This is a genomic window from Kitasatospora sp. CB01950 (assembly GCF_001905465.1).
Classification (GTDB): domain Bacteria; phylum Actinomycetota; class Actinomycetes; order Streptomycetales; family Streptomycetaceae; genus Kitasatospora.
Genome location: NZ_LISX01000004.1, coordinates 112,771 through 167,946, shown reverse-complemented (window position 1 = coordinate 167,946; position 55,176 = coordinate 112,771). Strand labels below are relative to the sequence as shown.

51 protein-coding genes and 1 pseudogene (2 of these 52 cut by a window edge) are annotated in these 55,176 nt (G+C 72.3%); 25 read left to right on the top strand and 27 right to left on the bottom strand.

Features of this window, described 5'->3' with window-relative positions:
- On the top strand, positions 1-488 hold the 3' portion of the coding sequence (locus AMK19_RS12745) for a DUF1203 domain-containing protein (RefSeq protein ID WP_073811151.1). Its footprint begins 4 nt before the window's first position; only the last 488 of its 492 coding nucleotides appear in the window; its start codon lies beyond the left edge, outside the window; the stop codon is at positions 486-488.
- Positions 489-503: 15 nt separating this feature from the next.
- On the opposite strand, the gene AMK19_RS12740 is transcribed toward AMK19_RS12745, so the two are convergent.
- From AMK19_RS12740 to AMK19_RS12730, 3 genes are all read right to left on the bottom strand, one after another.
- Entirely contained in the window at positions 504-869 is a 366-nt protein-coding gene (locus AMK19_RS12740; protein ID WP_073811150.1) for a cupin domain-containing protein, read from the bottom strand.
- A 116-nt stretch (positions 870-985) separates the two neighbouring features.
- On the bottom strand, positions 986-2,092 hold the full coding sequence (locus tag AMK19_RS12735) for a hypothetical protein (protein WP_073811148.1): 1,107 nt from the start codon (positions 2,090-2,092) through the stop codon (positions 986-988).
- Between the two features lie 22 nt (positions 2,093-2,114).
- Positions 2,115-3,758 carry a M48 family metalloprotease gene (locus tag AMK19_RS12730; RefSeq protein WP_241844385.1) on the bottom strand — a complete coding sequence of 548 codons (1,644 nt, stop codon included), beginning with the start codon at positions 3,756-3,758 and terminating at the stop codon, positions 2,115-2,117.
- A gap of 168 nt (positions 3,759-3,926) precedes the next feature.
- Between AMK19_RS12730 and AMK19_RS12725 the strand changes: the two genes are divergently transcribed.
- Positions 3,927-5,081 (top strand): cystathionine gamma-synthase, encoded by a 1,155-nt coding sequence (locus AMK19_RS12725; RefSeq protein WP_073811146.1) that lies wholly within the window; start codon positions 3,927-3,929, stop codon positions 5,079-5,081.
- Positions 5,082-5,179: 98 nt separating this feature from the next.
- Here the strand turns inward: AMK19_RS12725 and AMK19_RS12720 are convergent, their stop codons facing one another.
- Positions 5,180-5,623 carry a MarR family winged helix-turn-helix transcriptional regulator gene (locus tag AMK19_RS12720; RefSeq protein ID WP_073811144.1) on the bottom strand — a complete coding sequence of 148 codons (444 nt, stop codon included), beginning with the start codon at positions 5,621-5,623 and terminating at the stop codon, positions 5,180-5,182.
- A gap of 89 nt (positions 5,624-5,712) precedes the next feature.
- On the opposite strand from AMK19_RS12720, the gene ilvA reads away from it, so the two are divergent.
- From ilvA to AMK19_RS12705, 3 genes are all read left to right on the top strand, one after another.
- Positions 5,713-6,924 carry a threonine ammonia-lyase gene (gene ilvA, locus AMK19_RS12715; protein WP_073811143.1) on the top strand — a complete coding sequence of 404 codons (1,212 nt, stop codon included), beginning with the start codon at positions 5,713-5,715 and terminating at the stop codon, positions 6,922-6,924.
- Between the two features lie 182 nt (positions 6,925-7,106).
- Positions 7,107-8,117: an ATP-binding cassette domain-containing protein gene (locus AMK19_RS12710; protein ID WP_073811141.1), complete on the top strand. Its 1,011-nt coding sequence runs from the start codon at positions 7,107-7,109 to the stop codon at positions 8,115-8,117.
- A gap of 1 nt (position 8,118) precedes the next feature.
- Positions 8,119-8,979 carry an ABC transporter permease gene (locus tag AMK19_RS12705; protein ID WP_073811139.1) on the top strand — a complete coding sequence of 287 codons (861 nt, stop codon included), beginning with the start codon at positions 8,119-8,121 and terminating at the stop codon, positions 8,977-8,979.
- 118 nt (positions 8,980-9,097) lie between these two features.
- Here AMK19_RS12705 and greA read toward each other — a convergent pair whose 3' ends face one another.
- Positions 9,098-9,595: a transcription elongation factor GreA gene (gene greA / locus AMK19_RS12700; protein WP_073811138.1), complete on the bottom strand. Its 498-nt coding sequence runs from the start codon at positions 9,593-9,595 to the stop codon at positions 9,098-9,100.
- A 289-nt stretch (positions 9,596-9,884) separates the two neighbouring features.
- Complete coding sequence (locus tag AMK19_RS12695) at positions 9,885-10,310, bottom strand: DUF4307 domain-containing protein (RefSeq protein WP_073811136.1); 426 nt, start codon at positions 10,308-10,310, stop codon at positions 9,885-9,887.
- 160 nt (positions 10,311-10,470) lie between these two features.
- Here AMK19_RS12695 and mca point away from each other — a divergent pair, with 160 nt between their 5' ends.
- Together mca and AMK19_RS12685 are read left to right on the top strand one after the other, a co-directional pair.
- Complete coding sequence (gene mca / locus AMK19_RS12690) at positions 10,471-11,340, top strand: mycothiol conjugate amidase Mca (RefSeq protein ID WP_073811135.1); 870 nt, start codon at positions 10,471-10,473, stop codon at positions 11,338-11,340.
- A gap of 55 nt (positions 11,341-11,395) precedes the next feature.
- The gene (locus AMK19_RS12685) at positions 11,396-11,587 is read left to right on the top strand and encodes a hypothetical protein (RefSeq protein ID WP_051653339.1); all 192 of its coding nucleotides are present in this window, start codon (positions 11,396-11,398) and stop codon (positions 11,585-11,587) included.
- 27 nt (positions 11,588-11,614) lie between these two features.
- Here the strand turns inward: AMK19_RS12685 and AMK19_RS12680 are convergent, their stop codons facing one another.
- From AMK19_RS12680 to AMK19_RS12640, 9 genes are all read right to left on the bottom strand, one after another.
- Positions 11,615-12,667 (bottom strand): zinc-binding dehydrogenase, encoded by a 1,053-nt coding sequence (locus AMK19_RS12680; protein WP_073811133.1) that lies wholly within the window; start codon positions 12,665-12,667, stop codon positions 11,615-11,617.
- Between the two features lie 72 nt (positions 12,668-12,739).
- The gene (locus AMK19_RS12675) at positions 12,740-13,561 is read right to left on the bottom strand and encodes a siderophore-interacting protein (protein ID WP_073811131.1); all 822 of its coding nucleotides are present in this window, start codon (positions 13,559-13,561) and stop codon (positions 12,740-12,742) included.
- A gap of 30 nt (positions 13,562-13,591) precedes the next feature.
- Positions 13,592-14,677 (bottom strand): histidinol-phosphate transaminase, encoded by a 1,086-nt coding sequence (hisC, locus tag AMK19_RS12670; RefSeq protein ID WP_073811130.1) that lies wholly within the window; start codon positions 14,675-14,677, stop codon positions 13,592-13,594.
- A gap of 90 nt (positions 14,678-14,767) precedes the next feature.
- A complete protein-coding gene (locus AMK19_RS12665; protein WP_073811128.1) occupies positions 14,768-16,126 on the bottom strand; it encodes a hypothetical protein in 1,359 nt (452 codons plus the stop codon).
- Between the two features lie 101 nt (positions 16,127-16,227).
- Entirely contained in the window at positions 16,228-17,499 is a 1,272-nt protein-coding gene (locus AMK19_RS12660) for an MFS transporter (protein ID WP_073811127.1), read from the bottom strand.
- A 39-nt stretch (positions 17,500-17,538) separates the two neighbouring features.
- Positions 17,539-18,795 (bottom strand): ATP-grasp domain-containing protein, encoded by a 1,257-nt coding sequence (locus AMK19_RS12655; RefSeq protein ID WP_241844384.1) that lies wholly within the window; start codon positions 18,793-18,795, stop codon positions 17,539-17,541.
- A 60-nt stretch (positions 18,796-18,855) separates the two neighbouring features.
- Positions 18,856-19,941, bottom strand: a complete 1,086-nt coding sequence (locus tag AMK19_RS12650) for a hypothetical protein (RefSeq protein ID WP_073811124.1) — start codon at positions 19,939-19,941, stop codon at positions 18,856-18,858.
- 54 nt (positions 19,942-19,995) lie between these two features.
- Positions 19,996-21,336, bottom strand: a complete 1,341-nt coding sequence (locus AMK19_RS12645) for an aldehyde dehydrogenase family protein (protein ID WP_073811122.1) — start codon at positions 21,334-21,336, stop codon at positions 19,996-19,998.
- 215 nt (positions 21,337-21,551) lie between these two features.
- A complete protein-coding gene (locus AMK19_RS12640; protein WP_241844405.1) occupies positions 21,552-22,217 on the bottom strand; it encodes a cyclase family protein in 666 nt (221 codons plus the stop codon).
- A gap of 516 nt (positions 22,218-22,733) precedes the next feature.
- On the opposite strand from AMK19_RS12640, the gene aroF reads away from it, so the two are divergent.
- The 4 genes from aroF to AMK19_RS12620 all read left to right on the top strand — a co-directional run bounded on the left by aroF (position 22,734) and on the right by AMK19_RS12620 (position 27,747).
- A complete protein-coding gene (gene aroF, locus AMK19_RS12635; protein WP_073811119.1) occupies positions 22,734-23,789 on the top strand; it encodes a 3-deoxy-7-phosphoheptulonate synthase in 1,056 nt (351 codons plus the stop codon).
- A 27-nt stretch (positions 23,790-23,816) separates the two neighbouring features.
- Positions 23,817-24,911 carry an AMP-binding protein gene (locus tag AMK19_RS12630; protein WP_073811118.1) on the top strand — a complete coding sequence of 365 codons (1,095 nt, stop codon included), beginning with the start codon at positions 23,817-23,819 and terminating at the stop codon, positions 24,909-24,911.
- Positions 24,912-26,426 (top strand): isochorismate synthase, encoded by a 1,515-nt coding sequence (locus AMK19_RS12625; RefSeq protein WP_241844382.1) that lies wholly within the window; start codon positions 24,912-24,914, stop codon positions 26,424-26,426. It begins immediately after the preceding gene.
- 103 nt (positions 26,427-26,529) lie between these two features.
- Complete coding sequence (locus tag AMK19_RS12620) at positions 26,530-27,747, top strand: NAD(P)/FAD-dependent oxidoreductase (RefSeq protein ID WP_073811116.1); 1,218 nt, start codon at positions 26,530-26,532, stop codon at positions 27,745-27,747.
- Positions 27,748-27,770: 23 nt separating this feature from the next.
- Here the strand turns inward: AMK19_RS12620 and AMK19_RS12615 are convergent, their stop codons facing one another.
- Complete coding sequence (locus AMK19_RS12615; protein ID WP_073811115.1) at positions 27,771-28,802, bottom strand: ArsR/SmtB family transcription factor; 1,032 nt, start codon at positions 28,800-28,802, stop codon at positions 27,771-27,773.
- Between the two features lie 69 nt (positions 28,803-28,871).
- On the opposite strand from AMK19_RS12615, the gene AMK19_RS12610 reads away from it, so the two are divergent.
- Complete coding sequence (locus AMK19_RS12610) at positions 28,872-29,762, top strand: oxidoreductase (protein ID WP_083646794.1); 891 nt, start codon at positions 28,872-28,874, stop codon at positions 29,760-29,762.
- Between the two features lie 158 nt (positions 29,763-29,920).
- On the opposite strand, the gene AMK19_RS12605 is transcribed toward AMK19_RS12610, so the two are convergent.
- Positions 29,921-30,487 carry a Uma2 family endonuclease gene (locus AMK19_RS12605; protein WP_073811111.1) on the bottom strand — a complete coding sequence of 189 codons (567 nt, stop codon included), beginning with the start codon at positions 30,485-30,487 and terminating at the stop codon, positions 29,921-29,923.
- Positions 30,488-30,671: 184 nt separating this feature from the next.
- Here AMK19_RS12605 and AMK19_RS12600 point away from each other — a divergent pair.
- A pseudogene (locus tag AMK19_RS12600) lies at positions 30,672-30,818 on the top strand (DUF255 domain-containing protein); the annotation flags it as partial.
- Positions 30,819-30,978: 160 nt separating this feature from the next.
- On the opposite strand, the gene AMK19_RS12595 reads toward AMK19_RS12600, so the two are convergent.
- Both AMK19_RS12595 and AMK19_RS12590 read right to left on the bottom strand, forming a co-directional pair.
- Positions 30,979-32,304, bottom strand: coding sequence for an MFS transporter (locus AMK19_RS12595; RefSeq protein WP_073811109.1), 1,326 nt, complete (start codon positions 32,302-32,304; stop codon positions 30,979-30,981).
- 172 nt (positions 32,305-32,476) lie between these two features.
- Positions 32,477-33,457: a GlxA family transcriptional regulator gene (locus AMK19_RS12590; RefSeq protein WP_073811108.1), complete on the bottom strand. Its 981-nt coding sequence runs from the start codon at positions 33,455-33,457 to the stop codon at positions 32,477-32,479.
- A gap of 147 nt (positions 33,458-33,604) precedes the next feature.
- On the opposite strand from AMK19_RS12590, the gene AMK19_RS12585 reads away from it, so the two are divergent.
- Together AMK19_RS12585 and AMK19_RS12580 are read left to right on the top strand one after the other, a co-directional pair.
- Complete coding sequence (locus tag AMK19_RS12585) at positions 33,605-35,641, top strand: thioredoxin domain-containing protein (RefSeq protein ID WP_073811106.1); 2,037 nt, start codon at positions 33,605-33,607, stop codon at positions 35,639-35,641.
- Positions 35,642-35,708: 67 nt separating this feature from the next.
- Positions 35,709-36,566: a GNAT family N-acetyltransferase gene (locus AMK19_RS12580; RefSeq protein WP_073811104.1), complete on the top strand. Its 858-nt coding sequence runs from the start codon at positions 35,709-35,711 to the stop codon at positions 36,564-36,566.
- A 665-nt stretch (positions 36,567-37,231) separates the two neighbouring features.
- Here AMK19_RS12580 and AMK19_RS12575 read toward each other — a convergent pair.
- Positions 37,232-37,768: a MarR family winged helix-turn-helix transcriptional regulator gene (locus AMK19_RS12575; protein ID WP_083646724.1), complete on the bottom strand. Its 537-nt coding sequence runs from the start codon at positions 37,766-37,768 to the stop codon at positions 37,232-37,234.
- 94 nt (positions 37,769-37,862) lie between these two features.
- Here AMK19_RS12575 and AMK19_RS12570 point away from each other — a divergent pair, with 94 nt between their 5' ends.
- Positions 37,863-38,564 carry a DUF4386 domain-containing protein gene (locus AMK19_RS12570; protein WP_073811102.1) on the top strand — a complete coding sequence of 234 codons (702 nt, stop codon included), beginning with the start codon at positions 37,863-37,865 and terminating at the stop codon, positions 38,562-38,564.
- Positions 38,565-38,584: 20 nt separating this feature from the next.
- Positions 38,585-39,349, top strand: coding sequence for an SDR family NAD(P)-dependent oxidoreductase (locus AMK19_RS12565; protein ID WP_073811101.1), 765 nt, complete (start codon positions 38,585-38,587; stop codon positions 39,347-39,349).
- A 41-nt stretch (positions 39,350-39,390) separates the two neighbouring features.
- On the opposite strand, the gene AMK19_RS12560 is transcribed toward AMK19_RS12565, so the two are convergent.
- Positions 39,391-40,323, bottom strand: coding sequence for a hypothetical protein (locus tag AMK19_RS12560; RefSeq protein ID WP_073811099.1), 933 nt, complete (start codon positions 40,321-40,323; stop codon positions 39,391-39,393).
- Between the two features lie 238 nt (positions 40,324-40,561).
- Here AMK19_RS12560 and AMK19_RS12555 point away from each other — a divergent pair, with 238 nt between their 5' ends.
- Together AMK19_RS12555 and AMK19_RS12550 are read left to right on the top strand one after the other, a co-directional pair.
- Positions 40,562-41,239, top strand: a complete 678-nt coding sequence (locus AMK19_RS12555) for a papain-like cysteine protease family protein (RefSeq protein ID WP_073811098.1) — start codon at positions 40,562-40,564, stop codon at positions 41,237-41,239.
- 11 nt (positions 41,240-41,250) lie between these two features.
- Entirely contained in the window at positions 41,251-42,063 is an 813-nt protein-coding gene (locus tag AMK19_RS12550; RefSeq protein WP_073811097.1) for a hypothetical protein, read from the top strand.
- Here AMK19_RS12550 and AMK19_RS12545 read toward each other — a convergent pair.
- Positions 42,060-43,019: a GlxA family transcriptional regulator gene (locus AMK19_RS12545; protein ID WP_241844381.1), complete on the bottom strand. Its 960-nt coding sequence runs from the start codon at positions 43,017-43,019 to the stop codon at positions 42,060-42,062. The genes AMK19_RS12550 and AMK19_RS12545 overlap by 4 nt on opposite strands.
- An 81-nt stretch (positions 43,020-43,100) precedes the next feature.
- On the opposite strand from AMK19_RS12545, the gene AMK19_RS12540 reads away from it, so the two are divergent.
- On the top strand, positions 43,101-44,048 hold the full coding sequence (locus AMK19_RS12540) for an NADP-dependent oxidoreductase (RefSeq protein ID WP_073811094.1): 948 nt from the start codon (positions 43,101-43,103) through the stop codon (positions 44,046-44,048).
- A 7-nt stretch (positions 44,049-44,055) separates the two neighbouring features.
- Here AMK19_RS12540 and AMK19_RS12535 read toward each other — a convergent pair whose 3' ends face one another.
- Both AMK19_RS12535 and AMK19_RS12530 read right to left on the bottom strand, forming a co-directional pair.
- Positions 44,056-44,703 carry a TetR family transcriptional regulator gene (locus tag AMK19_RS12535; RefSeq protein ID WP_073811093.1) on the bottom strand — a complete coding sequence of 216 codons (648 nt, stop codon included), beginning with the start codon at positions 44,701-44,703 and terminating at the stop codon, positions 44,056-44,058.
- Positions 44,700-46,253, bottom strand: coding sequence for an MFS transporter (locus tag AMK19_RS12530; RefSeq protein WP_073811091.1), 1,554 nt, complete (start codon positions 46,251-46,253; stop codon positions 44,700-44,702). The genes AMK19_RS12535 and AMK19_RS12530 overlap by 4 nt, the downstream gene beginning before the upstream one ends.
- 214 nt (positions 46,254-46,467) lie before the next feature.
- On the opposite strand from AMK19_RS12530, the gene AMK19_RS12525 reads away from it, so the two are divergent.
- Positions 46,468-46,740: a hypothetical protein gene (locus AMK19_RS12525; RefSeq protein WP_073811090.1), complete on the top strand. Its 273-nt coding sequence runs from the start codon at positions 46,468-46,470 to the stop codon at positions 46,738-46,740.
- Positions 46,741-46,766: 26 nt separating this feature from the next.
- Here the strand turns inward: AMK19_RS12525 and trhA are convergent, their stop codons facing one another.
- Positions 46,767-47,435 (bottom strand): PAQR family membrane homeostasis protein TrhA, encoded by a 669-nt coding sequence (gene trhA, locus AMK19_RS12520; RefSeq protein WP_380467594.1) that lies wholly within the window; start codon positions 47,433-47,435, stop codon positions 46,767-46,769.
- 264 nt (positions 47,436-47,699) lie between these two features.
- Between trhA and AMK19_RS12515 the strand changes: the two genes are divergently transcribed.
- Positions 47,700-49,529 carry a phosphoenolpyruvate carboxykinase (GTP) gene (locus AMK19_RS12515; protein WP_073811087.1) on the top strand — a complete coding sequence of 610 codons (1,830 nt, stop codon included), beginning with the start codon at positions 47,700-47,702 and terminating at the stop codon, positions 49,527-49,529.
- A gap of 80 nt (positions 49,530-49,609) precedes the next feature.
- Here AMK19_RS12515 and AMK19_RS12510 read toward each other — a convergent pair whose 3' ends face one another.
- Positions 49,610-50,824: a pyridoxal phosphate-dependent aminotransferase gene (locus AMK19_RS12510; RefSeq protein WP_073811085.1), complete on the bottom strand. Its 1,215-nt coding sequence runs from the start codon at positions 50,822-50,824 to the stop codon at positions 49,610-49,612.
- Positions 50,825-50,942: 118 nt separating this feature from the next.
- Between AMK19_RS12510 and AMK19_RS12505 the strand changes: the two genes are divergently transcribed.
- Positions 50,943-51,608 carry a prepilin peptidase gene (locus AMK19_RS12505; RefSeq protein WP_073811084.1) on the top strand — a complete coding sequence of 222 codons (666 nt, stop codon included), beginning with the start codon at positions 50,943-50,945 and terminating at the stop codon, positions 51,606-51,608.
- A 92-nt stretch (positions 51,609-51,700) separates the two neighbouring features.
- Here AMK19_RS12505 and AMK19_RS12500 read toward each other — a convergent pair whose 3' ends face one another.
- The gene (locus tag AMK19_RS12500) at positions 51,701-53,302 is read right to left on the bottom strand and encodes a chitinase (protein WP_073811082.1); all 1,602 of its coding nucleotides are present in this window, start codon (positions 53,300-53,302) and stop codon (positions 51,701-51,703) included.
- 334 nt (positions 53,303-53,636) lie between these two features.
- On the opposite strand from AMK19_RS12500, the gene AMK19_RS12495 reads away from it, so the two are divergent.
- Together AMK19_RS12495 and AMK19_RS12490 are read left to right on the top strand one after the other, a co-directional pair.
- On the top strand, positions 53,637-54,431 hold the full coding sequence (locus tag AMK19_RS12495) for an isoprenyl transferase (RefSeq protein WP_073811081.1): 795 nt from the start codon (positions 53,637-53,639) through the stop codon (positions 54,429-54,431).
- 233 nt (positions 54,432-54,664) lie between these two features.
- A protein-coding gene (locus AMK19_RS12490) for a PhoH family protein (protein WP_073811079.1) crosses the window boundary here: on the top strand, positions 54,665-55,176 show its 5' portion. Its footprint extends 820 nt past the window's final position; 512 of the gene's 1,332 nt are visible here — the first part of the coding sequence; the start codon lies at positions 54,665-54,667; its stop codon lies off the right edge, out of view.

Sequence of the window (55,176 nt, the reverse complement as noted above, 5' to 3'; positions counted from 1 at the left end):
ACACCACCGACACCACCCTCGACGTGCGGGCCGTCCCCGCGGAGACGCTCGCCGAACTGCGCCGACTCGACGACAGCGGACGCTGCCACCCCGTCACCGTCACCGAGGGCGCCGGCGCGCCGCTGCGCTGCTGCCTCACCCGGGCCCGGGCCGGCGAGCGGGTCGTCCTGTTGTCGTACGCGCCGCTGCGGCGCTGGGCCGAGGCGGCGGGCTGCGACCCGGGCGCGTACCTGGAGACCGGGCCGGTGTTCGTGCACGCCGACCCGTGCGAGGGCTTCGAGGGCGGCTGGCCGGACGGCTTCCACGGCGGGCAGCGCGTGGTGCGGGCCTACTCGAAGGACGGCCGGATTCTCGGCGGCCGGGTCGGCGAGCCGGACGAACTGCCGAAGCTGGCCGCCGAGTTGCTGGCCGACCCGGAGATCGCCGTGGTGCACGTGCGGGCCGTTGAGTACGGCTGCTTCATGCACGAGGTGCGGCGGGCCGCCTGAGGTTCGACCCCGGCTTCAGCTCCGCTTCGCGTAGTCGGTGAAGCCCTGCCAGTCGACGACCACGCAGGCCACGTCGCCGATCACCCAGGCATCGTGGCCGGGCGGGCAGATCATGACGTCGCCGGCCCCGAACTCCTCGGCCTGGCCGTCGTCCATCTCGATCCGCATCCGGCCGGAGATCACGTAACCGACGTGCGAGGCCTGGCAGCTGTCCGTGCCGGCGATCGGCTTCACGTGCTGCGACCAGCGCCAGCCCGGTTCGAACACGCCCCGGCCGACGCCGCCGGCCTTCAGGTTCACCAGCGCCACCTGCCCCTTGCCGCCCTCGAACGGGCGGACCTCCTCGGGGGAGTCCAGACTCATCCGCACCAACCCGGCCATCACCGCTCACCTCCGGCCGACAACGCCCCGCGCCCCCGTCGCCGGGCTCGGCGACGGGGGCGCGGCTGACGCTTCCCATCCTGGTGACCCGGCGCGTTCCGCGCCAGGCGCGGCGGTCACTGCGCGGTGGCCGCCGTGACGATGTAGACCCGCCGGTCGGCGAACCGGTCGACCGGGTTCTCCCAGTACGTCCACGGCTCGGGGACGATCGGGCCGAGCGCGCGCAGGTGCGGCATCGCGTCGGCGTCCCGGCCCGACTGGGCCAGCACCCAGACCAGCCAGCCGTGCGCGTAGGCGCGGTGGCGGTCGTCGGGGTCGGCCAGCTCCAGGTCGGCGACCACCGCGTCGGCGGCGGCCCGCACCTCGGGGGAGGTGTACGGCTCCTTCTCCCCGGTGAACTGCTCGAAGTACGCGTCCAGTTTGAGCGCGGTCAGCAGGCTGCCCGCCGGGGCGGCGGCGATCGCGGCGTCCGCGAAGGCGTGCATCTGCTCGTGGCTGCCCTTCCACTTGGCGCACCAGTACTGCAGGGCGCCGGTGTGGGCCGAGAAGTTGTGCGGGTCGCGGGAGACGATCTCCTGCCAGAGCGCCCGGAAGCGCTCGTTGTCCCAGCTCTGACCCATCGCCAGCGGGATCTGCAGGACGAACGGCAGCGGGTCGGCCGGGTCGGCGAGCCGGACGGCCTCGGCGGCGGCCGCCTCGGCGTCGGTCAACACCTTGCCGAAGGCGGCCCAGCGCTCCGACGTGACCTGGTGGGCGCGCTTGCTGGTGCGCACGTTCCAGGCCAGGACGATCAGCCCGTCCTGGGCGAGCAGCGCGGCGTCCGCGCTCTCCGGCTGCTCGGCGCGCCAGGCCAGCAGCCAGGCGTCGTCCTCGGCTGCGACGTCCGCGAACCGGCGCAGCAGGCCCCGGCGGCGGTCGTGGTCGCCCGCGGCGGCGGCCAGGAGTTCGGCGGCCGGGCGCCAGTCGCCGCCCTTCACCGCGGCCAGCGCGGCGTCCACGTCCGGGCCGCTCAGGCCCGGGTCGACGAACAGGTCGTCCCGGTGGAGCATGCCGTGCTGGGTCGGGCGGATGACCGGCAGGCTCGCCTTCTCGTACCGGTCGATGGTGGCCTGCGCGGCCTCGGTGCGGGTGTTGAGGGAGGCGACGCGGCGCTTCATCAGCCAGGTGGCGAGCTTGATCCCGACGATCAGGAGCAGCGGAATGATGACGATCAGACGGGCCATCGGACGGATCAGCTCCAGGGGGTCAGGACCGGGCGGCGGTCAGCTCGGCCAGCAGGGTGCGCAGCGGGGCGGTGTCCGGGGCGTCGGCGACCGCGGCGTCCAGCGCCTCGGTCAGCCGCCGGTCGGCGTCGCCGGGCAGCACCAGGGCGGCCGGGCGGCTCCACGAGAGCTCCCAGCGGGCCGCGTTCTTCGAGGCCAGCGCGAGCACCGTGAGCGACCGCAGCGCGCCCCGCAGCAGCGGGCGGTGGAACTCGCGGGCGGCCCGGCCGGTGGCCTGCGCGGCCTCCTCGCTCTGCGGCAGCCGCTGCGCGAGCTCCGCCGAGCGCCCGGCGTCCAGCGCGTCGAGCATCGCCTCGACGGTGCCGTGCAGGCCGCTGTCGGTGAGGGCGCGCAGCACCGGCTGGGCGTTCTCGCGGGCGTGCGCGAGCATCGCCTCGTGGACCAGGTCCGGCCAGTCCAGCCGGCGCATCTGCCGGGCCTCCGGGATCAGCGCCAGCGTCTCCAGGTCGGCGAGGCGCTGCTGCGGGTCGCGCAGCAGCGCCAGCGCGGGCCGGTCCGAGGTGAGGCCGCGCAGGCCCGGGGTATCCTCCAACGCCTCGACGACGGCGACCCGCTGGCTGATCGGCGGGTGCGAGTCGTACGGATCGGGCTGCTCGTCGGGCAGTTCCAGGCCCAGCTCGGCGAGTTCCTCGCGGCGCTCCGGATCGGCCAGCAGGCGGTCCAGGCCGCCGAAGAACTGGCCGGGCAGCGGGAGCAGTCCGGCGTCGACGCCCATGGTGGCGTAGCTGTTCAGGTAGAAGCTCTGCGCGGCGTCCAGCACGGGGATGCGGCGCAGCGCGGAGGCGGTGGCGTCGCGGCCGGCGATCCGGGCGGCGTGCCGGTCGGCGGCGTACTCCTGGCTGCGGCTGATCGACTCGGAGACCCGGAAGTACAGCTTGGCGTACAGGGTGAAGAACTTGGCGAGGAAGCGCTCGATGCCGCCGTTCCCGGTGTCCTCGTCGTTGCGGGTCTTGCGGCCGCGGGCCGACCGGTAGGCGTTGTCCTCGGCGATCTCGCGGGCCTTGTCGGCCACGTTCTGGTCGGCACGGGCGTGCAGGGTGGCGATGGTGTGGCCGATCGCGGTGCGGCCGGACACGGTGACGGCCGCCAGGCGGACGTCGTTGTTGGCGTAGTGGCCGAACTCGTGGGCGAGCACCGAGTCCAGCTCGGCCTCGGTCAGGCCGATCAGCAGCGGCGCGCCGATGATCAGGTGGCGGGGGCCGGGGATCAGGCCGAGCAGCCTGGTCTCCTCGTACACGCCGGCGTTGACCTGCGGCACCAGGCGGATCTCGGCCGGGCCGCGGACGCCGGTGGCCTCGGCGATCCGGTCGACCCGGGCCCACAGTTCGGGCTGCTCCTCGCGGGTCAGCGGCAGGCCCTCGTCGCTGTCGTCGCGCCGACGGCGGGTCAGGAACACCACCCGCAGCACCGGGTAGGCGATGGCGGCGCTGAGCAGCCAGATCTTGATCATGGCCGGACGGAGGTGGTCGGAGTTGACGACCAGTTCGACGTTCAGCCAGACCAGGCCGACCACGACGGCCGCTGCGAGCAGGTAGAACCCGGCCAGCAGCGCGACCGCCAGCAGGGCCCGGGTGGATGTGCGCATGCCGGTGCGCTCGGTGGACATGTCCGCGCCCCCAAGTGTGTCGATCATGTGTGCGGCTGGCAGATCGTAGCGGTACGACCCGACATCCCGCGAGGCAGAAAAGGTGTCGGAACGGCAACCTGACGCGCCGACCGGGCGCACCCGCGCAACCGCCGCCGGTGATCCGTCCGCCGCACTAGGCTCGACGACATGACCGAGCACCAGCTTTCCCACGGCTTCGAAACCCTCGCCATCCACGCGGGCCAGGAAGCGGACCCCCGGACCGGGGCAGTCGTCACACCGATCTACCAGGTGTCCACCTACAAGCAGGACGGCGTCGGCGGACTGCGCGAGGGCTACGAGTACAGCCGCTCCGCGAACCCCACCCGCACCGCCCTGGAGGAGTGCCTCGCCGCGATCGAGGGCGGCTCCCGCGGCCTCGCCTTCGCCTCCGGCCTGGCCGCCGAGGACACCCTGCTGCGCACCGTCCTCAAGCCCGGCGACCACATCGTCATCCCCAACGACGCCTACGGCGGCACCTTCCGGCTGTTCGCCAAGGTGCTGACCCGCTGGGGCGTCGACTTCTCCGTCGCCGACACCCACCATCCCGAGAAGGTGCGCGAGGCGATCCGCCCCAACACCCGCGCGGTGTGGGTGGAGACCCCGTCCAACCCGCTGCTCGGCATCACCGACCTGGCCGCGGTCGCCGAGATCGCGCACGCCGCCGGCGCGCTGCTGGTCGTCGACAACACCTTCGCCAGCCCCTACCTGCAGCAGCCGCTGTCGTTCGGCGCGGACGTCGTCGTGCACTCCACCACCAAGTACATGGGCGGCCACTCCGACGTGGTCGGCGGCGCCCTGGTGGTCGCCGACGCCGGCCTCGCCGAGGAGGTCGCCTACCACCAGAACGCGATGGGCGCCGTCGCCGGGCCGTTCGACGCCTGGCTGGTGATGCGCGGCATCAAGACCCTCGGCGTCCGGATGGACCGGCACTCCGACAACGCCGCCCGGATCGCCGAACTGCTGTCCGGCCACCCGAAGGTGACGCAGGTGCTGTACCCCGGCCTGCCCACCCACCCCGGGCACGACATCGCCGCCAAGCAGATGAAGGCGTTCGGCGGCATGGTGTCGTTCCGCGTCGCCGGCGGCGAGCAGGCCGCCGTCGAGGTGTGCAACCGCGCCCAGCTGTTCACCCTCGGCGAGTCGCTCGGCGGCGTCGAGTCGCTGATCGAGCACCCCGGCCGGATGACCCACGCCTCCGCGGCCGGCTCCCCGCTGGAGGTGCCCGCCGACCTGGTGCGCATCTCGGTCGGCATCGAGTCCGCCGCCGACCTGCTCGCCGACCTGGAGCAGGCGCTCGGCTGACCTCACCGGACGTGGCTCAACGGCGTCGGTGCGGACCGCCGTTGAGCCGTCGGCGCTTCAAAGGCGGCTGCGCAGACTGCCGTTGGGCCTCTCGGGGTTCAACGGCGTTTGCGCAGACCGTCGTTGAACCGCTCCAACAGCGCGCAGAACACCGCGCGCTCGTCCGCCGTCCAGGCCGCCGTCAACTCGGCGACCAGCCGCAGCCGCTGCTCGCGCACCTGCGCCAGCCGGCCCGCGCCGAGCGGGGTCAGCGCCAGACGCACCGCCCGCCGGTCCGCCGGGTACGGCACCCGGGCCAGCAACCGCTCGCGCAGCAGCGGCGCGGCCTGCCTGGTCACCGTGGAGGAGTCCACGCCCAGCGCGGCCGCCAGCGTCTTCACATTGGCCGGCCCGCCGGCGGCGAGCTGATCCAGCAACAGGAACGTGGCCCGGTCGAACTCCCCGGCGGCACTGATCCGCCGGGCGAACACCGCGACCTGGTAGGGGAGTCGGCAATCGGGCTCGGGCTCGGGATCGGGGGCATCGGGCGGGGAAAGGCTCATCGCGGCTCACGGGGGTGCGGGCGACTCGTGCCCAGCAGCGTACGCGCGCCGGGTGGGTACCGGAACTGCCCGGCTCTAGGCTGATCTTCATGCAGAACTGGCCGATCACGCTGGACGACGTCCGCGGCGCACAGAAGATGCTCGCCGGGGTGGCCCGGGTCACCCCCATGCAGAGCAGCCGCCACCTGTCCGGGGTGGCCGGCACGCCCGTGCACCTGAAGTGCGAGAACCTCCAGCGCACCGGCTCGTTCAAGCTGCGCGGCGCGTACCTGCGGATCGCGGGCCTGCTGCCGGTGGAGCGCGCCGCCGGCGTGGTCGCCGCCAGCGCGGGCAACCACGCGCAGGGCGTGGCGCTGGCCGCCGCGCTGCTCGGGGTGCGCTCCACCGTCTTCATGCCGCTCGCCGCGCCGCTGCCGAAGGTCGCCGCCACCCGCGAGTACGGCGCCGAGGTGCGGCTGCACGGCGCCAACGTCGACCAGGCGCTGGAGGCGGCCCGCGAGTACGCCGACGCCACCGGCGCGGTGTTCATCCACCCCTTCGACCACTGGGACGTGATCACCGGCCAGGCCACCGTCGGCTTGGAGATCCTCGAACAGTGCCCCGAGGTCCGCACCGTGCTGGTCGGCACCGGCGGCGGCGGACTGCTGGCCGGCGTGGCGATCGCGATCAAGGCGCTGCGCCCGGACGTCCGGGTGATCGGCGTGCAGGCGGCGGCCGCCGCCGCGTACCCGCTGTCGCTGGCCGCGGGCCGTCCGGTCTCGCTGGAGCGGTTCTCCACCATGGCGGACGGGATCATGGTCGGCCGCCCCGGCGACATCCCGTTCGAGGTGGTCAACTCCCTCGCCGACGGCGTGCGGACGGTCTCCGAGGACGAGCTGTCCCGGGCCCTGCTGGTCGGCCTGGAGCGGCTCAAGCTGGTGGTCGAGCCCGCCGGGGCCGCGCCGATCGCCGCGCTGCTGGCCGAGCCGGGACGGTTCGAGGGCCCGGTGGTCGGGGTGCTGTCGGGCGGCAACATCGACCCGCAGCTGATGCAGCGGGTGCTGCGGCACGGCCTCGCCGCGGCCGGCCGCTACCTGTCGCTGCGGGTGCGCCTGGCCGACAAGCCGGGCGCGCTGGCCGACCTGCTCGGCGTGCTGACCCGGGTCGACGCCAACGTGCTGGACGTGGCGCACGTGCGGATCGACCCGCAGCTGGGCCTGACCGAGGTCGAGGTGGACCTGCACCTGGAGACCAAGGGGCCGGAGCACTGCGCGGCGGTGATCGGGGAGCTGCGCGAGGACGGCTTCGTGGTCACGCACTGACGCCCGTCGGCCGAGACCGGCGTCACCTTCCGGGTTGACGCGATATATCGCGAGTGGCAGCATCTTGCGATATATCGCGAGCTTCGCCATCGGCGGATCCGGGTATCAATTCGGGTGATCTGCGCCCAAATCCGGCTCGCATCGTGTGTGCACATCCGACCTCAGGGAGATGAGGCAGGACCATGGCGTCAGCCATCGAAGCCGAGAACCTGGTCAAGACCTTCGGCCCCGTCCGCGCCCTCGACGGCGTGAGCCTGGACGTCCCCGAAGCCACCGTGCTCGGACTGCTCGGCCCCAACGGCGCCGGCAAGACCACCGCCGTCCGGGTACTGACCACCCTGCTCCAACCCGACTCCGGTCGGGCCGCCGTGGCCGGCGTCGACGTGCTCAAGAACCCCAACCAGGTACGCAGCCTGATCGGCCTGTCCGGCCAGTACGCCGCCGTGGACGAGTACCTCACCGGCCGCGAGAACCTCCAGATGGTCGGCGAGCTCTACCAGATGAGCGCCCGCGACGCGAAGAAGCGGGCGCTGGAACTGCTCGAATGGTTCGGCCTGTCCGATGCCATGGACCGCACCGCCAAGACCTACTCCGGCGGCATGCGCCGCCGCCTCGACCTGGCCGCCGCGCTGGTGGTCCGCCCGCCGGTGATGTTCCTCGACGAACCCACCACCGGCCTCGACCCGCGCAACCGGCTCGCCCTGTGGGAGGTCATCGAGACCCTGGTCGAGCAGGGCACCACGCTGCTGCTCACCACCCAGTACCTGGAGGAGGCCGACCGCCTCGCCCACGACATCGCGGTGGTCGACCACGGCAAGGTGATCGCCCGCGGCACCGCCGACCACCTGAAGGCGCAGATCGGCGGCGAACGCATCGAGGTCGTCGTGCACCGCTCCGACCTGGTCCCCGAGGCGGTCGCCGCGCTCGCCCCCTACGCCAAGGGCGACCCGGCGGTCGAGAAGAACACCCGCCGGATCACCGTCCCGGTCAGCGGCGGCGCCAAGGTGCTCGCCGCCGTCATCCGCGAACTGGACGCCCGCTCCATAGAGATCGACGACATCGGCCTGCGCCGCCCCACCCTCGACGACGTCTTCCTCTCCCTCACCGGCCACGCCACCGAGGACGGGAAGGGCGCCGACGAGGACGGGAAGCCGGCGAAGAAGGGCCGCCGAGGCCACGGGAAGGACGCCTGAGATGGCCACCGCACTGCCCGACGCGGCGATCGGCCCCGTCCCCGTCACCCCCCGGCACGGCGCCGTCGCCATGCTGCACGACTCCTGGGTCGTCGCAAAGCGCAATTTGCGCAGAATGACCCGGATTCCCGAAATTGTCGTCTTTGGGCTCATGCAGCCGATCATGTTCGTGCTGCTGTTCTCGTTCGTGATGGGCGGCGCGATCGCCATCCCCGGCGCCGCGCCCAACCACGACGTGTACATCCAGTACCTGATGGCCGGCATCTTCGCCCAGACCGTCACCTTCGCGGTGGCCGGCGCCTCGGCCGGCATCGCGGAGGACATGACCAAGGGCCTGGTCGACCGGTTCCGCTCGCTGCCGATGTCCCGCGCCGCGGTGCTCACCGGCCGCACCCTCGCCGACCTGGTGCAGACCGCGATCACCGTGGTCGTGCTGGCACTGGTCGCGCTGCTGGTCGGCTGGCGGATCCACGACGGCTTCCTGAAGGCGCTCGGCGCGTTCGGCCTGCTGCTGCTGCTCGGCTACGCGTTCTCCTGGATCGGCGCGCTGATCGGCCTGTCCGTGCGCAGCCCCGAGGCCGCCACCTCGGCCGGGCTGATCTGGCTGTTCCCGCTGACGTTCATCTCGAACGCCTTCGTGCCGATCGGCTCGATGCCGGGCTGGCTGCAGCCGATCGCCTACTGGAACCCGTTCTCCGCCACCGTGCAGGCCTGCCGCAGCCTGTTCGGCAACCAGATCGGCCCCGCCCCCGACGTCTGGCCGATGCAGCACGCCGTGGTGGTGTCGATCGGCTGGTCGGTGCTGATCACGGTGGTGTTCTCCTGGCTGTCGGTGCGCAAGTACCGGCGCGCGGCGGGCTGAGGCCCTCCCCGCAGCGGGCCGAGGCCTTCTGCGGCGGCGGGCCGCCGGGCCCACCCGGAAACGGCCGGACGGCCGCTCCCCCCACCCGGGGGAGCGGCCGTCCGTCGTCAGCTCGCGGTCAGCCGGAGAACGGCTTGGCCTCGACGATCTTCACGCCGGCCTTCTTGCCGTTCGGCAGCTCGTACTGCGCGTCCTCGCCGACCGACCTGCCGATGATCGCGCGGCCCAGCGGGGACTGCGGCGAGTACACGTCGATGTCGCCGTCGGTGACCTCGCGGGAGGCCAGCAGGAACTCCATGGTGTCGTCCAGGTCGCCGTCGAAGGCCACCTTCACCAGCATGCCGGGGGCCACCACGCCGGAGTCGGCCGGAGCCTCGCCGACCTTCGCCCGCTCCAGCAGCTGGGACAGCTGGCGGATGCGCGCCTCGGTCTTGCCCTGCTCGTCCTTGGCCGCGTGGTAGCCGGCGTTCTCCTTGAGGTCGCCCTCCTCGCGCGCCGCCTCGATCTTCTGGGCGATCTCGATGCGCCAGGGCCCGGTCAGGTGGTCAAGCTCGGCCTTGAGCTTGTTGTAGTGGTCCTGAGTGAGCCAGGTCACGTCATCGTTGGTCTGGGTCACAGGGTGCTCCTCGTCGGTGCTGGCGCTGCTGTGAGGGTGGTTCGGCAGCAGTGGGTCGATTTTCTGGGCAGATGCAAAGCAACGCCCGCTTCCGTGCCGTTCGGCAGGGAAGGGGCGAAATCACGAGCCTAACAAGTTCTTCGCGCGGGCGGGAAGGGCTGTGGGCGTCGAGGGCGTGCCGCTCCTTCGACTATGCGCTCGAAAGGGTGAGCGGAGCAAAGGCCCTCGGCGGGGACCGAACAGGAACCGGGCGGGGACCGAGCGGGACCGGACGGGGTTTCGGCGGGGGTTACGTCTTGTCGGGGGTGCAGCCCAGCAGTTCGGCGGTGGAGCCGCGGGCGGTGGTGCGCAGCGTCACGACCTTGTCGTAGGTGGTGCCCCCGGCCGGCACCTGGAAGTCGGACTGGCCGACCACCGCGCCGTCCGTGCCCTGCGAGCGGACGGTGCACACGCCCGAGACGCCCTCGCCCTTGCGCACCGACAGCTGCAGCTGCACCTCGCTGTCGGACACCGTCTGGAAAGTCGGCACCGTACCGTTCAGCTTCGTCTCGCGCAGCAGGTAGGAGGAGCCGAGCCAGGCGATCACGCCCACCAGCAGCGCGCCGAACAGCGCGCCGGCGATCCGCAGCCGGCGGTCGGTCGTCCGGTCGTCGGAACGGCTGTAGCGGCCCGCGGGGGGCGCCAGGGGCGGCTGGGGCGTAGGGCTCTGGTCCATGGTGCGGCTCGGTCCTTTCGCGGAGGAACGTTCGGCCGTCCGCGGGAATGGACGCGCCCTCCAGTCCGTCACTATAGGAGGGGCACGTCCGCGCCACAGGCGGCGGGGGAGCCGGCCCGACGAAGCGGACATACCTGTACCTGGAAGGGATACCCAGGCGTTGAGCGAGCAGTTGCGGTTGATGGCGGTACACGCGCACCCGGACGACGAGTCCAGCAAGGGCGCCGCCACCATGGCGATGTACGTGGCCCAGGGGGTGGAGGTCCTCGTCGCCACCTGCACCGGGGGCGAGCGGGGGTCGATCCTCAACCCCAAGCTGCAGGGCGACCCGTGGGTCGAGGAGAACATTCACGAAGTGCGCCGCAAGGAGATGGACGCCGCCCGGGAGATCCTCGGCGTCCAGCAGGCGTGGCTCGGCTACGTCGACTCCGGCCTTCCCGAGGGCGACCCGCTGCCCCCGCTGCCCGAGGGCTGCTTCGCCCTCGTGGACGTGGACGTGGCCGCGGGCGCCCTGGTCAAGCTGATCCGCGAGTTCCGCCCGCACGTGATCACCACGTACGACGAGAACGGCGGCTACCCGCACCCCGACCACATCATGACCCACAAGATCACCATGGCGGCCTTCGACGCCGCCGCGGACCCGGAGGCCTACCCGGAGACCGGCGAGCCCTGGCAGCCGCTGAAGCTGTACTACAACCACGGCTTCCCGATGGGCCGGATCCGCGCCCTGCACGCCTACCTCACCGAGCACGGCCACGACTCGCCCTACGGCGAGTGGATCGAGGGCTGGGAGAAGTCCGGGCGCGCCGAGCGGGAGATCACCACCCAGGTCGAGTGCGGCGAGTACTTCGAGGTCCGCGACAAGGCGCTGATCGCCCACGCCACCCAGATCGACCCCGACGGCCCCTGGTTCCGCGTCCCGATCGACATCCAGCGGGACGTCTGGCCCACCGAGGACTACGAACTCGCGAAGTCCCTGATCGACACCGACCTCCCGGAGTCCGACCTCTTCGCAGGCCTCCGCAAATAATCCCGTACCACCCCCCGGTGACCCGGCCCGCGTAGGGCCGGGTCACCATGGATGAATGAGCACCCCCGTGAACGTCACCCAGCTCGCCGCCGATCTCGCCCTCGACGAAACCAAGGTCACCCCCGGCCTGCTCGGCTTCGTCGTCTTCGCCGCGCTCGGCATCGCCACCTGGTTCCTCCTGAAGTCGATGAACGCCCGCTTCAAGAAGATCGACTTCACCGAACAGCCCGACCCGAAGGACGACTGAGCCCCGGGTCCACCCCACCCGGGGTGCTCAGAACTTGACAACGATCTTGCCGGTCGCCTTCCCGTCGGCCATCCGTACCAGGCCGTCCGGTACGACGTCCGCGAGGTCGATGACCGCGCCGATCGACGTGGCGGCGATCTGTGGGTGGTCGTGGAGCATGGCCAGCGCCTCGGGCAGGTCCTGGTCGCAGATGTGCACCTTCGAGGTCGACAGCTGGATCTCGTCGAGGACCAGCCGGGTCAGGTTCAAGGGTGACGGGTCGCGGTGCAGGCCGACCAGGCGGATGTGCCCACCGCGGCTGACCGCCTTCATCGCGGTCTCCAGGCTCTTGGGGGTGCCCGCGGTCTCCAGGACGATGTCGGCGCCGATGCCTCCGGTGGCACGCCGGATCGCGGCGACGGCGTCCTCCCGGGACGCGTCGATGAGGAGGGAGGCCCCGCTCCGCCCCGCGGTCTCCAGACGGCCGGGGGAGATGTCGACGGCGATCGTGTCGATGCCGCGCGCGGTGAAGGCGGCCACCGCCAGCGAACCGATCCCGCCCAGGCCGATCACCGCGACGCTCGCGCCCGGCTCCGCCCCGGTGCCGCGCACCGCGTGCAGGGCCACGGCGAGCGGCTGGGCCATGATCGCCACGTCCACCGGGCAGGCGCCGACGGAGCGGCTGATCCGCGCGGGCACGTTCACCCGCTCGGCCAGGCCGCCGTCCGCGTGCAGCCCGAGCGTGAAGTAGCTCGCGCAGAGGTTGGTCCGGCCGGCCCGGCACCACTGGCACGTCCCGCAGGAGACGCCGGAACCCGGCACGACCACGTCCCCGATGGTGAATCCGGTGACCTCCGATCCCACTGCCACCACCCGTCCGACCATCTCGTGGCCGAGCACGAGCGGGCCGACGTGGCCGCTCGCCGGATGTGGCGCGTCGATCGGGATCAGGTGCGGGCCCGAGACGAACTCCTCCACGTCGGTGCCGCAGATACTGGCCCGTTCGATCTCCAGCTGGAGCTCCTTCGCGCCGGGAGCCGGAGGGTCGGGCCACTCCTGGATCCGGACATCACGTCGCCCGTGGTAGACGGCAGCAAGCATCGGTTCATCCCCTGGAGTCGAAAGGATCGGAGCTCTGTGCGAAGGCGTGCGGCCGGGCCGGGCGCGCCGCAGTCAGGCGGCCGGACCGGACGGCTCGGTGGCGGGCTCGACGTCGCGGTTCCACTCGCCCTTGGTCCGCTGCCAGTCGTCCTCGTCCGCGCCCAGCCGCCAGTACCCCGTGACGGAGAGCGCCTCGCGCGGCAGCCCGCGGTCGAGGCGCAGGTGGCGGCGGAGCGTCTTGACGAAGTGGGCCTCGCCGTGGACAAAGACCCGGGCCGCGCCGTCCGGGAAGTCCAGCGAGGTGACGGCCTCGACCAGCGCGTCGCCGACCGCCCGCGAGCCGCGGTGCAGCCAGCTGAGGTCGAAGCGGGCCGCCGACTTGATGATCAGCTCCTCCTCGGGGCCGCTCACCTCGACGAAGGCCTTGACCTGCGCGCCGGCGGGCATGGCTTCCAGGGCCGCCGCGATCGCGGGCAGCGCGCTCTCGTCGCCGGCCAGCAGGTGCCAGTCGGCCTCGGGGTCGGGTGCGAACCCGCCGCCCGGCCCGGAGAAGACCAGCTCGTCACCGGGCTTCGCCGCCGCCGCCCACGGACCGGCCACGCCGCTGTCGCCGTGGTGCACGAAGTCGACCGCGATCTCCCCGGTCTCCGGGTCCCAGCTCCGCACGGTGTACGTCCGGGTCAGCGGCCACTGGTCCCGCGGCATCTTCTTGCGGATGCCGGCGATGTCCAGCAGGTCCGGGTAGCTCACGCCCGGCCGTGGGAAGTGCAGCTTGATGTAGTGGTCGGTGAAGGTTCCGGCGCGGAACTCACGGAGCCCCTCGCCGCCCAGCACGACCCGGATCAGGTGCGGGGAGACCCATTCCGAGCGGACTACCTGTCCTCTGTATGCCATGACCGAACTCCTCGTCGTCTGTTTTCCGCATCATGGCCCGAAGGAGGCGGCGGCCGTCAGGAAAGCGTCGTTCTCGGCCGCGGAGCCCACGGACACGCGGACCCCGTCGCCGGCGAACGCCCGCACCAGCACCCCGGCCCGCCCGCAGTGCTCGCCGAAGGCGGCGGCCCGCTCCCCGAGCGGCAGCCAGAGGAAGTTGGCCTGGCTCGGCGTGACGGTCCACCCCCGGGCGGCCAGGGCGGCCCGGAGGCGCTCGCGTTCCCCGACCGTGGTGTCCACCCGGGCCAGCAGCTCGGGCTCCGCGCCGATCGCGGCGATCGCGGCGGCCTGGGCAATGCCGTTCACGCTGAACGGCAGGTACGTCTTGCGGATCGCCCCGGCCACCACCGGGTGCCCGACCATGAAGCCGACCCGGAGCGCGGCCAGGCCGTACGCCTTGGAGAAGGTACGCAGGACCACCACGTTCGGGCGCCCGGCGGCGATCCGCAGGCCGTCGGGCGATCCGGGGTCGCGGACGTACTCGCGGTAGGCCTCGTCGAGGACCACCAGGCAGTCGGCGGGCACCCGGTCGAGGAACGCCGCGAGTTCGGCCTCGCCCACGACGGTCCCGGTGGGGTTGTTCGGGTTGCACACGAAGACGAGCCGGGTCCGGTCCGTGATCGCCTCGGCCATCGCGTCGAGGTCGTGCACCCCGTCCCGCAGCGGCGTCTCGACGGAGGTGGCGCCGGAGAGCCTGGTCAGGATGGGGTAGGCCTCGAACGAGCGCCAGGCGTAGAGGACTTCGCTTCCCGGCTCGGCGACCGCCGCCATCAGCATCTGGGCGACGCCGACCGAGCCGCAGCCGACGGCGACGCCGTCCTCGGGGACGCCGAACCGTGCGGAGATCTCGGCGATGAGGCCGGCGCAGCCGTTGTCCGGGTAGCGGTTGATCCGCAGTGCCTCCCGGCCGATCGCCTCCAGTACCGCGGCGGGCGGCCCGTACGGGGACTCGTTGGCCGCCAGCTGGTACGTCGGGCCGGTCAGCGAGGGCATCGCCTTGCTGGGCCGGTAGCCGACGATCCGGTCGAGGACCGAGCGAAAGCGGGGTACCGGCACGGCGGGGGCCTCGTCGGGCATCTGTGACTGCTTTCTTCTGATCCAACCAGGGGGAGGGCGCCGGGCCGGCGGCGTCCAGGACGCCGCCGGCCCGGCGGTCGGTCCGGTGCCTCAGGCACCCGGCTCGGACAGCTCGTACAGCGCCGGACCCGAGTGGATGCCGTGCGCGCGGTTCATGACGACGTCGCCGAGCTCCGCGCGGGTGGCCCGGGCGTTGGCGCCGCCGTACCCGTTGACCACGGAGAACATCCCCCACAGCACGTTCCAGGGGTGCAGTTCGCCGTTCTCGTCCGGGAACAGTTCCGCGGTGGGCCGGACCCTGCGCTGCACCACGTAGGGCGCGTCGAGCGCCGAGTCGAGCTGCTCGCGCCACTCCTGCGCGGTGACCTCCGGGCTCCAGCCGAGCACGACGCCCCGGTTGCCGTACAGCGACGTCGGCTTGAGGACGAGTTCGTGCCGGTTCTCGAGGGCGTAGTCGACGAGGTCGACGCTCTCGCCGTTCTCCAGCGTCACCCGGCCGGCGCGGACCATCCGGGTCCACGGCAGCAGGCGGTCGATGCTCTCCAGCTCGGCGCTGCTGAACACCCCGCGGTTCTCCTCGTCGGAGAGCATCGCGAGAGCGCCCTTGCTGGAGTACGCGGCGGTGTCGAGTGGCGTGAAGATCTTGACCTCGCCGCGGTCCGCCGCGCCGAGAACCGGGTCCAGCAGCTCGGGGGCGTCCAGGATCTGGGAGATCGCGAAGGTGCGGAAGACGATGTCGACCGGCTTGTCGTCCAGCCAGACCTGGCCGTCGCGGACCTCCAACTGCCCGATGTGGCAGGGGTGGGCCTCCAGACCGATCTCCGCCCAGCGGGCGCAGAGCTGCCGCATGTAGGCGATCTCGTTCTCGAAGTTGGCCGGCCAGTCGGTCAGCGCGACCACCGGACGGTCGCCCGGTTCGAACCCGCACTCCACCAGGACGTTGTTCACCTGTTCGCGCAGGGTGTCCACGTAGCCCAGGTCGCGGTCGGCGGCGAACCGGGCGAGCAGCGGGTGCTCCAGCATGCCGCGGCAGATGTCGGCGTTGTCCATGCCGCCGATCGAGCTGCCGATGTTCAGCTCCAGGAGCTTGAACACGCCGTCCTGCACGTACAGGTCGGCCCGCGCCTGACGCGTCATCGAGGTCCCCCGGCCGCGCACCGCGGCGGAGACCTGGCTCTCGGTCAGGCCCGCCGCGCGTGCGAACGCGGCGAAGTCACCGCCGAAAAGCTTGTCGGGCAGGCTGTTCAACGCCCCCAGGACGTTGGACACGTCGCCGAAGGCCCGGACCTGTTCGGCGTGGCCCAGGAACACCGGGCGGGAGAGGAACGTGCCCTTGTAGAACGCCTGGAGCATCTCCGACTCCGGCAGCCTCCCCACCAACTCGGGGGCCTTGGCGCCGTTCTCGGTCACCCTGTTCAGATATTCCGTTGCCAGTGACTCGCGGTCCATGGGAGTCCTCCTTGTCGTCGTGGGAGTCGTGGGAGCCGTGGGCGTGGAAGTCGCGGGCCGGCAGGTCGCCGGCCCGCAGGCGTCCGCGCCCGGTCCGGCCGTCAACCGGCCGGCACTGCCGCGGACGCGTCTGCGGTGGGAACGGGCGGCTCGTAGTGGACGGCGTCGGCCGACAGTGAGCGCTCGGTGATCCACAGCAGGGCCCCGCCGAGGACCGCCGTGACGGTGATCACCAGCCAGGGCAGCCGACCGTCCATGCCGACCAGCACGGTGAACAGACTGGGCGTCAGGGCGTAGGCCAGCGCCCAGGAGGACTGGTACGCGGCCAGGTACCGGCCGCGCAGCTCGGCGGGTGCCGCGGCCTGGGCGAGGGTGCCCGAGGCCGGGCTGTGGACGAGCTCCGCGAAGGTGGCGACCACCACACAGGCGATCAGGGCCGCCATCACCACGGCGGTGTTGTGCGGCCGGACCGTCCCCAGGACGATCTGGCCGACGAAGGCGACCGCGAACATCGCCGCCCCGACCACTCCGGTGCGGGTACGGGTGCGGAAGCGGCGCCGGGCGAGCGCGGCGATCGGGACGCCGAGGAACGCGCAGATCGTGGTGTTGACGACGAACGCGCTGCCGATCATCCCCTGGGGCACGTGCAGCCAGCCGACCGCGTACAGCGGGAGCAGCACCGTCAGGGAGGTGTAGCCGATGGCCAGCAGCAGGTTGGAGAGCGTGAGGGTGAGGAACGGCCGGTCCTTGGCGAGCAGCCGGTAGCCGCCCTTCCGGCTGGCCCGGTTGCGTTCGGCCAGCGGGCTGACCGGGGTACGGGTGGCCAGCACCGCCGCGACGACGAAGGACCCGGCGTTCAGCCAGGCCGCGGCGAGGTAGCCGGTGTTGCCCGCGACGCCGAGGAGCAGCGAGGCGATCAGTGTTCCCGCGCCGAGTCCGGCGTTGCCCAGGCTCCGCGACAGGGCCTGCATCCGGTCCCGGTCGGTGCCCCCGAGGAGTTCGGCGAACCGGGCCTGCAGCGTGGAGGGCGCGGCCCGGGTGCCTGCAGCGGTGATCAGCGCGAGCACCGCGAACACGGGCAGGTTGTGCGCGAGCGGGTAGCAGGCGAAGCCGAGGGCGCGGACCAGGTACAGGAAGATCATGACCTTCAGCGCGCCGAACCGGTCCACGGCGGCCCCGCCCAGCGGCAGCGCCGCCATCGCGATCAGGCTGGTGACGGTGAGCACCAGGCCGATCGACGACAGCGGCAGGCCCGTGACGTGCATGAAGAAGATCAGATTGAAGGGGACGTACATGCCTGACCCGGTCGCGTCGATGGCGATGCCGGCGACCAGGGCACGTTCCCCCTTGAAGGAGGGGCGCAGAAACGACATTTACTCTCAACTCTCCGAGGGAAGCGCTCCGGGGTGGCGCTACGAGACGTCGTAGAACCCGGGGCCGTCCAGGTAGTGCGCCGACAAGCAGTCGCGGGCGACGGACGCCTCCGTCTCGTGTGCCAGGAACACCCGCAGCGGGAAGGTCCAGTCGTCGACGGAGCGGCTGATTGCCTGACCGGGACGGACCCGGAACACGGCGTCGTGGAAGCTCTCCAGCTCCTGGAGCTCCGCCAGCTTGGGGTAGTCGGCGAGGGTGCCCTCGACGGGCGAGACCATGTTGACGATCCGGGCGTGCTTGTTCAGCACGTAGTCGGCGTCCCACCGGGCCGCGAACCGCTCCGGGTCGGCGTAGGCGTCGACGGTCCAGTCCAGTTGGCTCTCGCCGATCGCGGCATCGGCCGGCACGTGGACGTCCGCGCCGCAGACCCGCGCGCCGGTCTCGACCAGGCGGGCCCCCTTCGGGGTCAGCTTGAGCTCGGAGTGCGCGGGCCCGTTCTGGATGCCCAGGGCATCCAGGACCAGCAGGGTGTGTTCGACCAGGGCCTCCTGCTCGACACCGTGACGGGGCATCAACTCCGCGCCGGCGGGCAGGTCGCGCACGCCGTTCGCGTGGAGGTGGTGCATCTTCCAGATGTCGGTCACGTGGTGCCGGCCGTGCAGGCTCACGGTGTTGACGATGTACTCGTTGCCGACGAGGTACTCCTGCGCCAGCACCGCCCGGTTCTCCTGGCCCAGTACGCTGCGGGCACCGAGCAGCTTGCCGAACGCCGCGCGGACCTCGTCCGCGGTGTCGCAGAAGTAGATGCCGTCGTTGCCGGCGCTGCTCACCGGCTTGAGGACGATGCGGCCGGGGTTCTTCGCGTACCAGTCGAGCAGGGTGTCCAGGTCGGCGGCGAGCAGCTGCTCGGTGCCCGGGACGCCGGCCCGCCGGACCGTCTCGATCATCTCGAACTTGTCGCGCCGGGTGAGGCTGAGCGCCGTCCCGTTGGTCGGCAGGCCGAGCCGCTCGCTCAGGTCGTCGGCGAGCATGACCGCGCGCTCGATGCCCGGCAGCAGTCCGATCGGCGCGTGCTCGGCGACGGACGCGGCCGTCGCGGCGACATCTCCGTCGTGCACGATGTTGGCGACGAAATCGTCGGGATGGAAACTCGCCGCGTAGACATCGGGAATCGTCGGCGTGCTCTGCAGGTGCACGCAGTCGATGCCGCGCGCGCGGAACAGCGGAGCGAGGCAGCGTGCGCTCGCGAAGGCGTCGACGATGACCACCGTGCGACGAGTCGTGTCGGAACTCATTGTCATTCCACCGTCATTCCGGACGTGCGGCAGAGCCGCGTGAGTGAACAGGCCTGGTGGTCATGCGCCGGCGATCTCCACGTTGTCGCCGAACCGCATCAGGCCGTAGTAGGCCATCGCTCGGGTGTGACGCATCGTGCGCAGGATCGCAATGGCGCTCTCGGCGGACTCGTCGCCCTGGATGATCGACGAGTCGTCGCCGACCAGTGCCGCGGTGATGACGATGTGGCGCTCGATGTCGAGCAGGTCGGCGTCGAGCACGGAGTCGCGCGCGACCGCCAGTTCGGGGCCGGTGGCGGCCAGCTTGGCGAACGGCTCGGGAGAGGCGGCGACGAGCTTGCGTATCGCCTTGCGGAAGGCCTTGTGCTCCGGCTGCGTCCGGCCGGTGAGCGCGGCCGGCACGGCGGGGGGCGCCATCGTCGGCCGGACCTTCGCGTCGTAGCAGGCCGCCGACATGTCACCGGAGTGGATCATGGCCGCGGTGAAACCGCGCACCAGGACCGCCGCCTCCTGGAAGGCCGCCGTCGCGGCGTCCCGGTCGGCGTCCGCCAGCGCGGCGACGGCCCGGGAGACGGCGGCCGCCGCCGCGAGGTTGAGCACGAAGTAGAAGTGGTGGGTGACGACCCAGCGGGACAGCTCGTCGGCGCCGACCCGCAGCAGCGCCTCGCCCGCCGGGCGGGCCTCGGCGAACGGGCCCTCCTGCGGGTCCAGTCCCCGGAGGATCAGGATCATCGCCCGCACCTCGGAGGCCTGGTCGTTCAGGTCCAGCCGCGCGCCCCGCAGGTCCACCAGGGTCCGGGCGATGACGGTGGTGATCTCCGAGACGCGGTACGCGTCGTCGATGTCCGCGGTCCGCACCCCGAAGTACTCGTGGTTGGGCACGATCGGCACCAGCGGCGCGGTGTCCATCGTCGGGACCGCCGCCTCGGCGGCGAGCTCCCCGGACCGGGCCACCGCCGCGTCCATCGCCTCCTTGACGGAGTCGCCGGCCCCGTTCGGGTCCTGCAGCTGGGCGCGGAGGTGGGTCAGTGCGTCGATCGCCGCAGTGAGCGCGGCCGCCACCGGCGCGGTCGGACGGGTGCGGCAGTGCACCACGTTGTCGGCCGGGAGAACGACGAGGGGGATGTCGGGGCAGGCAGAAGCCATCTCGGTTTCCTCAAAATCCGTTCGTGTCAGGGGCGGGTCGGTGCGGTGGCGCGGTCAGGCGGCGGCGAAGCCGCGGGCCTCCTGGAGGAACTGCCCGAGGTACCCGTCGTGGGGCAGGAACGGGTCCTTCCACCAGCCCGGGACGGCGCCGTGCAGGACCGTGCGGATGCCGGGGGTATCCAGTGCTTCGGCGACCAACGGGGCGTGGTCCGTCAGCAGGGTCAGCGCCAGCGAGTTGTCCAGCGGGCCGATGCCCTCCTCGCGGCGCCAGGGCGCCACCCATACGCAGGGGAAGGGCAGTTCGGTGCCCAGCCCCGGATGCGTGGAACTGTCGACGCAGATCACGGCGGGCCGCATCGCCACGGCGCTCTGGCCGACCTCGGCGAGCGGACCGTCGCCGTGGAACTTCTGCACCAGGTCGGCGGCTCCCCCGGCGCTCCGGTCCAGGGCCGCCCGGAGGCCTTCCGCCTCCTTCCGGGGACGTACCGGCAGGACGGCGGCGTCGTCGGTGACCGGGTGGGCCGGCAGCTGCGCGAGCCGTTCCGCCAGGGCCTCGGCCAGCGCCCGGTGGTCGCCCGAGCAGAGGACGGCGGTGGTGTTGGTGCACCGCACGCCGCCGTCCGAGGCGATCTCGGCCACGAGGTGGTCCAGGAGCTCGTCGTCCACCGGCCGGTCGACCAGGATCTTGCTGCGGCCCGGGCCGCGGACCAGCACCCGGTCGTTGCCCCGCAGCCGGGCGACGGTGTCCTCGCTGCCGTACACCAGGGCCAGGTCGGACGCGTCGACCAGGGCGTCCGCGGCCGCGTGCGGCCCCGGGAGCACGCTGATCCACCCGGCGCCCAGGCCGGCTTCGGTGAGCGCCAGCGCCAGCCGGAGCGGGGTGAACGGATCGCGGGTTCCGGGCCGGACGGCGACCCGGTAGCCCATGGCGACGGCCTGCAGCCAGGCACCCTGGGTCGCCGGGTGGTTGCTGGGGGCCACCACGCCGAGGACCGAACCGCGGCGCATCCAGCGGGCGGTCCGGCCGGCGCCGGCCGGCGCCTGCCGGGCGACGACCTCGCCGAGCCGGCCGCAGTCGTCGCCGACGCGGTTCAGGGACTGACGGGCCACGCCGATCGGGACGCCCGAGGCCAGGGCCTGGGCGTGGCAGTAGGCGTCGGGCGTCAGACCGCCGAGGGTGGCCTCGGCGAACAGTCGGCCCGCCGCGGCGAGCACCGCCAGTCGCTCGTCCGTGGACATGGCCGGTGCCGTGCGCATGGCCTTCACGGCCATCCGGGTCACCAGGGCGGGTGCTTCGTGGACCGTGGCGAGCGGGGTGCCGTCGACGCCGTGCAGCGTCCGGGTGTCCTGCGAAGTCCGCTCTTCTCCGCCACGGAAGACGGGTATGGACAGCATTCAGATCAACTCCTCTGGTGCCGAACGGACTTGGGGATCGGTGGACTTGCTGTGCCGGCCCAAGGGGCGGGAGCCGGGCGGGCTCCCGCCCGGACGGCGGGACGCCGGACCGCGCACTGCGGACCGGCCACCGGACCACCACGTCGCGCAGGTCGGGCCGGTGGGCCACCGGTCCGGAGCCGACCGTCACCTGCGCGGGACCGTTGGGACGTGGGTCAGAACTGCCAGCCGTCGAAGACCACGGCGCGGGCCGGCGCGGCCTCGACGCCGGCGATCCGGATCGGCAGGGCCATCAGCTGGGCGACCCGGTTGGTCACCTGGTCGAGGTTCTGGATGTTCTCCAGGATCGGGATGCCGGCGGAGAGCAGGCGGCGGTGTACCTGACCGCTGCGGTCGTCGGGACGCTCGGTGATGCAGTCCATGCCGACCAGGACGGCGCCGTTGTCCACCATCCAGTCCGCGGAGTCCACGGTGAGGTACGGCGGCCGGTCCCAGTAGTCGTCCCGGCCCAGGTAGCGGTTCGGGTGGTCGGTGCGGATCAGCAGGCGGTCTCCGGGCTGCCACACGTCGCGCAGCGCCTTCTCCAGGTCCTCGCCGGTGACCGGGTCGAGGTCGCCCTTGTGGGAGAGGTCCGCGATGCATGCGCGGCCGACGAACGTCTCCAGCGGGACCTCGTCGATCTTCTCGCGGTCCTCGAAGAAGTGGTATCCGGACTCCACGTGGGTGCCGTTGTGCGGGAAAAGATGCAGATCGGAGAATGTCCGGCCGCCGCCGGCCGGGTCCGTCTCGGGGGTCATCGCACGGCGGATTCCGAACTTGGGGTACCAGGGCGCGTCGTACGAGGGCATCCCCTCGTGCCAGCCCTGACTGATGTCGATCATCTTCACGGCCTGCTCCTCAGTTGGACCAGCAAAAGAACCGCCCTTCGGAAAGGAGGGCGGCGTCGGGACGGTAGCACGCTCGATGCGAGCCAATGTGGCAGGGAAATTACATCTTCCGTTTGTGACGGACAACGGAAGTCCCGCGGGCCGATGAGGCCTCCGCGAGTCGAGTTGTACCACACGGAACGCGGCTGCGGACAGGGCAATCCTGAGCGTCATGCGGGGCTGGTGGGGCCTAGGTGGCACGGATAAGTCCCATGTGAACAGCCAGAGTTGACGATCCGTCAAGTTCTGGCAAAGGGTTGCGCGTTTCTGACGGTCTGTCACTCTCTGCGGGGGTTGTCCGGTTCCGGGGGTGTGGACCGGTTTGCGGAAAAAAACCCAATGGGGTGCTTGTGTGAAATGTGTGTGATGATGCCGTGGCAGAAATCCCTTGCCATGTCAAAGGGGTGCGGGCTAGCCTGTTGGCAATCGGGCAAAAAAGTCACAATTAAATCCATGGGAAGGCGCTAAGCCGTGATTGTGGTACTGAGTCCGCACGCCACCCGCGAAGAGATGGATTCCGTAGCGGAAATCCTCCGTGGGTATGGATTGAATCCGAATTCCTGTGTGGTGATGAATTCCTCGATGATCATTGTCGAGGGAACCGTCGCGCCGGCTGTCGTCTCCGCCGTCGACGAGCTTCCGTCCGTCGAGCGCGTCATCGTCGTCCAGGGTGCACAGCGCCTCACCAGCAGGGCCTTCCGGGCGGAGAACTCCCGCGTAGAGGTGGGCCCGGCCGGCGAGACGGTCTTCGGTGGTCCGGAGTTCGTCGTGATCGCCGGCCCCTGCGCCGTCGAGAGCCGACCGCAGATGAACGCCGCTGTGGACGCGGTGGTCGCGAGCGGCGCGGTCATGCTGCGGGGCGGCGCGTTCAAGCCCCGAACCTCGCCCTACAGCTTCCAGGGTCTGGGACTGGCCGGGCTGACCCTCCTCGCGGAGCAGCGCAAGCGCACCGGCCTGCCGGTGGTCACCGAGGTGGTGACCCCGAAGGACGTGGAGTTCGTCGCCGAGGAGAGCGACATGCTCCAGATCGGCACCCGCAACATGCAGAACTTCGAGCTGCTGCGCGAGGCCGGTGCCTCTGGGCGGCCCGTCCTGCTCAAGCGCGGCATGTCCGCCACGATCGAGGAATGGCTGCTGGCGGCCGAGTACCTGATGCACGTGGGGAACAGCCGGGTGGTCCTCTGCGAGCGCGGCATCCGCAGCTACGACCGCAGCACCCGGTTCACCCTCGACCTCAGCGCCGTCGCCGAGGCGAAGCGGCTCACCCACCTGCCGGTGATCGTCGACCCCAGCCACAGCACCGGACAGCCCCACCTGGTGGCGCCGATGTCCCTGGCCGCGGCCGCCTGCGGTGCGGACGGCCTCATCGTCGACGTGCACGCCGACGCGCGGACCGCGCTGTGCGACGGGGCCCAGGCGCTCAGCGGGGAGCAGTTCTCCTCCTTGATGGACCAACTCACCCCCGTCGTCGAGGCCGTCGGCCGGACCTTGGCGCAGGTCCGCTCGCACTCGCTCTCCTCGGTCTGACCCGACTACGCCCCTCGGAGACAGAACATGCTGGACAACACTGCGGAGCCCTTCCACGCCGGCCTCGCGCCGGAGGACTTCATCCACGCCGCCATGCGGTGGCACTTCTCCCCGGCGACCGGCTCCCCCTACTGGGTGAAGCGCGCTGCCGAGCTGGACTTCGACCCGCTGACCGACATCCACACCTGGGAGGACCTCGCCCGTTTCCCGGACGTCAGCGAGGAGTGGCGGGACATCCCCGTCGACGCCCTGGTGCCGGCGGGGATCGGTCGGGAGGGCTGGGACTTCCAGGTCTTCGACAGCGGCGGCACCACCGGGCGGCCCAAGCGCATCGTGGAGTCGCGGTCACGGCGCAACGGCGTCCTGTGGGTCAGCGACGTCCTCGCCCAGCACGGCTTCCCCGGCGAGGGCGACGGCCACTGGCTGCACATCGGCCCCACCGGGCCGCACATCGTCGGCCGCTCCGTCGGGCTGCTGGCCCAACTGCGCGGCACGTTCTGCCACTACATCGACTTCGACCCGCGCTGGGTGAAGAGCAGCGTGAAGCAGGGCCGCGGTGAGGAGGCGGGCCGCTACGTGAAGCACATCCTGGCGCAGGCCCACGACGTGCTGGCCACCCAGCCGGTCTCGGTGCTCTTCGCCACCCCGCCGGTGCTGGAGGCGCTGGCCGCCGACGAGAAGCTGCTCGACCTCGTCCAGCGGAAGGTGCGCGGCATCATCTGGGCGGGTACAAGCGTGAGCCCCGAGACACTCCACGTCTTCGAGGAGGAGCTCTTCCCGCAGGCCGCCGTGGTCGGCCTGTACGGCAACACGATGATGGGCATCGCCCCGCAGCGCCCCAGGCTCGAACAGGACGAGCAGCGCTGCGTGTTCGTGCCCTTCCACCCGTTCAGCCGGGTGACGGTGGTGGACCCCGAGAACACCGACGCGTCCGTCGGCTACGGCGAGCGCGGACAGGCGAAGGTCAGCCTGGTCTCCCGGGACCTGCTGCTGCCCTGGACGCTGGAGCGCGACTCCGTGCTCCGCATCGCCCCCACTGAGGCGTACCCCCAGGACGGCCTGGCCGACATCCAGCCCCTCACGGCGAACGACGGTGAGAAGGCCGTGGAAGGGGTGTACTGAGTGACCACCACCGTCTTCCCGGACTCCTGGGAACTGACCGGCGGCGTCCTCGACGCGTCCGACCGGGCGAGTCTGCTCGCCACCTGCCGAAGCGCCCTCGACCGGGCCCGCCGGAGCGGGCGACCGGTACTCGCCAGTTGGGCCAAACCGGTCGCCCCGGCCGATCCCCTGACGGTCTGGGGCCGGGGCCGGCGCGAGACCCGGCGGTCCTTGCTCTGGCAGTCCGCGTGGGACCACGGTGCCGTGGTCGGTGTCGGGACGGCCCACGACCTGCGGGGACACGGCGAGACCCGGGTGGAGTCGGTCGGGGAGGCCTGGACGTCACTGGCGCGGGACGCGGTGACCGGCGGCACGGCGGTCGCGTCGCTGCCCGCCGGTGACGGGCCGCTGGCGATCGGCGGCTTCGCCTTCAGCCCCGACACCGGCCCCCAGCAGGGACGGCTGCCCGACGCCCTGATGTGGGTGCCCGCGCTGCAACTCCGCAGCCGGGTGGCCGACCCCGGCGCCGCGGACCGGACCGGACCGGCCGAACTGACCCTCAACGCGGCGCTGTCGGCCGACAGCGACCCCGAACAGGTGGCCGCGGAACTCGCCGGACTCGCCGACCGGTGCCTCCTCGGGGCGGCCGACGGCGTACCGCGGCCGGCCCCGCGAACCGCCGCCCGCACCGGCACCGATCTCGGTACCGTCACCGGAACCGAGATCCCGGCTGCCGACGACTGGAAGCAGCTGGTCCGCGACGCCACCGGCCGGATCCGTGACGGGGACTTCGAAAAGGTCGTGCTGGCACGCGAGTTACGCGTCACCGCGTCCGCACCGTTCGACGTACCGGCCGTGGTGGGCAGACTCCGCGCCGCCAACCCCGGCACCACGCTCTTCGTGGTCGACCACGGCGACGTCACCTTCCTCGGCGCCACCCCCGAGTACCTGGTGCGGATCGACGGCCGCACGGTGCACGTGCTGGGACTGGCCGGCACCACACCGCGCGGGGCCACCCCGGAACAGGACGACGCCCTCGAACGGGAACTCCTCGGGAGCCCCAAACTCCAGCACGAACACGACGTGGTCGTGCAGATGCTCCTCGACGCGCTGCGACACCACTGCCACGACGTTGCCGCCGAGACACCGCCCGCCGTGGTCAAACTCGCCAACGTCCAGCACCTGTCCACGAAGGTACACGGCCTGCTCGCGGACGACTCCGGGACGGGAATCCTGGACCTCGTCGACCGCCTCCACCCGACGCCGGCCCTCGGCGGCCACCCGCGCAGGGAGGCGCTGAGCTGGCTCGCCGAGAACGAAGGAATCGACCGCAGCTGGTACGCGGGAGTCGTCGGCTGGGCAGACCGCTCCGGCCGGGGAGAGTTCGCCGTCGCCATCCGCTCCGCACTGCTCGACGGCGACTCCGCCTCGCTGTACGCGGGCTGCGGCCTGGTGGCCGACTCCGACCCCGAGGCCGAGTACGCCGAGACTTGCGCGAAGCTCCACCCGATGATGTACGCCCTGGAGGTCCGATGACCGCCGGACGGTCGGGCCGCGGCACGACAGCCGCAGGACAGCACGGCTCCGGTGAAGCCTGTACCGGCCGCCGGAGGCCGCACGGAGGACGGGGGACGAGCAGATGGAGAGCGTGATCGTTGTCGGCGGCGGGCTCGCCGGCCTGCGCGCGGTCGAGGCGCTGCGCTCGCAGGGCTACACCGGCAACCTGACGCTCGTCGGGGCGGAGGTGCACGAGCCGTACGACAGGCCGCCGTTGTCGAAGTCCGTGCTGACGGGAGAGAGCACGGACACCGCCCTTCCCGCCGACTGGGAGCACCTGCGCTGCGCGCTGCGGCTCGGCGAGCGGGCCGAGGCGCTGCGGCTCCACGGCGACCGGCCCGGCGGCATCCTGGAGACGACGGCCGGGGCGCTGGAATTCGACGGACTGGTCGTGGCGACCGGAGGGACACCGATCCGACTGCCCGGCGAGGGGCCCCAGCACGTCGTCCGGACGGTGGACGACGTGCGCGGACTGCGGGACTCGCTCCGCGAGGGCGCCCGGCTGGTGATCGTCGGGGCCGGCTGGATCGGAGCCGAAGTCGCGACCGTGGCCGCCGGGAAGGGATGCCGGGTGACGGTGTTGGAGGCCGCCGACACGCCGCTGGCCGGCGCGATCGGGCCGGAACTCGGCGAGCTGACCGCCCGCTGGTACGCCGAGGCCGGCGTCGAACTGCGATGCGGGGTGAAGGTCGCCTCGGTGGACCGCGGCGGACTGCTCCTGGTGGGCGGCGAGTTCGTGGCCGCCGACGCGGTGGTGACCGGCATCGGCGTGCGGCCCGAGACCGACTGGCTGGCGGACTCCGGGCTCGACGTCGGGCGTGGCGTCGTCGTCGACGCCTCGCTGCGTACGTCCCGGCCCGAAGTGGTCGCTGCGGGCGACTGCGCCGCGTGGTGGTCCGACCGGTACGGACGGCGGCTGCTGGTCGAGCACTGGGACACGGCCCTGAACGCCCCGGCGGTCGCGGCCTCGTCGCTCCTCGGACAGGACGCGGTCTACGACCCGGTGCCGTACTTCTGGTCGGAACAGTTCGGACGGATGGTCCAGTACGCCGGCCACCACCCGGCGGCGGAACGGATGGTCTTCCGTGGCTCGCCCGACGGCCCCGACTGGGCGGTGCTCTGGCTGAGCGGCGACCGGCTGGTGGCGCTCCTGACCGTGGACCGGCCCCGCGACATGGTGCAGGGCCGACGCCTCATCGAGAACGCCACCGCGCTGGACACCGACCTGGCCGTCGATCCGGGCGTGGCGCTCCGCAACGCGGTCCGCCGGGGAACCGGGCCCGGCACCGGGTCCGCTTAGCCGGGGTTCCCCGGCCGGGTTCCTCAGCGGTGGTGGGGTCGGGCCGGGGGCGCTGTGCCGGAGCCGCCGGCGGCGACGAGAAGGGAGTCGGCGACGGACGTCCGGGCGTAGAGCACCGAGCGGCCGGCCCGATGCGCACTGACCAGTCCCGCGTCGCGCAGCGCGGTCAGGTGCTGGGACACCCCGGCGGGAGAGAGCCCGGTGCGCAGGGCCAGTTCGGTGGTGGAGGCAGGCGTCTCCAGTTCGGTCAGCAGCAGGGTCCGCGAGCGGCCGAGGACAGCGGCGGTGGCGGCGGTCCCGGTGACCGGCCGCGGCTCCCACAACGTACCGATGCCGCGTGCCGGGTAGGCGAGTTGGGGCGGTTCGGGCAGGGCGATCCGGGTACGCAGGCCGGGGCCGGTGAAGACCGAGGGGATCAACAGCAGCCCGGTGCCTGCGGTCTGCCGGTTCAGAGTCCGCTTCCGGCGGGCCAGCCGCAGCGCATTGTCCCCCCAACTGGCCGAAGGGTGAAGGTCGTTGAAGAGATGGCCGGTACCGTGCTCGGCGACCTGCCGGGCCCGGTGGAAGACGTCGGCGTCGAGCACGGCCTGGATCCGCGCCCAGTAGGGGGCGAGCGCCACCTCCCAGTACGTCTCGATCTCCTCGGTGACCCGGGCCAGCCGGGCCTCCGGGTCGGCGTACAGGGCGCGCAGCCGCGGGCTGAGGCCGCCGGTGTGGTACCGCAGGTGGTCGAGGTCCATGCGCACCCGGGCAGCCGGTGTGGCCAGGATTCCGGCCAGCTCCTCCGCCAGTGTGGGGGACGGCCCCGCGGGTGCCGGGTTGAGGAAGTCGGGCACGTACCCCTTGGGCGGGACCAACTCGGCCAGCCAGCCCCGGTCGAGGCCGACGGCCGCCATGCGCGGCCGCACCTGGTCGACCCAGGACCGGTGCACGGGATGGTCGGAACCGGAGCGCAGCAGCCGGAGACCGGGGCCGACCTCCCACATCGGCGAGATGGCGAACCGCACCTGCGCAAGATCGCTCGCCGAGAACTCGAGTTCCGCCAGAACGACCATGGCGCCCCCCAGGATTCACCCGTGGCCGAATCAGTGGCGGCCAGCGTACTGCACCGCGATCATTCCGACATGACCTCGGAGACAATGACCGTTGCCGCCTCGGGCACCTGGAAGATCGGCGGCCTGGAGCTCACCCGGATCGGCTACGGCACGATGCGGCTGGCGGGCCCGAACGCCTGGGGCCCGCCGTACGACCGGGCCGAGGCGCTCGCCGTCCTGCGCACCGCCGTCGAGGCGGGGATCACGCACATCGACACCAGCGACTACTACGGCCCCCACCTGGTCAACGAGCTCGTCCGCGAAGCCCTGCACCCCTACCCCGAGCATCTGCACATTGCCACCAAGGTCGGCGCCCGCCGCACCCCCGACCGCGGCTGGCCCGCCGCGCTGTCGCGCCGCGAACTCGTCCAGGCCGTCCACGACAACCTCCGCCGCCTGGACGTGCCGGCGCTGGACCTGGTCAACCTGCGGATGACCAGGTCCAGGGCGGCCGCCGACATCGTCGATCCCTTCACCGTGCTCGCCGAACTCCGCGAGCAGGGCCTGATCCGGCACCTCGGCGTCAGCAACGTCAGCGCCGAACAGGTCCGGGCCGCTCAGCGGATCGCCCCCGTGACCGCCGTGCAGAACCACTACAACCTGGTCTCCCGCTACGACGACGCGCTCGTCGACTGGTGCGCCGGCCAGGGAATCGCCTACGTGCCGTTCTACCCGTTGGGCGGCATCCGCTCCCTGCAGGCCGATGCCCTGGACCGGGTCGCCGCCGACCTCGGCGTCACCGCCCGGCAGACGGCACTGGCCTGGCTGCTCCACCGCTCCCCGGCCATCCTGCTCATCCCCGGCACCTCCTCCGTCGCCCACCTGCGCGAGAACATCGCGGCCGCCGCCGTCCACCTGCCCGACCGGGCCCTGCGCCACCTCGACGACCTCACCGCCCCCCGCCGCCGCACCAGCATGTGACCGGATGTACCGCCGGGTGGTTCTGGCCCGGGGCGTTTCCAGTGAGTGCCGGAATCGACAACGCATGGTGAGTGGTGGTGCGGGGAGATGGACGCCTGGCCGAGGACCGGCTGGCAGCCTCGCCCGAAGTCAGGCCGTGTACATGTCCTGAGTGCGAGTCAGATCGCGGTGAGGTCGATCTCGACCGCGAACGGAGCGGCGGTCCGGATCGTGCCGGTGAACAGTTCGGCGTCGCGGTAGGACCGGCTCGCAGGGTCGAGGATGTAGGTGTAGACGAGGGGAACGCCGTTGGCGGTCTGCTCGATCCGCCAGTAGAAGGCGATGCCGGCCTGGGCGTACTGATCCACCTTCACGATGCGGTCGGTGGTTTCCGAACCCGGTGACACGACCTCGACGACCAGGAGAACGTGCTCCGGGCGGGTGGGTGTGATGTCGATGGTCTCGGCCCGGTAGACCACGACGTGGGGCCGCCGGTTGGTGAGGGGCACGTCCTGCAACCGGACGTCGAAGGCCGTGTCGGCGTTCCAGTCCGGACCGGCGGCTGCATCCAGGGCGTTCGCCAGGATTCGGGCCAGGCGGTTGTGCCGCTTGGAGGCACTCGGGCTCACGACGACCATCCCGTCCACGATCTCGACACCCGCGCACTGTTCCGCGGACCAGGAGTCGTACTCGTCCGCGGTGATCTGCTGGTGCATCCACTCAGGAGCGACCATCCCGGCGGTCATCGGCGTACCTCCTCGGGGGCTCGACGGGCCCGGTGCTGCAGGGCCCAGCGTACTGTTCGGTCGCAGGGTGCGTGGTGTTCTCCGGTGCTGACGGGAAACCGGCCCACCGGCACATCCACTACGGTCCGAAGCCGCTTGCGCATGGTGCGGCCCGCAGCGTTGCGGTGGTTGAGACCCTGCGCGCATGGTGAACCGTCTGGCTGATGCCACGTCCCCCTACCTCCAGCAACACGCCGAGAACCCCGTCGATTGGTGGCAGTGGTCTCCCGACGCGTTCGCCGAGGCGGAGCGGCGCGGGGTGCCGGTGCTGCTGTCACTGTCGCCGTCCTCGACGCCCCGGGGGGACCGGCTCGCCCCGGTACGGCTCCCGCGGCCGACGCCTGGGCCGCCGTGGACCGCCGGGACCGACCCGGCGTACCCGGCCGAGTCGCTCCGGCACTGGCACGACGACCTCGACCGGCGGCCGCCGCGCGAGTCGGCAGATCGGCCGTTCACCGAGCCGGCGAACCGGGTGTTTCGGTGGAGACCGTCAGAACGGGAGCCGAGATGTCCCCGGGGAGGGGCGCAGCGGTGCCCCGCTCGCCGGTGATGCCGATGGTGCCGTCGGGGAGGAGCCGGACCGAGCGCACGCCGGGCAGCAGGTTCAGCAGCACGCACGGCGTGCCGATGAGGGCCGCGGCGGCCAGCAGTGTCGTGCGCGTCCCGAGGAACTCGGCGACCGGACCGGCGGCGGCGTAGCCGGCGGGCATGGCGATGAACGAGATCATCCAGTCCAGTGAACTGACCCGCGCCAGCATCTCCTTGGGGAAGAGCTGCTGCTGAACAGTCGCCAGGACCTCGTTGACGAGCGCGGTCATGAGGAAGGCCACGGCCACGCCGACGGCGATGACGAACACCGGGGCAGGGGGAGCGAGCAGGGCCAGTGGGCCGATGCCGAACACGGCGGTCGCGTTGGCCACAACCAGCGGACGGCGCGGCCGGTAACGCAGTGCGGCCAGCCCGCCGACGATGGAGCCCACCGCGCCGGTGATCAGGATGATGCTCCAGGCGGTGGCCCCGCCATGGCCGTGCTGCATCACGACCGGTCCCAGGACGAAGAAGAAGGCGATCGCGAAGTTCCAGATGCCCCAGGCGAGCAGGTTGGCCAGGTACCAGCGGCGCCGGGCCACCACCACCCAACCGTCGCGCAGCTCTGCGAAGAAATGGTGCTTCTCGGCCCGTTCCACCGGCCTGGACAGGTGCATCCGGGAGACCAGCACGAAGCTCACCAGGAAGCTGACGGAATCGACCAGGATCGCAGTGCCCGGACTGGAGACCGCCAGCAGCAGCGCGGCGAGGGCCGGACCGACCACCTTGGTGGTGCTGTCGGTCAGGCCGAGCAGGGCGTTCGCCGGTTGCAGGTTCCCGGCATCGACGAGCTCGGGCACGACAGCCCTGGACGCCGGGGTGAAGAAGGCGAAGGCCATGCCGGCCACCGTGTAGGCGACGCCGAACTGCCAGACCGCGGCGTGGTGCAGGAACACCAGCACGGCGAGCAGGCCGTAGCAGACCGCCTGGACGGCGTCGGTCGCCATCAGGACGAGCTTGCGCGACAGCCGGTCCGCCCAGACCCCGCCCACCGGCAGCATCACCACCTGGCCGACCGCTTGGCAGGTCAGTACGGTACCGACGTCCAGGGCGCTGCCGCCCGAGCGCAGGATGGCGAAGACCACTGTCACCGGCATCAGGGCATTGCCCATGGCGGAGATGCTGCGAGCGGTCCACAGGAGCCGGAAGGGGCGATCTCGCAGTATGTGCAACGACTTCGGCAAGGGCATGGGTGGGCTACCTTCCGGGCGACGGGTTTCGCGGAACTGCCATGGGGCGCAGCGAAACGACAGGCGGAGAAGTGACAAGGGGCGCCCTCGCCGCCGTCGTCGAGGACGGTCTTCCGGGCAGGGAGCATCGCCGTCCCACGCACGGGTGGACCGGGATCGGGGGAGGAAGTCGTCAGGCGGTCGTGCGGACCCGCCGCCGGTAGGCCGCGGGCGTCGTGCCGATCCGCTTGCGCAGCGCTCGGTGGAGCGTCTCCACCGAGCCGAGCCCGCACTCGGCGGCGACCTGGTCCAAGGTCCGGTCGGTGTCCTCCAGGAGCCGGCGGGCCGCTTCCACCCGCACCGCTTCGACGTAGGCGCCCGGAGTGGTCCCGGTCTGCTGGCGGAAGACCCGCGCGAAGTGACGCTCGCTCAGGCACATGCGTGCCGCGAGGGCGGCGGCGGACAGGTCGCCGTCCAGATGGTCGACGATGAACATCCGCAGATCGTCGATGTCGCGGCGGGTCGCGGGCGGTCGACTCAGCGGGGCCGAGAACTGGCTCTGGCCGCCCGGGCGCTTGAGGTACATGACCAGCTGCCGGGCCACTGCCAGGGCGACCTCCTCGCCCAGGTCCTCGGCGACCAGCGCCAGTGCCAGGTCCACGCACGAGCTGATCCCGGCGCCGGTCCACACGTTGCCGCAGCGCACGAAGATCGGGTCGGGGTCGACGGTGACCCCGGGATGCTCGGCCGCCAACCGCGCCGCGGTCGACCAGTGCGTCGTCGCTGTCCTGCCGTCGAGCAGCCCGGCGGCGGCCAGCAGGTGCGTGCCCGTGCACACCGACACGACCCGCCGGGCCAGCGGCGCGACCCTGGCGACCCACGCCACCACGTCGTCCGAACCGGCGGCCCGGTCGTCGGGGCCGGCATTGACCGCTCCGGGGACCAGCAGCGTGTCCAGCACGCCGTCCACCTCGGCGAAGGCAAGGTCCGCGACCAGCCGCAGCCCCGCCGACGTGGCGACCTCGCCACGGGTTCGCGCCACGAGCTCGACCTGGTAGCCGGCGGCGCCTCCGGTCTCCCGGTTGGTCAGGGCGAAGACCTCGGCCGGGCCGGTGACGTCGAGGAGGTCGACGCCCGGGAAGACCGCGATGACGACACGGCGGGTGCTGGACATGGGTCCATCCTGACCCGCGTCGCTCGCCGCGACAATGACGGTCTGCTGTCAGATCCGGACATGACGGCCCGTCATGCGCGCCGGTCGTCCTCGGCGTGTTGACGGGGCCGTTCCCGCAGAGCACCGGGAGCCTGGAATACTGCCCTCATGGTGAATCGCCTGGCCCACGCGCAGTCGCCGTATCTCCAGCAGCACGCCACCAATCCGGTGGATTGGTGGGAGTGGGGAGAGGAGGCGATGGCGGAGGCAGCCAGGCGGGACGTACCCATACTGCTCTCGGTGGGGTATGCGGCCTGCCACTGGTGTCACGTCATGGCGCACGAGTCGTTCGAGGACGAGGAGACCGCCGGGTACCTGAACGAGCGGTTCGTCGCGGTGAAGGTCGACCGGGAGGAGCGGCCGGACGTCGACGCGGTGTACATGGAGGCGGTGCAGGCGGCCACCGGGCAGGGCGGGTGGCCGATGACGGTGTTCCTGACGCCCGAGAAGCAGCCGTTCTACTTCGGGACGTACTTCCCGCCGCAGCCCCGGCACGGGATGCCGTCGTTCCGGCAGGTGCTGGAGGGCGTGGACAAGGCGTGGACGGGGCGGCGGGCCGAGGTCGGGGAGGTCGCGGCGCGGATCAGCAAGGACCTCGCGGAGCGGGCCTCGGTGTACGCGGTCGGGAGTGGCATCGCCCAGCCGCCCGGCGACGCCGAACTGCACGGCGCGGTCGTGGAGTTGACCCGGTCGTTCGACGAACGGCGGGGCGGGTTCGGCGGGGCGCCGAAGTTCCCGCCGTCGATGGTGCTGGAGTTCCTGCTGCGCCACCACGCCCGGACGGGCTCGGAAGCCGCGCTGCAGATGGTGCGGCGCAGCTGCGAGGCGATGGCCCGCGGCGGGATCTACGACCAGCTGGGCGGCGGGTTCGCCCGGTACGCGGTGGACGCCACCTGGACCGTCCCGCACTTCGAGAAGATGCTTTACGACAACGCGCTGCTGCTGCGGGTGTACCTGCACCTGTGGCGCGCCACCGGCGACGAGCAGGCCCGCCGGGTCGCGCTGGAGACCGCCGACTTCCTGCTGCGCGACCTGCGCACCCCGGAGGGCGGGTTCGCCTCCGCGCTGGACGCCGACTCGCTGGACCCGGCGAGCGGGAAGACCACCGAGGGCGCGTACTACGCGTGGACGCCCGAGCAGCTGACCGAGGTGCTGGGCGAGGCGGACGCCGACCTCGCGGTGCGGCTCTTCGACGTCACCGGCACCTTCGAGCACGGCACCTCGGTCCTGCAACTCCCGCACGACCCCGAGAACATGGACGCCTACCGGCGGATCCGCGAGCAGCTCTTCGAGGCCCGCGCGCAGCGCCCCGCCCCGGCCCGGGACGACAAGGTGGTCGCCGCCTGGAACGGCCTGGCGATCGCCGCCCTCGCCGAGGCCGGCGCGCTGCTGGAACGCCCCGACCTGATCGAGGCCGCCGAGCGCGCCGCCGACCTGCTGATCGCCGTCCACCTCACGCCCGAGGGACGGCTGCTGCGCACCTCCCGGGACGGCATCGCGGGCGCGAACGCGGGCGTGCTGGAGGACTACGCGGACACCGCCGAAGGCTTCCTCGCGCTGTACGCGGTCAGCGGCGAGGCGGCCTGGCTGCAACTCGCCGGGGAACTCCTCGACCTGGTGCTGCTGCACTTCGCGGACCAGAAGTCCGGCGCACTGTACGACACCGCCGACGACGCCGAACAGCTGATCCGCCGCCCGCAGGACCCCACCGACAACGCCGTCCCGTCCGGCTGGACCGCCGCCGCCGGGGCGCTGCTCGGCTACGCCGCGTACACCGGCTCCGCGCGCCACCGCACCGCCGCCGAACGGGCGTTGGGCATCGTCTCGACGCTCGGGGCGCGCGCGCCGCGGTTCACCGGCTGGGGGCTGGCCGTCGCCGAGGCGCTGCTCGACGGGCCGCGCGAGGTCGCGGTGGTCGGCCCCGTCGGCGACGCCGGGCGCGCTGCGCTGCACCTGGCGGCGCTGCGCTCCACCGCCCCCGGCGCGGTGGTCGCGGTCGGCGAGGTCGGCGACACCGAGGTGCCGCTGCTCGCCGGCCGCCCGCTGCTGGACGGGAAGCCCGCCGCGTACGTCTGCCGGCACTTCGTCTGCGAGCGACCCGTCGCGGACGCCGCGGAACTGGCCGAACGCCTGCGCGGCAAGTGACCGGAACGGCAGTGCCGCCGACCGAAAAGCGCTGGTCGGCGGCACTGTCCGCAGGGCAGGATGAGTCATGGGCTGGACACTGACCACATCACCGGACGACTTCCGCGCCGCCGCCGGGGAGTTCCTCGCGGCCGACCCCGTCGCGAACACCGTGCTGCTCACCATCCTCGACCGCCTCACCCGGGACGGCCTGCACGCGTACGGCGCGCAGCCGCCGCGTTTCGGCTGGTGGCAGGGCCCGGACGGCGAGGTCGCCGGCACCTGCGTGCGCACCCCGCCGTGGGGGCAGCGCCTCGGGCCGATGCCGGTGGCCGCCGCCGAGGAGCTGGCCCGCACGCTCGCCGCCGGCGACGCCGCCGACCACCCCGACACGGTGGCCGGCGACCACGACACCGCCCTGGCCTTCGCCGCCGAATGGCACCGGGCCACCGGCGTCGACTGGCACTTGGAGCGGAGCGAACGACTGTACCGGCTGGGCGAGTTGACGCCTCCGACGGTGCCGCCCGCCGGCCGCTTCCGGCTCGCCGGGCCCGCCGACCGGGAGACCGTCGCCCGCTGGCTGGTGGACTTCTGCGTCGAGGCCGAGATCCTGCCGCCCGCCGACCCGGCGGCCGACGCCGAGCAGCGGATCGCCGCCGAGGTCCTGCTGCTGTGGGAGACCGAGGACGGGCGGGCGGTCTCGCTCGCCGGAGCCAGCCCCGCCGTCGCCGGGATGTCCCGGATCGGCCCCGTCTACACCCCGCCCGCCGACCGCGGCCACGGCTACGCGAGCGCCCTGACGGCCGCCGCCACCCGGCACGCGCAGTCCCGCGGCGCGGCCGAGGTCCTGCTCTACACGGACCTCGCGAACCCGGTCAGCAACGCGATCTACCCCCGCCTCGGCTACCGGCCCGTCACCGACGCGGCCGAGGTCGCGTTCAAGTAGCGCTCCACGAAGGACCCTTGGGGGAGAACCCTCCGGGGCCCTTTCGCATGCCCTGGCCGAGCTGCCGCTGCGCGGCGGTCCGGAGGCGTCGGTTGTGCGCGCTTCCCGGGGGCGGGGGCGCGGGCGGCCGTGGTCTGGTGTGGGTGGCCTGGCGGGGCGAAGTTGCCTGTCGGCGTTCAAGTGACGCTCGGTGGAGGGCCTTTGGGGAGCGTCCTCGGGTTCTTTCGCGCGCCTTGGGTGAGCTGCCGCTGCGCGGCGGTCCGGCGATGTCGGTTGTGCGCGCTTTCCGGGGGTGGGGGGCCGGGCGGCCGTGGTCCGGTGTGGGCGGCCTGGCAGGGCGAGGTTACCTGTCGGCGTTCAAGTGACGCTCCGTGGGGGGTCTTTGGGGAGCGTCCTCGGGTTCTTTCGCGCGCCCTGGGTGAGCTGCCGCTGCGCGGCGGTCCGGCGATGTCGGTTGTGCGCGCTTCCCGGGGGCGGGGGCGCGGGCGGCCGTGGTCTGGTGCGGGCGGCCTGGCAGGGCGAGGTTACCTGTCGGCGTTCAAGTAGCGCTCCACGAACGGGCTTTGGGGCCCCCGGCTCTGCCGCCTGCCCTGGGTCGGCTGCCACCCCGCCGGCCGCCCCTCGGGGGTGAGGGCCCAGGCCCCTGTCGCGTCCCTGAGGGGCAGTCAGCGGGGGCGCATGGTGCGGTAGCCGGGGTGGATGCCCGGGGTGAGGTGTTGCTGTGCGGTGATCCGGCCGAGCAGGGATGTCAGGTGTGCGTGCTCCTCGGGGGTGAGGGCCTGGGTGACGTCCTGTTCGTGGGCCATTGCCGCTTCGCGCAGGCGGCCGAGCAGGGCGAGACCGTCGTCGGTGAGGTGCAGTGCGTACAGGCGGCGGTCCTCCGCGTTGCGGCGGCGTTCGATCAGGCCGCGCTGCTCCAGGCCGTCGGCGAACGGGACGAAGCGGCTGGGGGGCATGCCGAGCGCGTCGGCGAGCTCGCGCTGGCTGCGGCCCGGGTTCTGCACCAGCAGTCGGAGCAGGCCGGCCTGCGCGGGGGTGAGGTCGAGTGCGGCGATCCGTTCGGCGAAGCGCTCGGCGGCGTGCGCGCCCAGTTGGGCCAGCAGGAATGCCGCACCGCCGCCGGGCGGCCCGCCCGGGCCGGGCGCTGCCTGCGGGGTGCCGTCGGGCCGGTCCTGGCGGTCCGCCTCTCGATTCATGCTCATGCCGACATCGTACCCGTTTGACAATCGTTCCACGATGTAATCATTATTCCGAGTGTATCGATGGATGCGCGTCGACGGATGTCATGGAGGAACCATGAGCACCACCGCCCAGCCCCGCCCCGCCCCGGCCGCCCGGCCGAAGGGCGGCCCGCAGACCGGCCCGCCGCTGCTCGCGCCGACCCTCTCGGTCACCGGGCTGACGATCGCCTACACCGTGGTCAACCGGGCCACCCCGCACCCGGACGCCACCGGCGCCGAGGTGGTGCGGTACGCGCAGGAGCACGGCGGCACGGCCCGTCTCGGCGCGCTGCTGCTGCTCGCCGCCGCGGTGCCGCTGGCGCTGTGCGCGGCGCTGCTCTACCGGCGGCTGCGGGCGCTCGGCATCACCGCGCCCGGTTCCGCGATCACGTTGGTCGGCGGCGTGCTGGCGGCGTCCGCGCTGTTCCTGAGCGCGGCCGGGGCGTGGGCGGGCGGGCGGTTGTCGGCCGACGCGCCGCCCGCGCTGGGCCGGGCGCTGGCCGACGTGTCCTTCCTGGCGGGCGGGCCCGCGTTCGCGGCGGGCTTCGGTCTGCTGGCGGCGGGCGTCTCGGTGTCGGCGATGCTCACCGACCTGCTGCCCCGCGCCGTGACCTGGTCCGGCCTGGTGGTGGCCGCCGCCGGGATGCTCGCGCTGTTCGCCCTGGTGGCGGACGGCTTCATGTACCTGCTGCCGGTGGTCCGGTTCGGCGGGCTGGTGTGGCTGCTGTTCGTGGCCGCTCTGCTGCCGAAGACCCGCCGTCGCAGCACCGAACACTGATCACAGGGGAGTTGAGTGAGATGACCGGAACGTATGCGGAACTGAAGGGCCGGACGGTGGTGGTCACCGGCGGTTCGCGCGGGATCGGGGCGCACACCGCGCGGGCGTTCGCCGCGCAGGGCGCGTCGGTGTGCGTGGTCGGCCGGGACGAGACGGCGCTGGCGGCGGTGGTCGCCGAGATCACCGCCGCGGGCGGCGAGGCGGTGGCTGCCGTCGCCGACGTGACGGACAGTGCGGCGCTGGACGGCGTGCGCCGGACGGTGGACGAGCGGTTCGGCCCGGTGGACGTACTGGCGGCGTTCGCCGGCGGCCAGGGCTTCCCGGTGCCGACGGCCGAACTGTCCGAGCAGCGCTGGCGCGAGGTGCTGGAATCCGACCTGACCTCGGTGTTCCTCACCGTGCAGGCCTTCCTGCCGGGCATGCTGGAGCGCGGCACGGGCAGCATCCTCACCATGTCCTCGGCGGCCGGCCGCCAGCCCAGCGGCGCCAACCTGGCGTACGGGGTGGCCGACGCGGGCGTGGTGATGCTGACCAGGCACCTGTCGGCCGAGCTCGGGCCGCACGGCATCCGCGTCAACTGCCTTGCCCCGTCGGCGATCCTGACCGAACGGGTGCAGCAGCGGATGCCCGCCGAGGTGCAGGCCAGGGTCGCGGCCACCCACCCGCTGAACCGGCTCGGAACCCCGGCCGACGTGGCGGACGCCGCGCTGTTCCTGGCCTCCGACGGCGCGGGCTGGCTGACCGGACTGACGGTCGACGTGGCCGGCGGGCGGATCACCAACTAGGGCGGATCACCAACTGGGGCGGGCAGGCCCTGGGGCCGGGCTCACTCCCAGTCCCAGCGCAGCCCGAGCAGGCAGGGCGGCAGGCCCTCGGCCACCAGGTGCGCGCAGTGGTGCCCGTCGAGGGTCAACTCCTCGGTCTCCAGGGGGGATTGGCCGGGGGTGCGGACGGTGAACCGGTCGCAGCGGACGGGCAGCGCGGCCGGGTCGAAGGTCACCTGGAGCACGTACTGCCCGGCCCCCGCGTTGAAGCCGCGCACGTACTCGCGGCTGGGCTGCGGCGACGGCGACTCGTCGAAGCCGTAGCCCAGCAGGTGGGTGTCGCCGGTGCGCAGCCGCCGGTCCAGCAGGAGTTCCACGACCAGCAGGTGCGCGGCGGGGTCGCGGCGGATCCGGCCGACCCGGCAGTTCTCCTCGGCCCGGACCCGGACCCGGTCGATGTCGCAGCCCGGGTCGCCCTGGTGGATGGCGAGGTAGCGGTCGATGCCGTCGCGGTGGGCGCGCAGCACGTGCTGGGAGTCGCGGCGCCGCAGCCGCCGGTCCGCGCCGACCCGGATCCGTTCGATGTGGGTGACGGTGTGCAGCCCGGTGTCGGGCGGCCCGGAGAGGACGGCGAGCAGGCCGTCCACCGCCTCGGCGGGGGTGATCAGGTCGCGGTACGGGCGGACGGGCGGCCAGGCGGGGTCGGGGGCGGTGCGGCGGGGGCCGAGCAGTCGGGTGAGCGAGTGCTCGGGCAGCTCCAGCACCTCTTCGAGCGCGGCGACGGCGCGCAGCGACTCGGCCCGTTCGGGGCGGCGCAGGCCCTGCTGCCAGTAGCTGAGGCTGGTGACGCCGACGTGCACGCCGCGCTGCGCGAGGTGTCGGCGCAGCCGGTGCAGGGCGAGGCCGCGGGCGGCGATGGCGGCCCGCAGGGCGAGGTGGAACGGTCCGGTGCGCAGGGCCAGGGCCAGTTCGGGCGGTGCGGTCGGCTGCGGCAAGGCCGGCTCCTCAACTGAGCGTGAATATTCACACCTTGTGGACGGCGGGTCGCCGCCCCGGTCGATATTCGCGCTGCCCAGCGGGGGCGCGTTCACACCCGGCGGAGGCCGTTCACACCTCGACTCCCCGGCCGGGCAAGGCCGTTGACCGCCCGGCGGCAACGGCCGGATGCTCGTCGGCAGCGCGTCCGGACGCCGCCCCCACACCCCCCACTCCTCTGCCAGGAGGACATCGCCCATGCCACTCACCCCGATGCGGCTGCGTCGGACGGTCGCCGTACTCGCCCTGGGCGTTCTCGCCCCGGCGCTGAGCGCGGCCGCCGCCGCCCCGGCCGTGGCCGCCCCCGCGGTGGCCGCTCAGGCCCCCGCCGCGATACAGCCCGCCGCGATACAGCCCGCCACCGCCGCGAAGCCGCAGGCCCCGCTGGCCGCGGGCACCGCGCGCACCCTCAACCTGACCATGCAGGCCCAGCAGCAGAGCAACTGGTGCTGGGCGGCCTCCGGCAACACCATCGCCTCCTACTACGGCTACACCTGGAGCCAGAACCAGTTCTGCAACGCCGCCTTCGGCCGCTCCACCAACGCAAGCTGCCCGAACAGCCAGGCCAGCCTGGCCGAAGTGCAGAACGCGCTGGACACGATCGGCATCAACCCGGGCTCGTACGTCAGCGGCTACCTGCGCTACTCCACCGTGCAGGGCGAGATCGACGCCGGCCGGCCGGTGGAGACCCGGATCCAGTGGAGCTCCGGCGGCGGCCACATGAACGTGCTGTACGGCTATGACAGCGGCAACAACTGGCTGTACTGGGGCGACCCGTGGCCGTCCAACTACCGCTACAACTGGGGCGACTACAACTACTACGTGAACAACGGGTCGTTCTCCTGGACCCACTCCCTGTACCGGATCGGCGCGTGAGGAGCCCCGTCATGAGCAGCCACCGCGTCCGACTCGCCCGCGCCGCCGCCGCACTCGCCGCGGCCACCGCCCTCGGCCTCGCCGCCGCCCCGCTCGCGCAGGCCGCCGATCAGCAGCTCGGCTCCGGCGACCTCGCCGCCGCCCGGGCCGCCGCCCAGAACCCGTCCGTGCTCGACCAGTTGGGGCACTTCTTCGCCCGCAAGGGGGTGCCGCCGACCCAGCCGCTGGGGCTCAGCCCGAGCGACGAGGCCCGGGCGGCGAGCGTCGCCGCGCCCCGGCTCAGCGGCGACACGGTGCCGGTCCGCACCCTCGACGCCGGGTTCGTGGCCGGCCGGCCCGGCGCACCGGTCGCCACCGTCGAGTTCACCGCCACCAAGGCCGTCGCCGCCGACGGGCAGAGCGCCTCGGTCTGGACGGCGCAGCAGAACGGCAGCTGGCGGGTGGTCAACATCGCCTCCGGCAGCGACGAGACCGACTACGCGGCCCGGGCCGCCGCCGACGGCGGAACCGCCTTCCGCGAACCGCAGTTGGGCGCCTGGTACGAGCTCAAGGACGGCCGGGTCCTGCCGCTCGACGACACCGCCCGCCGGTCGGTCGGCGCGCACGGCACCACCGTCGCCGCCTACCAGCAGCTGGTCCACCAGCGGTACGGCGACAAGCTGCCCGGCTCCGCGTACGACCGGGCCGGAAAGGCGGGCGGCTTCCAGGCCGACGCGCCCACCGCCTCCGCGAACACCGCACCGCTGCTCGCCGCAGGCACCGCACTGGGCGCAACTGCCCTGGCGGGCACGGTGATCGGGGTGCGCCGCCGCCGCAGGGGCTAATTCCCGGCGAAGGTCCGCCGGTAGGCGAGCGGAGAGACGCCGATCGCCGCGTGCAGGTGCTGACGCAGCGACACCGCGTTGGCGAAGCCGACCCGGCCGGCGATCCGGTCGACGGTCAGGTCGGTGGATTCGAGCAGGTCGCGGGCCAGGGCGACGCGCTGCTGGGTGAGCCAGCGGCCGGGGCTCTGGCCCGTCTCGTCGTGGAAGCGGCGGGCGAAGGTACGGGTGCTCATCGCGGCGTGCCCGGCCAGCTCGGCCAGGGTCAGCGGCAGGTGCAGCCGCTCCAGCGCCCAGGCGCGGGTGGCGGCGGTGCCGGCGGCCCCCGCCGCCGGGACGGGCTGCTCGATGTACTGGGCCTGCCCGCCGTCGCGCCACGGCGGGACGACGGCCAGCCGGGCGGCGTGGTTGGCGACGGCCGCGCCGTGGTCGCGGCGCAGCACGTGCAGGCACAGGTCGACGCCGGAGGCCGCGCCCGCCGAGGTGAGGATGTCGCCGTCGTCGACGAACAGCACGTCCGGGTCGAGCCGTACCCGGGGGAAGAGCCGGCGGAAGCGGTCGGCGAGCGCCCAGTGGGTGGTGGCGGGCCGGCCGTCCAGCAGGCCGGCGGCGGCGAGCACGTACGCGCCGGTGCAGATCGAGATCAGCCGGGTGCCGGGCCGGATCAGCGCCAGCGCCTCGGCGACGGCGGGGTCGAGGTCGGCGGTGGCGAGGGCGGGCGAGAACGGCGGGATGACCACGCTGTCGGCCGCGCGGAGGATCTCCGGGCCGTGCTCGACGCCGATGGTGAAGTCCGCGTCCGAACGCACCGGCCGCCCGTCCACGGTGCAGGTGGCCAGCTCGTAGCGGTCGCCCGCGGCGGCGAACACCCGCCGGGGGATGCCGAGTTCGAACGGGTAGACGCCCTCCAGGGCGAGCACGGCGATCCGGTGCGGCGGTGTCTTCGCGGCGTTCGGCACGGCAGCCTCCTGGCAGAATCCCATCGGACAGTGGCCATCATGCCACTGCCGCGCCCGCCCCGGTCGGGACAGGCTGAGGGCATGACGACGAACACGATGCGTGCGATCAGCCAGGACGTCCTGGGCGGCCCCGAAGTCCTGAATGTGGTGGAACTCCCGCGTCCCGAGCCCGGAACGAGCGAGATCCTGGTCAAGGTCCGGGCGGCCGGCCTGAACCCGACGGACTGGAAGCACCGGGCGAACGGCCTCTTCCTCGGCAAGCCCCCGTTCGTGCTCGGCTGGGACGTCGCGGGCACCGTCGAGGCCGTCGGCTTCGGCGTCACCCTGTTCAAGCCCGGTGACGAGGTCTTCGGCATGCTGCCCTACCCGCACGGCGTCGGCGCCCACGCCGAGTACGTCACCGGCCCGACCCGGGCGTTCGTGGCCCGGCCCGAGGGGGTGGACGTCGTCCAGGCCGGCGCGCTGCCGCTGGCCGCGCTGACCGCCTGGCAGGCGCTGGTCGACACCGCCCGGGTGAAGGCCGGCGACCGGGTGCTGGTGCACGCCGCGGCCGGCGGCGTCGGCCACCTCGCCGTGCAGATCGCCAAGGCCCGCGGCGCCCACGTGATCGGCACCGCGAGCGCTGCCAAGCACGACTTCCTGCGCGGCATCGGCGTGGACGAGCCGGTCGACTACCGTGCCGCCGACTTCGCCGAGACCGTCCGGGACGTCGACGTCGTGCTGGACACCATCGGCGGCGAGTACCAGCTGCGCTCCCTGCGCACCCTGCGCCCGGGCGGCCTGCTGGTGTCGATCCTGCCCGTGCCGTACGAGGGGCTGGCCGCCGAGGCCGACCGGCTCGGCGTGCGTACCGCGATGATGCTGGTGGAGGCCGACCACGCCGGGATGGCCGCCGTCGCCGACCTGGCCGGACGCGGCCTGCTGCGGGCCGAGATCGCCGACGTCTTCCCGCTGGAGGAGGCCGCGAAGGCACACGCCCTGGGCGACACCGGCCGCACCACCGGCAAGCTGGTGCTGCTGGTGGACTGACCCGGCGTCAGAGGTTCTGCAGGTGGGCGAGGGCCCGGTCGAGCAGGTCCGCCAGGTTGTCCCGGGCGCCGTTGTCGGCCCAGTACAGCGAGGTCTCGGTGAGCGCGGCGGAGACCGCGGCGGCGGTGATCCGCAGTTCGAGGGTGGGGGCGTCCAGGCCGGCCCGTTCGGTGAGCAGGTCGAGCAGCATCCCGGTCGGCTGGCCGGAGCCGTTGAGCATCCGGGCCCGCAGGCTCGGGACCGAGGCGGTCAGTTGCATCCGCTGGTACAGCTCGGCGTGCTCCCGCTCGTCGATCCGGCGGACCAGCCCGACCAGCACCGCCCGCGCGGAGGTGAGGAAGGGCTCGTCCGCCGGTCGGGACCGGATCGCGGCGGCCATCAGCGGGTCGTACTCGTCGCTGAGGACCAGGTCCTCCTTGGTCGGGAAGTACCGGAAGAAGGTGGACGGGGAGACCTCCGCCGCCGCCGCGATCCGGTCGACGGTGGTGGCCTCCCAGCCCTGCTCCGCGAACAGCCGGAACGCCTCCCGGCGCAGGGACTGGCGGGTCTTCAGCTTCTTGCGCTCGCGCAGCGACAGCGGTGCTTCGACCAGCTCCTCCAACGAACCGGAGGAGTCGTCGGACGGGCGGGGCCGGGCGCTGCGCGGGGTGGTCATGCGGTCGATTCTCCGGGATCACCCGCCGCCGCGGCCACCGGCCGCACCTCGGGGGCGTCTGCGGCCACCGGGTCGCCGGCGCCCGGCATCCGGGCCGCGACCAGCACGGCGGACACCGCCGCGAGCAGCCCGGCCGTCAGCAGCACCAGGCCCATGCCGTGCACGTACGCGCCGTGCGCGGCCGCGGCCAGCCCCGGATCGGCCAGCCGCTCGGCGACCGCGTCGGCGGCGACCACCGAACCGCGGACCCGCTGCGCGGCGTCCGCCGGGAGCGCCGGGAGGTGCAGTCCGGAGCGGTAGCCGGCCGCCAGCAGGCTGCCGAACACGGCGACGCCGATCGCGCCGCCGACCTGGCGGAGCGTCTGCACCAGCCCGGCGCCGACCCCGGCCTTGGCCGGCGGCAGCAGGAGCAGCGCGGACGCCGTCGCGGTGATCAGGACCAGGCCGAGTCCGGCGCCGAACAGCACCAGCCACAGCGCCGTCCACCCGTAGCCGTCGCCGACCGAGGTGCGGCTGCCGAGCAGCATCGCGAGGGCGATCAGCGCCAGCCCGGCGGTGATCACGCCGCGCGGGGCGAAGCGGCGCACCAGGCGCTCGCCGAGCCGGGCGGCGACCAGCAGGCCGCCCATCATCGGCATCAGCCGCAGGCCGCTGCCGAGCGCGTCGGCGCCCAGCACGCTCCGGAAGTACGCCGGCAGCACGAAGAACCCGCCGAACAGGGCGATCGAGACCAGCGTGACGGCGATCGCGCACCAGCGGAACATCGGCTCGGCGAGCAGCCGCAGGTCGAGCATCGGGTGCTCCCGGCGGCGGCTGCGCAGTACCAGCGCCGTCAGTGCGGCCGCGGCGCCGATCAGCGCGCCGAGCACCAGGGCGTCGCCCCAGCCGCGTTCGGGGCCCTCGATGATGCCCCAGGTGAGCGCGGCCAGACCGCCGGCGGCCAGGCCCGCGGACGGCAGGTCGATCCGGGGCGCGGCCGGGTCGGCGGACTCCGGCAGCAGCAGCAGGCAGGCGACCACCCCGAGCAGCACCAGCGGCACGTTGATCAGGAAGATCGAGCCCCACCAGAAGCCGCGCAGCAGCAAGCCGCCGATGATCGGCCCGAGCGGCACGCCGAGCGCGGTCATGGTGCTCAACAGGGCGGTGGCGCGGCGCTGTTCGGCGGGCGGGAAGATCGCGGGGATCACCGCCATCGACATCGGCATCACGAACGCGGCGGCCAGGCCCATCGCGGCGCGGGCCGCGATCAGCGTGGCGGGGCTGCCGGCCAGGGTGCCGAGCACCGAGGCCGCACCGAACAGGGCGAGGCCGAGCACCAGCGTGCGGCGGCGGCCGAACCTGTCGCCCAGCAGGCCGGCCGGGAGCATGGCGGCGGCGAACACCACCGTGTAGGCGTCGACGATCCACTGCTGCTGCCCGGTGTCGGCGTTCAACTGCCGGGCCAGGTCGGGCAGGGCGACGTTCAGCACCGTGGTGTCGAAGCCGATGACGAGAACGCTGAGTGCGACCGCGACCAACGCGATCCAGCGCCGTGGGTGTGGAGCGGACATGACGGAACCCCCATCCGATGGCATCTCTCGAATGAGAGTAACTGTCAAAAGACGGCAGGTGTCAACCGAAGCCCGTGCTGCGAGATCCCCACGTCTGGAATTGATGCGCTGTTGATCCCCTGTTCGCCCGCGCTGCGTGCCGGACGTGTCACTGTAGGTGGGGAGTTCTCTGACGACCTGTCAGATAACCTGTCGGCCGGCGGGAGGTTTGCCAATGGAGTACGGAGCGACCGGGTTCTGGAGCGGCGTGGTCGGTGTGCTGGCCGCGCTGGCGGTCATAGCCGGGTACTTGATCGGCGGAGCCCGCCTGGTCTGGGTGGTGTCGGCGGTCGAGGTGGCGGCCGTGATGGTCTGGGTCGGGTACCGCTTCCGCGGCCGGGCCCACCAGCGGGCGGCAGGCGAAGGGCCCGACGCGGCGCATTGCGAGCGCTGCCGTCGGGCCCGGGAGCGGCTGGAGGCGCGGGCGGCCCAGCCGGTGCGGTACTGAGTGGAGCAGGAGCGTTTCTGCGGCGGTCAGCCGGCGGCGGTGTACGCCACCAGCGAGACCCCCACGTACTGCACGATGAACGCGCCGAGGGTGAACGCGTGGAACACCTCGTGGAAGCCGAACCAGCGCGGTGACGGGTTCGGGCGCTTGATGCCGTAGATGACTCCGCCGATGGTGTAGAGCGCGCCGCCGACGACGATCAGCGTCAGTACGGCCGCGCCGCCCTTGTGCAGGAAGTCCGGCAGGAAGAACACCGCCGCCCAGCCGAGCGCCAGGTAGCACGGGGTGTACAGCCAGCGCGGGGCGCCGACCCAGAACACCCGGAACGCTATGCCGGCCAGCGCCCCGCCCCACACCAGCCACAGCAGGATCTGCTGCCGTGCGCCGTCCAGCAGCAGGATGGTGAACGGGGTGTACGTCCCCGCGATGATCAGGAAGATGTTCGCGTGGTCCAGCCGGCGCAGCACCGCCTCGCCGCGCGGACCCCAGGTGAAGCGGTGGTACACCGCGCTCACCCCGAACAGCATCCAGGCGCTCACCGAGTAGACGACGCAGGCGACCCGCGCCGCCGTCGACTCGGCCAGGCAGATCAACACGATTCCGGCGGCCAGCGAGGCCGGGAACATGCCGGCATGGAGCCAGCCGCGCCACTTGGGCTTGACGAGTTCGAGGGCTTCCGCGGTCATGGGCAACATCTTACGGAACCGTAGGTTACCGGCTCGTAGGAAAGTGGCGATCCTCACTTTTAGACGTTCTGGAGTGTTCGAGGGGTGTCGGAGGGGGCCGTTCGGGGCGTCGGCGGGGCGATTCCTGGCCTCCGAACCAGACACTACGTAGTAAAGATCTCGTCAATAGCGCCATTTCGACGAATGGAGGGAGGGTTCACCGGTCTACCGTGTAAGGACCCTCAACCCCCGCGTAGCCGTCTCCTGGCCGAGATGGTGTGAAACGGAGCGATCGTGTCGCCTCAGATCTCTGCGCTCGCCGAGTCCGCGCCCACCCGCCACCAGCGTCTGGTGGAGTGGGTCGACGAGATTGCCGCCCTCACCGAGCCCGACCAGGTGGTGTGGTGCGACGGCTCCGAGGAGGAGTACCACCGCCTCGCCGAGCAGCTCGTCGCCCAGGGCACCTTCACCAAGCTCGACGAGAGCAAGCGGCCCAACTCCTACTACGCGGCTTCCGACCCGTCCGACGTCGCCCGCGTCGAGGACCGCACCTTCATCTGCTCCGAGCAGAAGAAGGACGCCGGCCCGACCAACCACTGGAAGGCCCCCGCCGAGATGCGGGAGATCTTCCAGGGCGAGAAGGGCCTGTTCCGCGGCGCGATGAAGGGCCGCACCATGTACGTGGTGCCGTTCTCGATGGGCCCGGTCGGCTCCCCGCTGGCCGCGTACGGCGTCGAGCTCACCGACTCCGCGTACGTCGCCGTCTCGATGCGCGTGATGACCCGCATGGGTCGGGCCGTGCTCGACCAGCTCGGCGAGGACGGCGACTTCGTCAAGGCCGTCCACACCGTCGGCGCCCCGCTCGCCGAGGGCGAGGCCGACGTCGCCTGGCCGTGCAACACCACCAAGTACATCTCGCACTTCCCCGAGACCCGCGAGATCTGGTCCTTCGGCTCCGGCTACGGCGGCAACGCCCTGCTCGGCAAGAAGTGCTACGCGCTGCGCATCGCCTCCACCATGGCCCGCGACGAGGGCTGGCTGGCCGAGCACATGCTCATCCTGAAGCTCACCCCGCCGTCCGGCGAGGTCAAGTACGTCGCCGCCGCGTTCCCGTCCGCCTGCGGCAAGACCAACCTCGCCATGCTCCAGCCCACCGTCCCGGGCTGGAAGGTCGAGACCATCGGCGACGACATCGCCTGGATGCGCTTCGGCGCCGACGGCCGGCTCTACGCCATCAACCCCGAGGCCGGCTTCTTCGGCGTCGCCCCCGGCACCGGCGAGGACACCAACGCCAACGCCATCAAGACCCTCTGGGGCAACACCGTCTTCACCAACGTCGCGCTCACCGACGACGGCGACGTGTGGTGGGAGGGCCTCACCGAGGACGCCCCCGCGCACCTCACCGACTGGCGCGGCAACGACTGGACCCCCGCGTCCGGCACCCCCGCCGCCCACCCGAACGCGCGCTTCGCCGTCCCGGCCTCGCAGTGCCCGACCATCGCCGACGAGTGGGAGGACCCGGCGGGCGTCCCGATCTCCGCGATCCTCTTCGGCGGCCGCCGCGCCACCGCCGTCCCGCTGGTCACCGAGTCCTTCGACTGGCAGCACGGCGTCTTCCTCGGCGCCAACATCGCCTCCGAGAAGACCGCCGCCGCCGAGGGCACCGTCGGCGAGCTGCGCCGCGACCCGTTCGCCATGCTGCCGTTCTGCGGCTACAACATGGGCGACTACTTCGCGCACTGGCTGAAGATCGGCGCCGAGGCCGACGCCGCCAAGCTGCCGAAGATCTACTACGTCAACTGGTTCCGCAAGAACGCCGACGGCAAGTTCGTGTGGCCCGGCTACGGCGAGAACAGCCGCGTCCTGAAGTGGATCGTCGAGCGCCTCGAAGGCACCGCCGAGGGCGTCGACACCCCGATCGGCGTCCTGCCGAAGGTCGAGGGCTTCGACCTCGACGGGCTGGAGATCCCGGCGGCCGACCAGGAGCTGCTGTTCTCGGTCGACAACGAGATCTGGAAGCAGGAGGCCGCGCTGGTCCCGGCCCACCTGGAGCTGTTCGGCGAGCACACGCCGAAGGCGCTGTGGGACGAGTACCAGGCCCTGGTCAAGCGCCTCGGCGAGTGACGCTGCGCTGAGCGGTAGACCCGTACGGCAAGGTCCGGTCGGAGCGGGAAGTCCCGTCCTCGGCCGGACCTTGCTGCGCGTTACGCCTGGACGTAGCCCGAGAGGAAGTCGCCGATGCGGGTGACCGCGTCCGTGATGTCCTCCGGGCGGGGGAGGGTGACCAGGCGGAAGTGGTCGGGGGTGGGCCAGTTGAAGCCGGTGCCCTGGACGATCAGGATGCGCTGGGCGCGCAGCAGGTCGAGGACCATCCGCGCGTCGTCCTTGATCTTGTAGACCTGCGGGTCGAGCCGCGGGAACGCGTACAGCGCGCCCTTGGGCTTCACGCAGGAGACGCCGGGGATCTCGTTGAGGAGCCGGTGGGCGGCGTCGCGCGAGGCGAGCAGGCGGCCGCCGGGCAGGATCAGGTCCTGGATGGACTGCCGTCCGCCGAGGGCCGCGGCGACCGCGTGCTGGGCGGGCATGTTGGCGCACAGGCGCATCGAGGCGAGGACGTTGAGGCCCTCGATGTAGGAGCGGGCGCGCTGCCGGTCGCCGGAGAGCACCATCCAGCCGCTGCGGAAGCCGGCCACCCGGTACGACTTGGACATGCCGTTGAAGGTGACGCAGAAGAGGTCCGGGGCGAGGGTGGCGAGCGGGGTGTGCTCCACGCCGTCGTAGAGGATCTTGTCGTAGATCTCGTCCGCGTAGATCACCAGCCGGTGCCGGCGGGCGAGTTCGGCGATCCCCTCCAGCAGTTCGCGCGGATAGACCGCGCCGGTGGGGTTGTTGGGGTTGATGACGACGATCGCCCGGGTGCGGTCGGTGATCTTCGCGGCGATGTCGGCGAGGTCGGGGTACCACTCGGCCTGTTCGTCGCAGCGGTAGTGGACGGCGGTGCCGCCTGCCAGCGAGACCGAGGCCGTCCACAGCGGGTAGTCGGGGGCGGGGACGAGGACTTCGTCGCCGTCGTCGAGCAGGGCGGTCATGGCGAGCTGGATCAGCTCGGAGACGCCGTTGCCCAGGTAGACGTCCTCGACCGACAGTCCGTGCAGGCCGCGTTCCTCGTAGTGCATGACCACGGCGCGGCGGGCCGACAGCAGGCCCTTGGAGTCGCCGTAGCCGTGCGCGGAGGACAGGTTGCGGAGGATGTCCTGGAGGATCTCGGGCGGGGCGTCGAAACCGAACGCGGCCGGGTTGCCGGTGTTGAGCTTGAGGATGCGGTGGCCCTGCTCCTCCAGCCGCATCGCCTCGTCGAGCACCGGGCCGCGAATGTCGTAGCAGACATTGGCGAGTTTGCTGGACTGGATGACCTGCATGCCCGGTTACTTTACGGCCGTGCGGGGCGGGTGTCGGCGTGGTGTTCGCCACCTGGACACGGACGGGCGAACGGCGGTGCGGCGGTAGGGTCGCGGCGGGTCCTAGGGGAGGCGCCGGATGCTGGGAACGACGTTGGGGGCGGTGTTCGGCCTGCTGGCCGGGGTGCTGCTGCGCTCCGCTGTGGTGCGGTTCGCGGTGCCGGCCGGCGAGGCGTGGCGGTCCTGCGCGGTGACGCCGCTGGGCCGCTGCGTGCGCTGCGGCGGGCGGTCCTGGCCGCCGCCGCTGACCGTCGAACTGGCCGCCGCGGCCGTCGGCGCCGTCCTTGCCGCGCACGCCCCGCAGGGCCTGCTGCCGCTGCTGGTGTGGGTGGCGCTGTTCGGCACCGTGCTGGCCTTCGTGGACGCGGGCGTCCAGCGGCTGCCGGACGCCCTGACCCTGCCGTTGCTGGCCGGGACGGCCCTGCTGGTCCCGCTCGCCGACCACCGCCCGGCGGTGTGGCTGCGCTGCGCGCTGGCGGCGGGCGCGCTGGGCGCGCTGTTCCTGCTGATGGCGCTGTTCGCGCCGATGGGCCTCGGCGATGCCAAGCTCGCCCCGTCGCTGGGCGCGGTGCTCGGTCTGGCCGGCCGGCGGACGTTCTACGCCGGTCTGCTGTACATGTGGCTGATCGCCGCGCTGTGGGCGGTCGCCCTGCTGGTGCTGCGCCGGGCCGGCCGCCGCAGCGAGTTCGCGTTCGGCCCGGCGATGCTGCTGGGCACCCTGGCGGCGGTGCTGCTCACGTCCTGACACAAGGGCGGGGCCCGCCGTACCCCCAGTGGTACGACGGGCCCCTGGTGTGCACCTGCTCCACCCTCAAGGAGCGGCGCACCGACGGAAGGTCACTGCATGCCGCGGACGAACGCCCCGACGTTGTTGGAGAAGTCGTTGCCGTTGTTGGCGTCCCAGTTGGTCGACCAGGTCATCGCGCCGCGGATGGTCGGCCACTTGGCCGGCGGGACGAAGCTGCCGCAGTGGTTGCCGGTGGCCAGGCAGTCCAGCGCGTTGTTCACCACGGTGGAGTTGACGTAGCCGCCGCCCGCCGCCTTGCTGGAGGCGGGGACGCCGATGCCGACCTGGTCCGGACGCAGACCGCCCTGGATGTGGGTGCAGACCTGCGCGGTGATGAAGTCGACGGTGCCCTGGGTGTAGACCTTGCCGTCGCAGCCGTTCATGCCACCGGAGTTGTAGAACTGGGTGTTGACGACGGTGAGGATGTCCTTGGTGGCCAGCGCCAGCTGGAAGTACGCACCGGCGGTGGAGTACATCCCGATGGTCTCGGGCGCCATGGTCAGCACGAAGCCGGAGCCGACCTTGGCCTGCAGGGTGTGCAGCGCCTGCGCCATGTAGGTGGCGTTGACGCCGTTCTCCAGGTCGACGTCGATGCCGTCGAAGCCGTACTGCTGGATCAGCTTGTACGCCGAGTCGGAGAACGCGGTCGCGGCGGCCGAACTGCCCACCGAGATCGCGCCGTTCTGGCCGCCGATGGAGAGGACGACCTTCTTGCCCGCCGCGTGCTTGGCGGCGATGTCGGCCTTGAAGTCGGCGTCGGTGTAGCCGCCGAGCTTGGTGGCCAGCGCCGGGTCCAGGGTGAAGGAGATCGCGCCCTGGGTGGTGGTCGAGTCGGCGAAGGAGACCGCGATGATGTCGTACGCGCTCTGCACGTCACGCAGCTTCTGCACGGTCGAGCCGTTGTCGAAGTTCTGCCAGTAGCCGGTCAGCACGTGCTTCGGCAGACCGGTGTTCGGCGGCGGGCTGGTCGCGGAGCCGGACGGGCTCGGCGAGTTGGACGGGCTGGGGGAGCTGGACGCCGACGGCGAGGCGCTCTGCGACGGCGACGCGGACGCGGAGGCCGAGGCGGACGGCTTCGGCGAGGCCGAGGTGGCGGAGGCCGACGGCGTCGGGGTGGCGGTGCCGCCCGGGCCGATCAGCTGGATGTCGTCCGCGTAGTAGGTGGGCTGCCCGTACCAGCCGTGCACGTACAGGGTGACGCTGGTGGTGTTGGCGCCGGTGGTGAAGGTGGTGTTCAGCTGGTTCCAGCTGCTCTGCGCCGACCAGGTCGACGGGTCGGTGCCGCCGGTGCCGCGGGCGCCCAGGTAGACGTACGAGCCCTGGACCCAGCCGTTCAGCTGGTAGGCGGTGTTGGGGAGCACCGAGACGGTCTGGGTGCACTCGGCGGTGTCGCCGGCGCCCGGGGTGGCGGCCAGCGCGCCGGTGCCGGAGTGGACCGGGGTGGAGACCGTGGTGGTGCTGCCGGTGCAGGTCCAGCCGGAGAGGCCGGAGTCGAAGCCGCCGTTGCTCACCAGGTTGCCGACCGCGGCGTTCGCGCCGCCGGCGGACAGGGCCAGTCCAGTGCCGGCCAGCGCCAGCGCGGTCGCGGTGGCGAGCACCGCCGGGAACTTGTTGCGGCGCCGGTGGGACGGCTGCTGCAGGGTACGGGCCATGACAGGCTCCAGAACAGGAGATGGGGGAGGGGTGTGGGGGAAGCAGACGTGGCGGGGGAAGGGAGAGCCGCCGCGGTGGGGGTCGCGGCGGCTCCGCTGTGGGGGTGGTCCGCTGTGGTGCTGACCACACGCTGGACTAGACCAATGGCAAGCGTCAAGACCCGGAATCCGGTTTAGGGACCGTTTAAGGATTCGGAGACCGTTCCGTATCCCGCCCCGTGCGCCCACTGTGACAAGACCGGTACCTGCGGTTTTACCTCCGGTAATGCCGGGCGGAGTAGGCTGCCGCAGGGATTTCGCACCCGGAGCAATCAGCACGGAGGGGCCGTTCACGATGGGTCTGCGCGATGTGGTGGAGCGCACGCCGGGACTGCGCACCCTGCTGGACAGGGCCTACCGGCTGTACGGCCGCCGGGTCGAGGTGCACCTGGCCAACACCCCGCACCACATCGGCGTGATCCTGGACGGCAACCGCCGCTGGGCCAAGGCCACCGGCGGCACCACCGCGTACGGCCACCAGCGCGGCGCCGACAAGATCAGCGAGTTCCTGGGCTGGTGCGCGGAGACCGACGTCCGGGTGGTCACCCTGTGGATGCTCTCCACCGACAACCTGGCCCGCCCCGCCGAGGAACTCGTCCCGCTGCTCGGCATCATCGAGGACGCCGTCCAGGGCCTGGTCGACGCCGGCCGCTGGAAGGTCCACCCGGTCGGCGCGCTCGACCTGCTGCCCGCGCCCACCGCCGAGGTGCTCAAGCGCGCCGAACAGCAGACCGCGCACATCGACGGGCTCACCGTCAACGTCGCCATCGGCTACGGCGGCCGGCAGGAGATCGCCGACGCCGTCCGCTCGCTGCTCCAGGAGCACGCCGGACGCGGCACCTCGATCGAGGAACTGGCCGAAATCCTCGACGTCGAGCACATCGCCGAGCACCTGTACACCAAGGGCCAGCCCGACCCGGACCTGGTGATCCGCACCTCCGGCGAGCAGCGGCTGTCCGGCTTCCTGCTCTGGCAGTCCGCGCACAGCGAGTTCTACTTCTGCGAGGCCTACTGGCCGGCCTTCCGCAAGGTCGACTTCCTGCGGGCGCTGCGCGACTACCAGTTGCGCAACCGGCGGCTGGGTCGCTGACGCGCGCTCAACTCCCTTTGTCGGCAAGGGGACGGGCATCGGCAGCCGGTCAATTCCCCATACCCGTCCGGCAGACACGAAAACGTTCATCGGTTGTGTTCCTGCCGTTCGCTCCGGCGCGAATGCGGGCCTCCTCGCCTGGGAAGACTCCCTCCAGACCGTCCCCCCGGCCAGCGGGGCCGCGGGGACCGGTGGGCCGCGGGTGACGTCGGGTCACCCGCTCTGGAGGGCTAGTGGTCAGTTCCAAGAGCCGCCGGACACCTGACCGGCGCACGTACGTCCTCGACACCAGCGTGCTCCTGGCCGACCCCCTCGCCATGACGCGTTTCGAGGAGCACGAGGTCGTCCTCCCGGTCGTGGTGGTCACCGAGTTGGAGGCCAAACGGCACCACCCGGAACTCGGCTACTTCGCCCGCCAGGCGCTGCGCCTGCTGGACGACTACCGGATCCGCCACGGCCGACTCGACGAGCCGATCCCGGTGGGGGAGTTGGGCGGCAGCATCCGGGTCGAGCTGAACCACTCCGACCTGTCGATCCTGCCGGCCGGCTACCGGGCCGGCGGCGGCGAGGCGGACACCCGAATCCTCGCGGTCGCCCGCAACCTGCAGGCCGAGGGCTACGACGTCACCGTCGTCTCCAAGGACCTGCCGCTGCGGATCAAGGCGAGCTCGGTCGGCCTGCTGGCCGAGGAGTACCGGGCCGAGCTGGCGATCACCTCCGGGTGGACGGGCATGACCGAACTGCA

Excerpts from the sequence above, each read along its gene's own strand:
- AMK19_RS12740 (WP_073811150.1), bottom strand. The coding sequence starts at position 869 with ATGGCCGGGTTGGTGCGGATGAGTCTGGACTCCCCCGAGGAGGTCCGC.
- AMK19_RS12685 (WP_051653339.1), top strand. The coding sequence starts at position 11,396 with ATGAGCACCCCCGTGAACGTCACCCAGCTCGCCGCCGATCTCGCCCTC.
- hisC (WP_073811130.1), bottom strand. The coding sequence starts at position 14,677 with ATGCCCGACGAGGCCCCCGCCGTGCCGGTACCCCGCTTTCGCTCGGTC.
- AMK19_RS12640 (WP_241844405.1), bottom strand. The coding sequence starts at position 22,217 with ATGATCGACATCAGTCAGGGCTGGCACGAGGGGATGCCCTCGTACGAC.
- AMK19_RS12730 (WP_241844385.1), bottom strand. The coding sequence starts at position 3,758 with ATGTCCACCGAGCGCACCGGCATGCGCACATCCACCCGGGCCCTGCTG.
- AMK19_RS12615 (WP_073811115.1), bottom strand. The coding sequence starts at position 28,802 with ATGGTCGTTCTGGCGGAACTCGAGTTCTCGGCGAGCGATCTTGCGCAG.
- AMK19_RS12720 (WP_073811144.1), bottom strand. The coding sequence starts at position 5,623 with ATGAGCCTTTCCCCGCCCGATGCCCCCGATCCCGAGCCCGAGCCCGAT.
- AMK19_RS12735 (WP_073811148.1), bottom strand. The coding sequence starts at position 2,092 with ATGGCCCGTCTGATCGTCATCATTCCGCTGCTCCTGATCGTCGGGATC.
- AMK19_RS12680 (WP_073811133.1), bottom strand. The coding sequence starts at position 12,667 with ATGCTTGCTGCCGTCTACCACGGGCGACGTGATGTCCGGATCCAGGAG.
- AMK19_RS12580 (WP_073811104.1), top strand. The coding sequence starts at position 35,709 with ATGGGCTGGACACTGACCACATCACCGGACGACTTCCGCGCCGCCGCC.
- AMK19_RS12505 (WP_073811084.1), top strand. The coding sequence starts at position 50,943 with ATGCTGGGAACGACGTTGGGGGCGGTGTTCGGCCTGCTGGCCGGGGTG.
- AMK19_RS12705 (WP_073811139.1), top strand. The coding sequence starts at position 8,119 with ATGGCCACCGCACTGCCCGACGCGGCGATCGGCCCCGTCCCCGTCACC.
- AMK19_RS12595 (WP_073811109.1), bottom strand. The coding sequence starts at position 32,304 with ATGCCCTTGCCGAAGTCGTTGCACATACTGCGAGATCGCCCCTTCCGG.
- trhA (WP_380467594.1), bottom strand. The coding sequence starts at position 47,435 with ATGTTGCCCATGACCGCGGAAGCCCTCGAACTCGTCAAGCCCAAGTGG.
- AMK19_RS12500 (WP_073811082.1), bottom strand. The coding sequence starts at position 53,302 with ATGGCCCGTACCCTGCAGCAGCCGTCCCACCGGCGCCGCAACAAGTTC.
- AMK19_RS12695 (WP_073811136.1), bottom strand. The coding sequence starts at position 10,310 with ATGGACCAGAGCCCTACGCCCCAGCCGCCCCTGGCGCCCCCCGCGGGC.
- AMK19_RS12590 (WP_073811108.1), bottom strand. The coding sequence starts at position 33,457 with ATGTCCAGCACCCGCCGTGTCGTCATCGCGGTCTTCCCGGGCGTCGAC.
- AMK19_RS12510 (WP_073811085.1), bottom strand. The coding sequence starts at position 50,824 with ATGCAGGTCATCCAGTCCAGCAAACTCGCCAATGTCTGCTACGACATT.
- AMK19_RS12575 (WP_083646724.1), bottom strand. The coding sequence starts at position 37,768 with ATGAGCATGAATCGAGAGGCGGACCGCCAGGACCGGCCCGACGGCACC.
- AMK19_RS12565 (WP_073811101.1), top strand. The coding sequence starts at position 38,585 with ATGACCGGAACGTATGCGGAACTGAAGGGCCGGACGGTGGTGGTCACC.
- AMK19_RS12610 (WP_083646794.1), top strand. The coding sequence starts at position 28,872 with ATGACCTCGGAGACAATGACCGTTGCCGCCTCGGGCACCTGGAAGATC.
- AMK19_RS12620 (WP_073811116.1), top strand. The coding sequence starts at position 26,530 with ATGGAGAGCGTGATCGTTGTCGGCGGCGGGCTCGCCGGCCTGCGCGCG.
- AMK19_RS12605 (WP_073811111.1), bottom strand. The coding sequence starts at position 30,487 with ATGACCGCCGGGATGGTCGCTCCTGAGTGGATGCACCAGCAGATCACC.
- AMK19_RS12495 (WP_073811081.1), top strand. The coding sequence starts at position 53,637 with ATGGGTCTGCGCGATGTGGTGGAGCGCACGCCGGGACTGCGCACCCTG.
- AMK19_RS12530 (WP_073811091.1), bottom strand. The coding sequence starts at position 46,253 with ATGTCCGCTCCACACCCACGGCGCTGGATCGCGTTGGTCGCGGTCGCA.
- AMK19_RS12650 (WP_073811124.1), bottom strand. The coding sequence starts at position 19,941 with ATGGCTTCTGCCTGCCCCGACATCCCCCTCGTCGTTCTCCCGGCCGAC.
- ilvA (WP_073811143.1), top strand. The coding sequence starts at position 5,713 with ATGCAGAACTGGCCGATCACGCTGGACGACGTCCGCGGCGCACAGAAG.
- AMK19_RS12660 (WP_073811127.1), bottom strand. The coding sequence starts at position 17,499 with ATGTCGTTTCTGCGCCCCTCCTTCAAGGGGGAACGTGCCCTGGTCGCC.
- AMK19_RS12550 (WP_073811097.1), top strand. The coding sequence starts at position 41,251 with ATGAGCAGCCACCGCGTCCGACTCGCCCGCGCCGCCGCCGCACTCGCC.
- AMK19_RS12585 (WP_073811106.1), top strand. The coding sequence starts at position 33,605 with ATGGTGAATCGCCTGGCCCACGCGCAGTCGCCGTATCTCCAGCAGCAC.
- AMK19_RS12725 (WP_073811146.1), top strand. The coding sequence starts at position 3,927 with ATGACCGAGCACCAGCTTTCCCACGGCTTCGAAACCCTCGCCATCCAC.
- AMK19_RS12525 (WP_073811090.1), top strand. The coding sequence starts at position 46,468 with ATGGAGTACGGAGCGACCGGGTTCTGGAGCGGCGTGGTCGGTGTGCTG.
- AMK19_RS12645 (WP_073811122.1), bottom strand. The coding sequence starts at position 21,336 with ATGCTGTCCATACCCGTCTTCCGTGGCGGAGAAGAGCGGACTTCGCAG.
- AMK19_RS12665 (WP_073811128.1), bottom strand. The coding sequence starts at position 16,126 with ATGGACCGCGAGTCACTGGCAACGGAATATCTGAACAGGGTGACCGAG.
- AMK19_RS12675 (WP_073811131.1), bottom strand. The coding sequence starts at position 13,561 with ATGGCATACAGAGGACAGGTAGTCCGCTCGGAATGGGTCTCCCCGCAC.
- AMK19_RS12630 (WP_073811118.1), top strand. The coding sequence starts at position 23,817 with ATGCTGGACAACACTGCGGAGCCCTTCCACGCCGGCCTCGCGCCGGAG.
- AMK19_RS12535 (WP_073811093.1), bottom strand. The coding sequence starts at position 44,703 with ATGACCACCCCGCGCAGCGCCCGGCCCCGCCCGTCCGACGACTCCTCC.
- AMK19_RS12555 (WP_073811098.1), top strand. The coding sequence starts at position 40,562 with ATGCCACTCACCCCGATGCGGCTGCGTCGGACGGTCGCCGTACTCGCC.
- AMK19_RS12570 (WP_073811102.1), top strand. The coding sequence starts at position 37,863 with ATGAGCACCACCGCCCAGCCCCGCCCCGCCCCGGCCGCCCGGCCGAAG.
- AMK19_RS12540 (WP_073811094.1), top strand. The coding sequence starts at position 43,101 with ATGACGACGAACACGATGCGTGCGATCAGCCAGGACGTCCTGGGCGGC.
- AMK19_RS12655 (WP_241844384.1), bottom strand. The coding sequence starts at position 18,795 with ATGAGTTCCGACACGACTCGTCGCACGGTGGTCATCGTCGACGCCTTC.
- AMK19_RS12710 (WP_073811141.1), top strand. The coding sequence starts at position 7,107 with ATGGCGTCAGCCATCGAAGCCGAGAACCTGGTCAAGACCTTCGGCCCC.